At 59.0% G+C, this 57,671-nt stretch carries 38 protein-coding genes and 2 tRNA genes (1 of these 40 running past the window's edge); 22 read left to right on the forward strand and 18 right to left on the reverse strand.

What is annotated here, in order from left to right; translation table 11 throughout:
* Positions 1-518 precede the first annotated feature (518 nt).
* Positions 519-1,913 carry a hexose-6-phosphate:phosphate antiporter gene (gene uhpT, locus P273_RS0105635; RefSeq protein WP_024627497.1) on the forward strand — a complete coding sequence of 465 codons (1,395 nt, stop codon included), beginning with the start codon at positions 519-521 and terminating at the stop codon, positions 1,911-1,913.
* A complete protein-coding gene (locus P273_RS0105640; protein WP_024627498.1) occupies positions 1,910-2,662 on the forward strand; it encodes a tyrosine-protein phosphatase in 753 nt (250 codons plus the stop codon). Before uhpT ends, P273_RS0105640 begins: the two co-directional genes overlap by 4 nt.
* 413 nt (positions 2,663-3,075) lie before the next feature.
* Here the strand turns inward: P273_RS0105640 and P273_RS0105645 are convergent, their stop codons facing one another.
* Positions 3,076-3,462: a nuclear transport factor 2 family protein gene (locus P273_RS0105645; RefSeq protein ID WP_024627499.1), complete on the reverse strand. Its 387-nt coding sequence runs from the start codon at positions 3,460-3,462 to the stop codon at positions 3,076-3,078.
* Positions 3,463-3,865: 403 nt separating this feature from the next.
* Here P273_RS0105645 and P273_RS0105650 point away from each other — a divergent pair, with 403 nt between their 5' ends.
* The 5 genes from P273_RS0105650 to P273_RS0105670 all read left to right on the forward strand — a co-directional run bounded on the left by P273_RS0105650 (position 3,866) and on the right by P273_RS0105670 (position 10,841).
* The gene (locus P273_RS0105650; protein WP_253269582.1) at positions 3,866-6,172 is read left to right on the forward strand and encodes a glycoside hydrolase family 36 protein; all 2,307 of its coding nucleotides are present in this window, start codon (positions 3,866-3,868) and stop codon (positions 6,170-6,172) included.
* A 91-nt stretch (positions 6,173-6,263) separates the two neighbouring features.
* Entirely contained in the window at positions 6,264-7,643 is a 1,380-nt protein-coding gene (locus P273_RS0105655; protein ID WP_029676208.1) for an ABC transporter substrate-binding protein, read from the forward strand.
* A gap of 191 nt (positions 7,644-7,834) precedes the next feature.
* Entirely contained in the window at positions 7,835-8,701 is an 867-nt protein-coding gene (locus P273_RS0105660; RefSeq protein ID WP_034524907.1) for a carbohydrate ABC transporter permease, read from the forward strand.
* Positions 8,698-9,582 (forward strand): carbohydrate ABC transporter permease, encoded by an 885-nt coding sequence (locus tag P273_RS0105665; protein ID WP_081709282.1) that lies wholly within the window; start codon positions 8,698-8,700, stop codon positions 9,580-9,582. The genes P273_RS0105660 and P273_RS0105665 overlap by 4 nt, the downstream gene beginning before the upstream one ends.
* Positions 9,583-9,716: 134 nt before the next feature.
* On the forward strand, positions 9,717-10,841 hold the full coding sequence (locus tag P273_RS0105670; protein ID WP_024627504.1) for a LacI family DNA-binding transcriptional regulator: 1,125 nt from the start codon (positions 9,717-9,719) through the stop codon (positions 10,839-10,841).
* A 35-nt stretch (positions 10,842-10,876) separates the two neighbouring features.
* On the opposite strand, the gene P273_RS0105675 is transcribed toward P273_RS0105670, so the two are convergent.
* From P273_RS0105675 to P273_RS0105705, 7 genes are all read right to left on the reverse strand, one after another.
* Positions 10,877-11,719, reverse strand: coding sequence for a formate/nitrite transporter family protein (locus tag P273_RS0105675; protein ID WP_024627505.1), 843 nt, complete (start codon positions 11,717-11,719; stop codon positions 10,877-10,879).
* Between the two features lie 121 nt (positions 11,720-11,840).
* Positions 11,841-14,666 (reverse strand): ABC transporter ATP-binding protein/permease, encoded by a 2,826-nt coding sequence (locus tag P273_RS0105680; RefSeq protein ID WP_024627506.1) that lies wholly within the window; start codon positions 14,664-14,666, stop codon positions 11,841-11,843.
* A gap of 104 nt (positions 14,667-14,770) precedes the next feature.
* Positions 14,771-18,229, reverse strand: a complete 3,459-nt coding sequence (locus tag P273_RS0105685) for an FtsX-like permease family protein (protein WP_024627507.1) — start codon at positions 18,227-18,229, stop codon at positions 14,771-14,773.
* Between the two features lie 2 nt (positions 18,230-18,231).
* Entirely contained in the window at positions 18,232-18,933 is a 702-nt protein-coding gene (locus P273_RS0105690; RefSeq protein WP_024627508.1) for an ABC transporter ATP-binding protein, read from the reverse strand.
* Positions 18,934-19,096: 163 nt separating this feature from the next.
* Entirely contained in the window at positions 19,097-20,548 is a 1,452-nt protein-coding gene (locus tag P273_RS0105695) for an ABC transporter ATP-binding protein (protein ID WP_024627509.1), read from the reverse strand.
* The gene (locus P273_RS0105700; RefSeq protein WP_024627510.1) at positions 20,526-21,224 is read right to left on the reverse strand and encodes an energy-coupling factor transporter transmembrane component T; all 699 of its coding nucleotides are present in this window, start codon (positions 21,222-21,224) and stop codon (positions 20,526-20,528) included. The genes P273_RS0105695 and P273_RS0105700 overlap by 23 nt, the downstream gene beginning before the upstream one ends.
* Positions 21,221-21,829, reverse strand: coding sequence for an MptD family putative ECF transporter S component (locus P273_RS0105705; RefSeq protein ID WP_024627511.1), 609 nt, complete (start codon positions 21,827-21,829; stop codon positions 21,221-21,223). The genes P273_RS0105700 and P273_RS0105705 overlap by 4 nt, the downstream gene beginning before the upstream one ends.
* A gap of 228 nt (positions 21,830-22,057) precedes the next feature.
* On the opposite strand from P273_RS0105705, the gene P273_RS09550 reads away from it, so the two are divergent.
* From P273_RS09550 to P273_RS09980, 5 genes are all read left to right on the forward strand, one after another.
* Positions 22,058-24,097 carry an ATP-binding cassette domain-containing protein gene (locus P273_RS09550; RefSeq protein WP_024627512.1) on the forward strand — a complete coding sequence of 680 codons (2,040 nt, stop codon included), beginning with the start codon at positions 22,058-22,060 and terminating at the stop codon, positions 24,095-24,097.
* On the forward strand, positions 24,081-25,832 hold the full coding sequence (locus tag P273_RS09290; protein WP_024627513.1) for an amino acid ABC transporter ATP-binding/permease protein: 1,752 nt from the start codon (positions 24,081-24,083) through the stop codon (positions 25,830-25,832). Before P273_RS09550 ends, P273_RS09290 begins: the two co-directional genes overlap by 17 nt.
* A gap of 694 nt (positions 25,833-26,526) precedes the next feature.
* Positions 26,527-27,843 carry a DNA methyltransferase gene (locus tag P273_RS09825; protein WP_216476357.1) on the forward strand — a complete coding sequence of 439 codons (1,317 nt, stop codon included), beginning with the start codon at positions 26,527-26,529 and terminating at the stop codon, positions 27,841-27,843.
* 23 nt (positions 27,844-27,866) lie between these two features.
* Complete coding sequence (locus P273_RS0105720; protein ID WP_034524908.1) at positions 27,867-28,676, forward strand: hypothetical protein; 810 nt, start codon at positions 27,867-27,869, stop codon at positions 28,674-28,676.
* A gap of 1,497 nt (positions 28,677-30,173) precedes the next feature.
* Positions 30,174-30,839 carry a PspA/IM30 family protein gene (locus P273_RS09980; RefSeq protein WP_216476358.1) on the forward strand — a complete coding sequence of 222 codons (666 nt, stop codon included), beginning with the start codon at positions 30,174-30,176 and terminating at the stop codon, positions 30,837-30,839.
* Between the two features lie 231 nt (positions 30,840-31,070).
* On the opposite strand, the gene P273_RS0105735 is transcribed toward P273_RS09980, so the two are convergent.
* The 3 genes from P273_RS0105735 to P273_RS0105750 form a co-directional block, all read right to left on the reverse strand.
* On the reverse strand, positions 31,071-31,862 hold the full coding sequence (locus tag P273_RS0105735) for a hypothetical protein (protein ID WP_216476359.1): 792 nt from the start codon (positions 31,860-31,862) through the stop codon (positions 31,071-31,073).
* Between the two features lie 490 nt (positions 31,863-32,352).
* Positions 32,353-32,425: transfer RNA gene (locus tag P273_RS0105745), tRNA-Ala, on the reverse strand.
* Between the two features lie 38 nt (positions 32,426-32,463).
* Positions 32,464-32,537 (reverse strand) — tRNA-Ile (locus P273_RS0105750).
* Between the two features lie 104 nt (positions 32,538-32,641).
* On the opposite strand from P273_RS0105750, the gene P273_RS0105755 reads away from it, so the two are divergent.
* Together P273_RS0105755 and P273_RS0105760 are read left to right on the forward strand one after the other, a co-directional pair.
* Positions 32,642-33,250 carry a M48 family metallopeptidase gene (locus P273_RS0105755; RefSeq protein WP_024627519.1) on the forward strand — a complete coding sequence of 203 codons (609 nt, stop codon included), beginning with the start codon at positions 32,642-32,644 and terminating at the stop codon, positions 33,248-33,250.
* Between the two features lie 479 nt (positions 33,251-33,729).
* Complete coding sequence (locus tag P273_RS0105760; RefSeq protein ID WP_029676214.1) at positions 33,730-34,497, forward strand: SDR family oxidoreductase; 768 nt, start codon at positions 33,730-33,732, stop codon at positions 34,495-34,497.
* Positions 34,498-34,607: 110 nt separating this feature from the next.
* On the opposite strand, the gene nhaA is transcribed toward P273_RS0105760, so the two are convergent.
* The 3 genes from nhaA to P273_RS0105775 all read right to left on the reverse strand — a co-directional run bounded on the left by nhaA (position 34,608) and on the right by P273_RS0105775 (position 38,602).
* A complete protein-coding gene (nhaA, locus tag P273_RS0105765) occupies positions 34,608-36,233 on the reverse strand; it encodes a Na+/H+ antiporter NhaA (protein WP_081709286.1) in 1,626 nt (541 codons plus the stop codon).
* Positions 36,234-36,460: 227 nt separating this feature from the next.
* Positions 36,461-36,940, reverse strand: coding sequence for a Dps family protein (locus P273_RS0105770; protein ID WP_015021094.1), 480 nt, complete (start codon positions 36,938-36,940; stop codon positions 36,461-36,463).
* Positions 36,941-37,201: 261 nt separating this feature from the next.
* Positions 37,202-38,602: a hemolysin family protein gene (locus P273_RS0105775; RefSeq protein ID WP_024627522.1), complete on the reverse strand. Its 1,401-nt coding sequence runs from the start codon at positions 38,600-38,602 to the stop codon at positions 37,202-37,204.
* Positions 38,603-38,758: 156 nt separating this feature from the next.
* Here P273_RS0105775 and P273_RS0105780 point away from each other — a divergent pair, with 156 nt between their 5' ends.
* Positions 38,759-39,322 carry a redoxin domain-containing protein gene (locus P273_RS0105780; protein ID WP_024627523.1) on the forward strand — a complete coding sequence of 188 codons (564 nt, stop codon included), beginning with the start codon at positions 38,759-38,761 and terminating at the stop codon, positions 39,320-39,322.
* 121 nt (positions 39,323-39,443) lie between these two features.
* Entirely contained in the window at positions 39,444-41,195 is a 1,752-nt protein-coding gene (locus P273_RS0105785) for an FAD-dependent oxidoreductase (RefSeq protein ID WP_024627524.1), read from the forward strand.
* Positions 41,196-41,343: 148 nt separating this feature from the next.
* On the opposite strand, the gene P273_RS0105790 is transcribed toward P273_RS0105785, so the two are convergent.
* Positions 41,344-42,357: a LacI family DNA-binding transcriptional regulator gene (locus tag P273_RS0105790; protein ID WP_024627525.1), complete on the reverse strand. Its 1,014-nt coding sequence runs from the start codon at positions 42,355-42,357 to the stop codon at positions 41,344-41,346.
* A 325-nt stretch (positions 42,358-42,682) separates the two neighbouring features.
* Here P273_RS0105790 and P273_RS0105795 point away from each other — a divergent pair, with 325 nt between their 5' ends.
* The 5 genes from P273_RS0105795 (at position 42,683) to P273_RS0105815 (ending at position 49,728) form a co-directional block, all read left to right on the forward strand.
* Complete coding sequence (locus P273_RS0105795; RefSeq protein ID WP_024627526.1) at positions 42,683-43,945, forward strand: ABC transporter substrate-binding protein; 1,263 nt, start codon at positions 42,683-42,685, stop codon at positions 43,943-43,945.
* A 25-nt stretch (positions 43,946-43,970) separates the two neighbouring features.
* Positions 43,971-44,957 (forward strand): carbohydrate ABC transporter permease, encoded by a 987-nt coding sequence (locus tag P273_RS0105800; protein WP_024627527.1) that lies wholly within the window; start codon positions 43,971-43,973, stop codon positions 44,955-44,957.
* A 1-nt stretch (position 44,958) separates the two neighbouring features.
* The gene (locus tag P273_RS0105805; protein WP_029676218.1) at positions 44,959-45,819 is read left to right on the forward strand and encodes a carbohydrate ABC transporter permease; all 861 of its coding nucleotides are present in this window, start codon (positions 44,959-44,961) and stop codon (positions 45,817-45,819) included.
* Positions 45,820-45,924: 105 nt separating this feature from the next.
* Positions 45,925-48,045 (forward strand): alpha-galactosidase, encoded by a 2,121-nt coding sequence (locus P273_RS0105810; RefSeq protein ID WP_024627529.1) that lies wholly within the window; start codon positions 45,925-45,927, stop codon positions 48,043-48,045.
* A 45-nt stretch (positions 48,046-48,090) separates the two neighbouring features.
* Positions 48,091-49,728 (forward strand): glycoside hydrolase family 36 protein, encoded by a 1,638-nt coding sequence (locus P273_RS0105815; protein ID WP_024627530.1) that lies wholly within the window; start codon positions 48,091-48,093, stop codon positions 49,726-49,728.
* Positions 49,729-50,250: 522 nt separating this feature from the next.
* Here P273_RS0105815 and P273_RS09555 read toward each other — a convergent pair.
* The 3 genes from P273_RS09555 to P273_RS0105830 form a co-directional block, all read right to left on the reverse strand.
* The gene (locus P273_RS09555; RefSeq protein WP_253269583.1) at positions 50,251-53,772 is read right to left on the reverse strand and encodes an InlB B-repeat-containing protein; all 3,522 of its coding nucleotides are present in this window, start codon (positions 53,770-53,772) and stop codon (positions 50,251-50,253) included.
* Entirely contained in the window at positions 53,720-53,866 is a 147-nt protein-coding gene (locus P273_RS10165; protein WP_253269584.1) for a hypothetical protein, read from the reverse strand. Before P273_RS10165 ends, P273_RS09555 begins: the two co-directional genes overlap by 53 nt.
* Before the next feature lie 263 nt (positions 53,867-54,129).
* The gene (locus P273_RS0105830; RefSeq protein ID WP_024627532.1) at positions 54,130-56,889 is read right to left on the reverse strand and encodes a phosphoenolpyruvate carboxylase; all 2,760 of its coding nucleotides are present in this window, start codon (positions 56,887-56,889) and stop codon (positions 54,130-54,132) included.
* Between the two features lie 306 nt (positions 56,890-57,195).
* Between P273_RS0105830 and P273_RS0105835 the strand changes: the two genes are divergently transcribed.
* Positions 57,196-57,671, forward strand: the start of a protein-coding gene (locus P273_RS0105835) for a threonine/serine exporter ThrE family protein (RefSeq protein ID WP_253269586.1). It continues 1,291 nt past the right edge of the window; only the first 476 of its 1,767 coding nucleotides appear in the window; the start codon lies at positions 57,196-57,198; its stop codon lies beyond the right edge, outside the window.

The following is a 57,671-nucleotide window of genomic DNA, read 5'->3' on the forward strand; positions in this document are numbered from 1 at the left end:
CAACACATTGAAAGGCCTCTGGTGACACAAGTCACCAGGGGCCTTTACTATATGTCTGCTCATACTCCCCACAAAACGGTCTCTATCAGCAAAATGTACCTCTACATCTAAGACCTACTGCAGCTATATCAGCACGCTTTATGGTGTGGTACAGCCAAGAAACATATGTAGGCCAGTACTACGGATCTGGACTCATATTCTCACGACAGATTAGACAACAATAGTGAAACTTATTTCGGGCACTCTAATGACATTCTGACTTATCCGTTACTGTAGAAGCCGTTAACGGAGGCTTACGCCGCTGATCGGGATTAGCTCAGCAGTTGGCACGCTGCACACTGATCATTAATGTATGTATTACTGATGAAGTGCTTGGTGCATTTAATGAAATTTATCCACGAACTGTGTTTTTAATATACCCTCACACTGTCTAAGAATCCTTGTGTGTCAATACATAAAACGTTGAAACAAATAAGTAAAATGTCAGCTATTGTCCACCATATACAGGGAGGTATTAGATGGCTGACAGGATATTCGATATCCATTTGGACAAACATGTGCCGAAGGCGGCCATACCGGTAGCCGAACAACGACATCTCTGGTTCCGTGAGTTCATGAAACCGTATCTCATGGTCATCATTCTGTACATTACTATGTACCTTGTTCGGAATAATTTTAAAGCGGCGCAACCTTTGATGAAACAGCAGCTGGGCATTACCACCCAGCAGTTGGGCGTAATTGGTTTTGTTTTCTCTGTTGTCTATGGAATCGGAAAAATCGTTGTGGGATATCTGGTCACGGACAAAGACAATAAGAAGATTGCATCTATTATGCTTTTCTGCTCGTCTATTGTGGTCATCTGCATCGGTTTCCTGTTCACCCTTAGTCATGTGCCTATGGGTTGGTTGATCGTTCTATGGGCCTTGAATGGGGTCTTTCAGTGCGCCGGAGGCCCAAGTTGCGCCACAGTGATTTCTAACTGGACGACGAAGACGACATATGGCCGATATTTGGGTGTCTGGAATGCTTCTCACAATATAGGCGGCGGCTTGGCTGGAGTATTCGCCATCTGGTGTGCCCAAACTTTCTTTGGCGGAAAGGTAGCTGGGATGTTTATCATCCCGGGTGTAGTGGCGCTTCTGGTGGCAATTATGTGCTTCCTGGTTGGCAAGAATCGTCCCGAGGATCTCGGGTGGGAACCGTCAGAGAAGATTTTCGATGAGCCTGTCAAGCAGGAAGACGAAGAGTCGCACGATGATACCACTTGGCAGATTTTCCGCCGGTACCTGCTTTCCAACCCTTGGGTTTGGGTGCTTTGTGTCAGCAACGTTTTCGTTTACCTGATCCGTATCGGCATCGACAACTGGGCGCCTCTGCGTGTGACTGAGCAGCTGCATTTCAGTAATCAGGTCGGCGCGCGGACAATCTTCTATTTCGAGATGGGTGCTCTGATCGGATGCCTTATCTGGGGAGTGGTGTCTGACTTCCTAGGCGGCAGGCCCGCCCTGGTATCCACGCTTTGCGCTATCTGCCTGCCGCTCGGAATGGTAGGCTATCAGCTGGGCCGCACACCTGTGGTCATTTACATCTCGCTCTTCTTCTTGGGCATGTTCATCTTCGGACCACAGATGCTGATTAACATCTCCATGCTCAATCAAATTCCCAAGCGAGCCAATGTACTGTCTGGCGGCATGGTCGGTGCATTCGCCTACCTGTTCGGTGACTCCACCGCCAAGGTTCTGCTAGCTAAAATCGCAGATTCCTCGTCCGATGGGCTGAACGTGCTGGGGCATGTGCTGCATGGTTGGAATGACACTTTTATCGTGCTGTATATCGCCATTGTCTGTGCAGTTGTACTTCTGGGCCTAGTGGCCTTGATGGAAGAGAAACGTATTAGAGGAGGTCGTCGATGAACATCACCAATTTCCGGGATCTGGGGGGCATGCGGACCATCCACGGCCGCCGGGTTCGCCAGCACAGGTTCATTCGGTCGGGGCAGCTGGTCGGCCTGGACGAGGCCACCAGGAGAGATTTGGTCGACCGCTACCGGGTGACACAGGTCGTAGACTTCCGCCGGCCCTTCGAAATACAGGAAAGCCCTGATGACCCAATTGAAGGTATCACTTTCACCAACATTGATCTGCTGGGAATGATTGGTGCCCGCAATACCAGCTTGGACGACTTCGCCTCGATCGGTTCGGTCGATCGGGTCAATGACCATATGCTCGGTACCTACCACGACATGGTCCTAAATCCAGGCGCTCAGAAAGGTTTTGGGCGCTTCCTGCGAATCGTCGTGGGCAACACCCAGGGGGCTACGCTCTTCCACTGCTTTGCCGGCAAGGACCGGACCGGGTTCGCCGCGGCCCTGGTGCTCTGGCTGCTGGAGGTGGATGACGACCAGATATTCGCGGACTATCTGAAGACCAACCAAGAGAGGGTCACGGCCAACAATCAACTGCTGGACCAATTCCGCGCCAAAGGCTTTGACCAGGATTCACTGGATGCACTGGCCGTTGCGCTGTATGTCAAGAAGGAATATCTGATTTACGCCCGCCAACTCATGATCGACGCCTATGGCGACGTCTTTGCCTATGCACGGCAGGCCCTAGGGTTTGGACCAGACCAGGTGGCAGCCTTGCGCGACAACCTGCTGGAGTAATCGGACAAGTCTGAATAGCCGCGGACGGGTTATTGGCTTGAGTGCCAACCGTAAGGAGGGCATTGTGCATACATAAGCCTGGGACGGACAGGATTCCGGGCCTCCCGTGGGGCCCTGACCGGTCAATGTTGATCGCCAGGGAACCGAGAGGTTCGGTCCATTGTGGAGACGACCATGAATTCAGGAGTGGGTTTCTTTCACACAGACGGATTGCTGAGCAGACCGCGACTATATAGTTAGCAAACCGACATGGAAGCAGCCAGATCCACTTGGCTGACCATGTCAAGGCTGCAGATGTCTGGATGCTCAAGGAGGATTCTGGACTCAGCTTGAAAGAGGTATCCATGATCCTGGAGCGGTTCCGGTCGTCTCCCCTACTGGTTTGTTTTCGTCCTTTCTTATGTCGCTAGAGGTCAGAAGAGACCGTTGCTGTTCCGGGACTGTACGTTTTCCACGTTGTGCTCGATGATGTCCCAGTGCTCAGCCAGCTGGCCTTCCTGCAGCCGGTAGATGTCGCAAACCTTGTTGACATGGCCGTTCTTCAACGTGCACTTGAAAAAGACGTAGACCATATCATCCTCCCCGTTCAGCCTGATGATATCAATTTGCGGTCCCAGGGCCAGGAATCCCTTGATGAACTCCAGGAATCCAGTCTTTCCGTTAGCGCAGGTTGGGTTGTGCTGAATGTAGTCGTCCCGCATGAACCTGTCGATGTTGCTGGTATCTCCCCGGCTAAAGACTTGGTCGTAGAACTCCTGTACCAAGGACTTGTTGGCTGCGGTTTCAGCCTCGCTCATCATGAACCTCCGTTTTCTGCCTGTTCATAGGCTCTTGGGTTTCTTCATGATAGGTAGTTCCGATCAGTCTCGTAAGCGCGTCCACTGCCATGATGTCCATTGCCTAATGGAAAGAGAGCCAAGACTGCTGATCGGCCCACGTTGTCGTGTGCAGCCAATGATGAAGGTAGCTGCCTAAGTACCCGTCTGGGATTGCTCTGATTCCAGCAGAAATTTGTGTGAGGATCTCGATGAGCCCATGCGTCCGAAGCTTTTGAAGTCCAGGAAAAGACCTATTCGTCTATCGAGCGATTAGCTCACAGAGGGTGAGACCTGACACGAAGCTTGATTGCGACTTGCATTGGGAACGGTACCAGTTATACTGAGAGAGTCGGTACGTTAAGCAATGTCGCTGATAGGAGATTCAATGCAGAGCGAGGATAGTTCTGAGATCTTTGAATTGGTAACGATACCAAATGGAGATTCAACTATATCTTCACCCTTACGATGGGGGAACGATTGTATAAAAATGGAGTTCGATGTTGGGGAGGATAGGCCTGTTGCTCTAGTCTCGATTACTTTTAGCCCGCGTCATGAGGCGTATTCATCTTTGCCACAATCATCCGGGATATCGTCCAACTATGTGCCTGCTAACCCCGCCGGGTCGAAGACACGACGTATCAATTTTCTGGGTCGTTTGCCCATGGTGCAGATAGAAGCCTCTGGTCGCGGTACCGGTCATACGATTTGTGGACGTAGGCTTATTGAGACATCCATTGGTCAGGCTCTGCGATTCGCTTCTTGGAAAACCTGGCATACGAATGGGGTCAGCAACCTGGAAATACTCCAGGAGAGCAAAGAACATGGGATTGAATGTCGCCAGTTGTTCCAGGTGGCTGACGGTGACCTGATGTTCAAGGTCACGACAAGCATTAAAAACACCTTGGAAGACGACCTGGTCCTTGAATCTCTCCCCACCTATTGCCAGCTCTTCGGACAGGCGAATGGTTTTGAAGAGACTAAGGACGGGCTGGAAGATTGGCAGCTGGCTGAGTGCCAGAATGACTGGCTTGGTGAGGGACGTTGGTCCTGGAAACCACTCCGTGAAATATGCCCCATCCTTAGCAATGACATGGTGGGCCGGACGCCTCAAGGTGCCTACTCCTGTGTATCGGAGGGGACCTTTTCCACAGGGCAAGCTCTGCCGATGGGTGTTCTGACATCGCCGAAGCAGGGCATCACCTGGCTCTTTCAGATCGAGCACAACGGACCATGGCGCTGGGAGGTGGGCGAAGGCACAAAAAGCGAGGGATACTTTGCGCTCAGTGGGCCGACTTACAAAAATCATGATTGGTCCGTAGTGCTTCACGAGGACCAGCAATTCACATCAGTACCTGTTTCGGTTACTCCTGCCAGCAACTTTGATCAGGCCGTTGAATCTGTTACGAATTACAGGCGACACTGGCATCTTGCCGCGGATAAGTTGAAGACTCCAGAGATCATCTTCAACGATTATATGAATACTCTCAATGGTGACCCAAGTACAGACCGCTTGCTGCCTTTGATCAAGGCAGCCGGCAGCGTAGGTGCTGAAATATTCTGCATCGACGCTGGCTGGTATGACGACACCGGTGATTGGTGGCCATCAGTCGGTGAGTGGAAGCCATCCACGACCCGATTTCCCGGAGGTCTGGGTGAGGTCATGGATGCCATTAAACGTGAGCACATGATACCAGGTTTGTGGCTTGAACCAGAGGTTGTGGGAATCAAAAGTCCCTTGGCCAAGAAGCTGCCGGATTCCGCCTTTTTCCAGCACGCAGGACATCGTGTAGTGGAACAGAATAGGTATCTGCTTGATTTCAGAAACCCTCAGACCATAAGGCACATGAACAAAGTGATCGACAGGCTCGTCGGTGATTTCGGGGTTGGCTATTTTAAGTTCGACTACAATGTCATGCCCGGCCCAGGCACCACATATCACGCGGATAGCCCTGGTGAGGGTCTTCTCGGTCATAACCGGGCCTATCAGGAATGGATCAAGGGGCTGTATCGTCGTCATCCTAACCTGATCCTCGAAAACTGCTCTTCCGGAGGCATGCGGACGGATTTCGCCCAGTCTTCCATATTCCATCTCCTCTCTACATCGGATCAGCAAGATTTTGGCAGGTATGCGAGCATAAGTGCCACAGCGCCTATGGCCATGCTTCCCGAACAGGCTGGCAATTGGGCGTATCCGGCTGCCGATATGGATGACGAGAGCTTTTGCTTCGCTCTGACCAACACCCTTCTGGGACATTTCTTCCTGTCGGGGTACCTGAATCGGTTTTCGGAGCACCAATTGAATATGGTCCGAGATGCGATTGATGTTTACCGTCGCGTCATCGGTGATCGGGTAGCTACGGGCGTGCCGTTCTGGCCATTGGGACTGCCTGGTTGGTATGACGACAAGCTTGCGCTTGGCATCAGAAGTGCATGCGATCAAGGAGCAGATGGGATCAGAGATGGTGTTCTGATGACTGTTTGGTCCAGGTGCACGTCGGATGGTCATCTCGATCTGCCTCTGCCTATGTTCACAAACAGAGATTGCAGGGTGCAGGTTCTCTATCCGAGTTTTACGGACCGGGATGGTGGGTCGGATTCTTGGCGTTATGTCTGGCACAAAGAAAGGGGGAGTCTAGAAGTTCATATGCCCGAAGAAGGGTATACGGCCAGGACCCTCTTAATCAGGGAGTGATTGGCCTTCAGTCTGAAAAGACGCGAGTGGTGTAGTGAGAAGCCCTGCCATCCCGCCATCAGCGGGTGGCGGAGGCGGAAAGGGATAAACAATGAAGTTGATCCAGTGGAAGACCGATTCTTCGCGAAAGACGGTTCGAGCCTTGGCTGGTCTGGTGATTACTGCGGGTTTGTGCTTGGGCACTTTAGCCGGATGCGGCAACCCTGCTGCCAGCAGCGATGACACTGACACCAAGGCATCTGGCTACTGGCCCAAGGCGAATGCCAGGCTGGACGGTGTGACCTTGAAGTTCTGGAGCTCGCCCCAGGCCAACAATATTCCGGTTCAGGTGGTCAAGGATTTCCGGAAAGCTACGGGTGCCAAGGTTGATGTAGTTACCATTCCAGAAGTCTATGAAAACAACTCACAGACCAAGATCACAACTGGCGATACTCCCGACCTAGCTTTTTGGCAGCCGACCAGATCCATGTTGACCGGTCTGGTTTCTCAAGGCAAGTTGCAAAAACTTGACAATGCCCCCTTTGAGAAGAACTACAAGAAGGGTATAGACGATGAGGCTGGACTCTACAAGAACAACAGATACGCGATTATGGTGAGCGCCCCTGCGACTATGGGAGTCTATTACAACAAGGATGTCTTCAAGGCCGCAGGACTTGAGGCGGTACCCAAGAACTGGAACGAGTTCGTGGCTGCTGCCCAGAAAATCAAGGATGCCAATATCCCCGGCGTGGATTCGCCACTCTTCGAAATGGGCGGTTCCCAATGGGGAACGCAGTGGGCTGTCCAAGTCCAATTGGCCGAAGCGGCAAAAGGGGGTCTATGGGACCGTGTGAACCAGGGCAAGGATAAATTCACCGGCAAGGACATTATGGAAGCCATCACCAATTATCAGGACCTCTTCAAGAAGGGGCTCTACAATGCAGATGCCGGCTCAGCCAAGGACACCGCCCAGGAGAAGGCTCTGTGGGACGGGAAGACCGGAATGATCTTCGGCAATGCCAGTCAATTCTTCGCCGTAGCAGCTTTGGCCAACCACGACAAGAGCGCTCTGGACAAGAAGATTGGGTACTTCCCCGTGTCGAAGGATGGCAACTATACCACTGTTATCCCTGATGGCTCCAATGCAGTTGTGGCCTTCAAGAGCGGGGACAGCAAGCGCGAGGCAGCATCCAGACAATTCCTCAATTTCTGGATGACCGACGGTTACAAGGCTTTTATCAAGCAGCAGAACATCATTTCGGTTCTGAAGAACGTCGATTCGCCGAACACTGTGCCTCAGGCCACCCTGGACGCGGCACAGTCCATTCAGCACAGCGTCGGTTCCATGCAGCTCCTAGCTCTGGCTAACCCTGATCTCTATGTCAACCTGGCCAGCATGGTCAATGGAACCATGACACCGGAACAGGTCGCCCAAACTACACAGGATCAGTTCGCACAGGTAGCCAAGGCTCAGGGGGTGAAGGGCTTCTAAGGCAAACAACGGCCGGGGGGGATGGGTAATTCCTCCGGCCGTTCTTCCTGGATTCATACTTACGAATTTGACAATCACATCGGAAGAAAGGACCTTTTATGTCTGATGCGCTCGCTGCGGGTCCTGCTGAAAAAGGCCGGAAACGCTTGGGTAGGAACCGATCTATTGGTTCCAATAGCGAAACCGCAGTTATGAAAAAGAATTACCCGCTTCGGTTCCTGGTTCCAGCAGGGGCTGTCCTGCTGGTTTTCTTCTTCGTTCCTACGGTTCTGAACTTCATTTATGCCTTTACTGACTGGTCTGCTTTTAAGACGACCATTTCCTTCAACGGCTTCGACAACTTCATGAGTCTCTTCAAAAACGGGATACTGCTCCGGGATTTGCGGACCACAATGGTTTTCGCACTTTTCGTCGCCTTTTTCCAGAATACGTTCGGTCTAATCCTGGCTGTTTTTCTTGAAGAAGACACGACTGAAAACCGTATCGCCCGGGTACTCTTCTTCATTCCTGTGCTCATGTCGGCTCTCGCCGTGGGATATGTCTGGCAGGCCGTCCTCCAAGCCAATGGCGCCTTGGACCAGATACTGAGCTTCTTTGCTGGAAGGACTATTAGCACGGCCTGGTTGGGAAGCACCACCTGGTCAATCGTCATAGTGTCCGCAATTCAGGGCTGGAAATGGGCTGGCCTGGCCATGCTCATTTACCTGTCCGGGCTCAAAACCATCGATGAGGATATCCTTGAGGCAGCCGAAATCGATGGAGCCAATTCCTGGCAGATTTTCTGGAAGATCAAATTCCCGCTCCTGGCCCCTGCCGTGACTTTCAATGTGGCCACCTCCCTTCTTGGCTCAATGAACGGGTTCGACACCGTGCAGGCTACAACAGCAGGTGGCCCCGGCGGCTCCACTGAGATCCTCAACCTCTTCGTCTGGAGAACCTTCGGCCAGGGTCTGTATTCACAGTCGACGATGATGAGCCTCCTGCTCTTTGTCGTCGTGATGATTATTGCCATTCCTTTGATTTGGTACCTTCGCAGAAGAGAGGCCAAGATACTATGAGCAATGCGAGTTTTGAACCCGTCACCACCAACTCTGGTGTACATGCTGCCGGACACAAGGGAGCTCTGGGCAAGCGAGTGCTTCACACCGTCCTCCTGGTCTTCCTGATCGTGGTCTGCCTAGGGGTGCCTTTTTACCTGCTGGTTGTTACCGCAGGCAAGGATCAAGCTGAGGCCCTAAGGCTGTCTCTGGCGTTGCCAACCAAGTGGCATCTCTTTGAAAACTTCGGCATTGTCCTGTCGCAAGGCAAGATGATTCCGGCATTCTTCGGTTCCCTTCTGGTGACGCTCCCCTCTGTGGTGGTGGCCCTGATATTCGGTTCCATGGCCTCATGGATTTTGGCTCGACGAGCCACCAAGGCCATGGCTCTGGTATATGCCCTATGCATATCTGGACTGATTCTGCCGCCGGCCGTGGTTACGGTCATGCTGCTTTTGAAGATGATCGGTCTGGCGGGAACTGCCATTGGCATGATTTGCGTCTATGTGGGGATCTATCTTTCGACGGTTATCTTCTTCGTCACCGGGTTCATTCGCACCATCCCGATCTCCTTAGAGGAAGCTGCTCGAATCGACGGAGCTAAACCTATGAGGGTCTTCTTTACCATTGTTATGCCCCTCCTTGGGCCCACAATGGCTTCAGCGACCATCCTGCTCATTCTGTACATATGGAATGATGTCTTCTACGCCCTCTTTATCCTCTCGGGCAAGATGGATACTCTCCCGTTGAACCTCTACAACGTGGCCAATGCCGGACTCTATCTGAATAATTGGCATTACATCTTTGCCTATATCATTCTGATGAGCCTGCCCCTGCTGATCATCTTCGCCGTGGCACAGAAGAAGATCATCTCAGGGATAACCGGCGGGGCGGTGAAGTGAAGTAGCGCGGTGTGAGAAGGACCATACCTTTCTATTGTGACACAATCAGATAGGGTGATTGATGGTTTTGCGTCGGCCGCCCGGCAGCCCGTAATGGGCTTGCCGGGCGTCTGCGCGTGGAAGGATGGTTGCATATGGCTGCGGGGAGAAAACGGGCTCCATCCATCAAGGATGTGGCAAGAAAGGCAGGCGTTTCTGTTTCCACGGTTTCCCGGTATCTCAATGGTGGCCGTAACCTGAGCGAGGGGAAACGCAAGGTTATAGCCGAGGCTGTCGAGGATTTGAATTACCGACCCAATACCATCGCCAGAGCCTTGGTGTCCAATGAATTTCAGTCCATCGCGGTTATCGCCACGGATATATCCCTATACGGATCCATGCAGCTGTTGCAGGGGATCGAACTGGCTGCACGCCGACGGCATTATCTGGTCACAGTGACCCTGGTCGGCAATGGTCATGAGAAAGTCAAGGAGACTGTAGACCAGCTCATCCAAAACAGGCCGGTTGGATGCATCATCCTGGACGTGGAGCGTTCCAGTCTCTTGCATTCTTTCGCGGGATATATTGCGCAATCGCTCCCCACCGTGATTGTAGATGAAGCTGACCTGGCTTCGGGGAGCCTGCGGATAGGCGCCTATGAAGGCGGATACCAGATCACCAAGTACCTACTGAGACTGGGGCATAAAACCGTTTTCCATGTGTCCATACCTGAAGACGACAAAAAATTTACGCGATGCTTGGGTTGGCGGCGTGCTCTGGAGGAAGTGGGGGCTCCTATCGAGGAACCCTTGTCCTGCACTTGGGATTTCCGGAAGGCGGAGCAGATTGGACGCTACCTGTGCTCCTTTCCGGAGATTACAGCTATTTTCGCTGGCAACGATGAGGTGGCCGCAGGTGTCATACGAGGCATTCTTCTTGAAGGGAAGAAGGTTCCCGAAGATGTCAGCGTTGCCGGGTTCGACGGCAACCCCATCGGTGAAGTGACCGTCCCGAGCATTACGACTTGGCGGCAGAACTTCCAGGGAATAGGAGCAAAGGCTGTTGAGCGCTTGGCTCATTGGCCTGACAATGATGACCAGCCGGAGACCAAGGTAAACAAGAGTGGCAAGGGAGATGACGGAACCCGCAAGGCAAGTGAAGAGGAAGAGCCAGATCTTGATCAGCTGCAACAGAGCCGCTCGATGGGGGACGAGCAGATCTCATCGCGACTGATCATTCGGGAGTCCACGGCTCCGCCACGGTCAGGGCATGGCCGGTGAAAATCGGCTGTAGCAACTGTATGTGGCAGCCTCGGTCAGGCCTTGAACCGGCGCTCATCGTTCATGGTGGCGAAGTTCAGGCCGATCAGGATGCCGCCGCCTATGTAGTTGCCCAGCATGGCCACCAGGACCACCAGGATTGCCTTCCAGGCGTTGACCCGCCCGAAGACGCCCAGGATGAGGAAGAGGGCTGAATCGGCTATCGAGTGCTCGAATCCGCAGAAGGCGAAGACGAAGACGGCCACGACCATGATGATGCACTTGGTGAAGTCGTTGGAAAGCTTGCCGTTGTAGACCATGAGCATGGCGATGTTGATGCAGAAGTTGCACAGGATGCCGCGCACGAACAGGTCGGCGAACCCCATGGGACCGCCGGAGACGTAGCCGGTCTTGGTCGCTGCTGCCGCCAGCATTTGGTCCAGGGTCGGACCGCTGACAATAGACGAGAAGCGCAGGATGACGGCCACGATCAGGGCTCCGGCCAGGTTGCCCAGAAGGCAGAGGATCAGGATCCGCAGGGAGGCCAGCCAGCCCAGGCGCTTGTGATAGGCGCCTATGGTGACCACCATCATGTTGGAGGTCAGCAGCTCGGAGTTGGTGTAGTAGATCAGGACCAGGGCCCAGCCGAAGGTGGTCGCCGCCAGTACCCGGCCTGCCAGGATCAGGCCGTGGTCGGCGGGGTTCTGGCCGGCCTGGCCCATGATGACGAAGAAGGCGGTGAAGAAGATACCCACAAAGAGGCCGGCCATGGTGGCTCGCTGCATGTACTTGCCGGTCAGGGCGCCGCTCATGGTCTTCTTGCTCTCGACCACGTCCAGGACGGTGCTGATGAAGGCCCGTCCGGGGAAGAGGGGTTGCCTGTTCTGTTGATCTGTCATCTGATTGGGTTGTTCATTCACGGGGTTCATTATGGCATTCCCGAGTAAAGAGGGACCGCCGTTAGGGCCCGACTGTGCGGGAACTCACTTCTTTGCCAGTGCCACCCGGTGTCACTCAGCCTCACTCGGTGCGCAGGGCGGTGGCGGGATCCTGCTTGGCTGCCTTCCGTGAGGGGATCAGGCCGCCTATCAGGGTCAGAACCACGCTCAGAATGACCAGGGCTATACCACCTGAGGTAGGCAGGGCCGCGTTGACCTCGGTGGTTCCCATGAAGTGGTGCATGATGCTGTTGGCCGGAATGATCAGCAGTAGGGTGATGCCCACCCCTAGCAGGCCCGCCAGAAGTCCGATGAGGCCGGTCTCGGCGTTGAAGACGTTGGAGACGTTCCGCTTGGAGGCGCCCATGGCCCGCAGGATGCCGATCTCCTTGGTCCGCTCCAGAACCGATATGTAGGTGATGATGCCGATCATGATGGAGGAGACCACCAGTGAGACGCCGACGAAGGCTATCAGCACGTAGGTGATGACGTTGATGATGGTGGTGACCGAATTCATCATCAGACCCACGTAGTCGGTATAGACGATCCTGTTCTTCTTCGCGGCCTTGTCGTTGTAGTGCTTGATGGAGTCGCCCACGGAATTCTTGTTCTCGAAACTATCCGTGTAGATGCTGATGCGGGAGGGGGCATCCCGGGAGATCAGGCCGAAGTCGCTCAAGTTGTCGGCGTAGGTGCCGGTGGAGACGTACTGGTTGTAGATGGCGACCAGAGCGTCCTGCGGGGCGGTGGCGATGTATTGGTCGAAGGCTTGGGCCGTCTGCTGCTCGGCTGAGGCCCCCGTGGGGATGCCGGCAGAACCTTGGGCTCTTGCAGCGGCTCCGGCCCGGCCCTGGGCCTCCTGGCCGGCCATGGCTGCCGAACCCTTCATGATCTCCTGGGCCATGCTGGCCTTCTGTGTAACGCCCAAGGATGCGATGTAGGCCTTGGCATCGTTGGCCTTGGCGGCATCGTCGGCAGGGGCGAAGGCCATCCCGTTGAGGACGCTGTGGCCCTGGTCGGCCTCCTGGTCGGTGACGATGGGACTGGTCTTGGCCTGGTCGATCAGGTAGTCGGTCAGCTGGCGGGTATACCCGACGCCCACCTTGAGCGGCGTGGCCTTGGCTCCTTGGTTGGGACGGACGATGCCGACGATGTGCAGCTGCAGGCCCTGGTCGGTGGCCTTGGTCATTTGGTCGGTGTTGTCGCCGATGTAGTGGTAGTGGCCGTCGGTCCCCTTGGCATATTGGCTCGCGGCGGGCACCAGGGAGAGCTTCTGGTCCATGGCCTTGGCGTATTCGATGGGCTTGGTGTCGACCTTGACCTCCTGGCCGCTGTTGAGCTTGTTCATCATGTCGGTGTACTGGCTGGAGGGGAGGATGCCCAGCTTGTAGAGGCTGGTGACGGGCATCTGGTTGTTCTTGTCCAGCACCAGGACCACCTGATCCTTGGCCTTGGGCCAGGTGCCGTTCACCACCTGGTAGTTGTCGGTGACCACCTTGCTGATGGTGGTCTTGGCATCGGCCCCGGGCATGATTTCGCCGAAGATTTCCGGGGCCTTGTTCTTTTCGGTCTTGCCGGTCAGGTAGGACATCTGCATGGACTGGATGTCGCCCATGTCGCTGTCGGTGTTGGCCGTGGCCATCTGGCTGGCGGTGGAGCTGGCGTCGTCCTGCCCATTCATGGTCACCTTGTCTGCGGAGACCAGCTTGCCGTCCGGATCGTGCCCGAAGACCGAGAACTTGGTGGCGTAGGAGTACTGGATGCCGACGGATCCCACGTATTGGTGGATCTCGCTCTTGGGATTGTCCAAGTATTTTTTGAAATCTGTCAGATTGTTCTGAGTGATGCTGCTGGTCAGGCTGGAGGCCCCTTTGACGCTGGAGTCGTCCGGCTGGATGGCCTTGAGATCCTTGTGGGCCTTGGCCTCCTTCTGGGTTTCCTGGGCAGAATCCACTATCTTGTTCAGATCAAAGGACTGCTCCTGAATGGTGATGGGATAGGAGGTCATGGTCTCCCGCTGTATCCTGTCGATGTAGCGGTTGACCCCGGTGGACACCGACAGGATCAGGGCGATGCCGATGATGCCGATGGATCCGGCGAAGGCCGTGAGTGCAGTCCGGGCCTTCTTGGTTCGAAGATTGTTGAAGCTCAGCGACAGGGAGGTCAGCAGACCCATGGAGGCCTTGCCGAAGGTGCGGTGGCGGGCCCGGCGGATCGGCACCTGGTCGTCGGGCAGGGGGTCGGAGTCACTGATCACGGAGCCGTCGTGCAGCTCTACGATTCTGGTGGCGTACTGGTGGGCCAGCTCGGGGTTGTGGGTGACCATGACCACCAGCCGGTCCTGGGCCACCTCCTTGAGCAGGTCCATGATTTGGATGGAGGTCTCGGAGTCCAGTGCTCCGGTGGGTTCGTCGGCCAGGAGGATGCGGGGGTTGTTGACCAGGGCTCTGGCGATGGCCACCCGCTGCATCTGTCCGCCCGAGAGCTGGTTGGGCCGCTTGTTCACATGCTGGCCCAACCCCACCTGCTCCAGGGCCTTCCTGGCCCGCTCCCGACGCTCTTGCCGGTGCACCCCCGAGATGGTCAGAGCCAGCTCCACGTTGGACAGGATGCTCTGGTGGGGGATCAGGTTGTAGCTCTGGAAGACGAAGCCCACGGTGTGGTTGCGGTAGGAGTCCCAGTCCCGGTCCTTGTATTTCTTAGTGGAGGTGCCGTTGATGATCAGGTCGCCCTGGTCGTAGCGGTCCAGCCCGCCGATGATGTTGAGCAGGGTGGTCTTGCCGGAGCCGGAGGGGCCCAGGATGGCCACGAACTCGTTGTCGCGCAGGTTGACGCTGACATCGTTCAAGGCCTGCTGGACGAAGTCCCCCGTTTTGTACTGTTTGGAGATATGTTCGATCTGCAGCACCGTCGTCCTCCGCTTTCTGGATTCTCAATGGCTTTAATGGCATGGACTTATGGACTCTTGGACTGCCAGCTTACGCCATCAGCATGGGTAAATGCCGATATGGGCTAGTCCACCGACTTGAGGGCCTCCAGCATGTCCACATGCTTGAGCTTGTTGTTGACCATCCAGCCCAGTCCGGCCGTGATGACCGTAATCATGACCAGGGGCACGACGAAGGCCACCCAGCTGATGGAGGGGTCAAAGAGGACGTTGTCCGGAGGGACGGTGGTGATGATGTAGTGGTGGAGCCAGGCCCCGAACCCGTATCCGGCCAGGACGCCGATGGCCGACAGGAGGATGGTCTCCCGGTAAATGTACATGGTCACCTCGCGATCGTAGAAGCCCAGCACCTTGATGGTGCTCAGCTCGCGGATCCGCTCCTCCACGTTCAGATTGGTCAGGTTGTAGAGGATGACCAGGGCCAGTAGGGTGGCCACGATGATCAGCACCTGCATGATCATGTTCAGGGACCTGACCACGGTGTCGATCTGGCTCATCAGGGTGGTGTTCTGCACCACCCCCTGGATCCCGTCGATCCGCATGAAGGAAGCGGCCTGCCTTCTGGTGTTCTCCGCGCTGGAGTCCTTGAAGGTGACCAGATGGGCGTTGGGTGAGAAGTCCTGATGGAAGACGGTCCTGTAGGCCGATGGGCTCATGAAGACGAAGTGCCCCAGGTACATCTCGCAGATGCCGTCCACCCGCATGGTCCTGTCCCTGCCGCCTGAATCCTGCAGGGTGATCCTGTCGCCGACCTTGGTCCCTGTCAGCTGGGCGATCCGTTCGGAGAGGATCACGCCGTCGCCTTTGAGGCTCAAGGGCTTGTGTCCGGATCGGGTGTCCATGCGGATGAAGTCGTCCAGGTGCTCGGCGCTGGCCGGCGCGATCATGGTGATGGACTGCTTGTCGGCGTTGTGGCCGGCTGTCTTGCTCATCTCCTCGTAGCGCACGTTCAGGGAACGGCTCACGTCGGGCTTTTCCAGTCGCTTTTTGATGGATTGGCGCTGGTCGGATGTGGCCTGGCTGTTCTCGGCGGCGATCAGGTCGTAGCGGATCACCTGGCCGAACTGGTGCTCGTTGATGGCCGAGATGGATCCCTGTACGCCGAATCCTGCCATCAAAAGGGCCACTGACCCGCAGACCCCGAAGATGGTCATCAGCATCCGCTGCTTGTAACGGAAGATGTTTCGGGCGGTGACCTTGTGGGTGAAGTTGAGCCGGTTCCAGATCAGGGGGATGCGCTCCAGAAAAATCTTCGAACCGGCGCTGGGCGGTTTGGGCAGTAGGAGGGCCGACGGCTTCTCGCGCAGCTCCCGCCAGGCGCTCAGGAAGGCTGGAACCACGGCGCTCAGGAAGGCCAGTAGGCAGGCCAGAAGGGTGATGGGCAGGTGGAAGCCGTAGTGGATGGGCGGCATGTCGAAAGCGTGGGCGTAGGCCTGGTAGACGATCCAGGGCAGAAGGATGTGGCCGGCGATGATGCCCAGAAGCGCGCCTAGGGCCGAGGCCGCTCCGCCATAGACCAGGAACTTGGCCATGACATCCTGGTCCCTGTAACCCAGGGCCTTGAGCGTTCCGGCGTTGATCCGCTCCTCGTCCACGAAGCGCGTCATGGTGGTGAAGGTGACCAGGGCGGCCACCAGGTACATGAAGTAGGGGAAGACCTTGGCCAGCGAGTCCACAATGAAGGAAACGGAGGCGTAGACCTTGTAGCCCTCTGAGCCGGGCGCTTCCCGGCGTGAGTCCAGGGCATAGACCGGCTTTTCCAGTCGGCTCAGCTGGTCCGCCGCCTTGTTCAGCTTTTTCTGGGAGTCGTCGATCTTCTTCTGGGCGTCTGGGCTTTCCTTATTGAACTTGTCCAGTTTGGTCTGGTATTCCGCGGTTTTCTGATCCAAGGTGGCCTGGGCCTGGTCGATCTGCCCCTGGGCTGAGGCGCGGCTGCTGGCTAGTTCCTGTCGTGCCTGGGCTAGCTTGGCCCTACCCTGGGCCAGCTGTGCTGAGCCCTGATCAAGTTGGCCCTTGCCCTGGGCCAGCTGGCGCTCGCCTTCCTCCACCTTGGCTTTTGCTTGGGTCAGCTCCTGTCGCTTTGCATCCAGGGTCTGCTGGTTGGCCGCAACCTGGGCCATGCCGGGCGTGTACTGGTTGGTCATGAAGGCATCGCGGCCTGCCTTGGCCTTGGTTGCAAGGGCATCGATTTGCGGTGACTGCCGGTTGAGCTCGGTCAGCTGGGCCTGGAGCCCGGCCTTCTTGCGGTTGAGCTCCTCCTGCTGCTGGGGGGTCAGCCCGGGTGTGGCCAGTTGGGCATCGATAGCCTGAATGAGGCCGGTGACCTGTGCAATGCCTTGTCTGCATTGCTTCTGCGCTTCCTGGGCCTGGGCTACAGCTTGGTCGGCCTGGGCCTTGCCGCCCTCCAGCTGCTGGCGGGAACCATCAAGCTTGGCCTGTCCCTGATCGATGGCCTGTTGCCCCTGGTCGGCCTGTTGCCTGCCCTGGGCCACCTGGTTGACGGAAGACTGGTACTGCTTCTGCTTTCGAGCCAGTACGGCCGAGCTCAGATCCACCTCCTGTTGCCCCTGGTCGATGGCTGCCTGGGCCTGCACCGTCTTGGCGACTAGTTGGTTCTTGGCGGACTGGATGCTCTGGGCACCCTGGTCCAGATCCTTCCTGGCCTGTTCCAGCTGCTGCCGGTTCCCTTCGAGTTTTTCTTTAGACTGGTCTACCTGGTCTTGCCCCTGGTCCAGTTGCTTCTTCAGGGGGGCCTTGATGGCGTTCAGCCTGGCGGTGGGGCGTCCTGACAGAATCCTGTTCAGGTCGTCCTTGTGGGTCTGCAGGGCTTGGATGTACTGGTCGGAATAGTGATCCCGGATCCGGTCCAGATCCTTGAAGGTCAGGCGGGCGATCATGTACTCGTCCGAGTCGAAGGCCCCGGGCGTGGTCACAGCGTAGGAGTCCAGCGACCCGGATCCGGCTGTGGAGGGCCCCATGTTGACTTTGCTGAGGATCTCGGTTGACTTGACCGTACCCACCACGCGCAGCTTGTGGTGCCTCAAGACCCTCCTGCCCAGCTGGTCGGCCTTCTCATCTACCTGGATGCTGCTGCCGATGGGGTGGCTCCCGGCCAGGGCCGTGTCGACTGCTATCTGGTCCGGTCTGGTCGGCATGGATCCGTCGACCAGTTCGTAGGTGGAGATTCGGTTGGGGGCAGAGTAGATGCGCAGGCTCTTGTCGGTCCCTTTGAGCACCACATCCTTCAAATACCCGTATTCGATGCCTGAATTACCAGGGGCGGTGTCGATGGCATCCCGATCCTCCTGGTCCAGCCCGTAGCTGCTGATGACCATCAGATCGGCCAGATGGTGGTTGGACAGGTAGGCGTTGCCGGCCTGCCGCATGTCCGGCCCGGTCACGCTCAGCCCGACCAGGGCGAAGGAGCCCAGCGCCACCAGGCAGACGATGGAGATGAACCGTCCCAGGGACTTGCGCAGGGAGACCCGGATGTCGTGCCAGAGCACCTTCCTGACGGGCTGCATCCTCACCACTCCACGTTTTCGATGTCTTCAGGGCTGTCATTGGTCTGTACAGCCTGGACCCGGGCATCGTGCATGCGGATGACCCTGTCGGCGATGGGGGCGATGGCCGCGTTGTGGGTGACGATGACCACGGTGGCGCCCTTCTTGCGGCACTGGTCCTGGAGGATGCGTAGCACCTGCTTGCCGGTCCGGTAGTCAAGGGCACCAGTGGGTTCGTCACAGAGCAGGATCTTGGGGTTCTTGGCCACGGCCCGGGCGATGGCCACCCGCTGCTGCTCGCCGCCGGAAAGCTGAGCGGGGAAGTTGTCGATCCGGTCACCCAAGCCCACGTCGACCAGGGTCTGGACCGGGTCTGCGGCGTCATCCACGATCTCCGAGGCCAGCTCCACGTTCTCCTTGGCGGTCAGGTTGGCCACCAGATTGTAGAACTGGAAGACGAAGCCCACGTCGTAACGGCGGTAGGTGGTCAGCTGCCGGGCGTCGTATCCGGCGATGTCCTTCCCGTCCACGATCACCTGGCCCTCGTTGCAGGTGTCCATGCCGCCCAGGATGTTCAGCACGGTCGATTTGCCCGCCCCCGAGGCGCCAAGGATGACCACCAGCTCGCCCTTCTCGATGGAGAAGGTGACCTCATTGTTGGCCACGATGGTCGTTTCGCCGGTCACATACCGTTTCGTCTCTCCGATGACGTCGATATAGCCCATCATGCCCTCTCGTAACCCTGGCTGTGCGGCGGGGCCGTCCGGCGCGAGGGACGCCCCCTGATGCTCTTTTCCCCACTACTGTATACGTTCGCGGGGCCCGGAGCACAGGAGAACCGCCTGCCGGGAGGCGTCATGTTCACCGACCCTGCAAGGGCGCAGAGGCTCAGAGGGCTTGCAGGAGGTTGCCCAGTTTGCGGCTGTCCCTGACCGGTCTGCCCTGACGGAAGGTGATGAACCGCTGGCAGGTCTGAGCCAGGAACTCCTGGTCGTGCGAGATGACGATCACCATGACCCCCAGGGAGCGCATGTAGCGGATCATCCCGGTCACCTGGTTCATGTGGAGGAGGTCTAGGCCGCTGGTGGGCTCGTCCAGAACTACCAGACGCTTGCCTGACAGTATGGCTGCCGCAATGGCCACCCGCTGCTTTTCTCCGCCGGAGAGGGTGTTGGGGTGTCGGTCCAGGAGACGCTCCAGGTCCAGCTTTCGCGCTACCTCATCGAAGAGGTCGGTCCTCCTGGCCCCAAGGAGCATTTCGCCTTCGACGGTCTCGCTGAAGAGTTGGTAGTTGACATCCTGAAAGACCATGTAGGAGTCCTCGACGCGCTCCCTGGCGGTCTGCTTGGTTCCGTTCAGGCTGATTTCTGACTTGTCGCCAGGTTTGAGCAATCCGGTCAGGACCGAGGCGAAGGTGCTCTTGCCGGCACCGTTGCGGCCGATGATGCCAGTGATATCCTCGCTGGACAGGGTCAGGTCGTCCACATTTAGGGCAGGAGCCTGGTCGTGGTGGTAGGCATAGGTCAGATTCCTGACCCGGAGTAGGTCGGGGATCTTCTCGGTGGTTACCCTGGCAGGTGCACTCGCATGCTCGGTCGCATCCAAGTTCAGGGCTCGCAGCCCCATGGCCTGGCGACTTGGGTTATCCAGATCCCTCATGGCGGTTGGGGTCAGGTGCTCTGTAAGCCTGCCGTCCCTCATGACCAGGAAGTCGTCGGCCAGCCCGTCCAGGTAGTAGAGGCGATGCTCGATCAGGACCATGGTCAGGCCTCGGTCCTTCAAGCGGTCCAGGATTTGCGCCAGGCTGGCCACCGCTTCGACGTCCAGATTGCCGGAGGGCTCGTCCAGGACCAGGATCTGCGGGTCCATCATGCAGGATGAGGCGATGGCGATCATCTGCTTTTCGCCCCCGGACAGGGAAAAGATACCCCGATCCAAGAGCTGGGTGATGCCGAAGAGGTCGGCCACCTGGTCTATACGCTCCCGGATGGCCTCTGGCTGAACCCCGGTGTTCTCCAGGGGAAAGGCCAGCTCGCTGCGGACGTCGGTGGTGAAGAACTGGGTTTTGGGGTTCTGGAAGACCGATCCCACCTGCTCCGAAAGTCGATAGATGGGCCGGGCCGTGGTGGGTTCGCCCCCGATCAGGCACTCTCCCTCAAGCTTGCCCTCGTAGAGTTCGGGAATCAGGCCGTTGATGACCCTGGACAGGGTGGTCTTGCCGCATCCGCTCGGCCCGGTGACTACAGTCAGCCGGCCCTGATCCATTTGGCAGGAGACCTCTTTGAGGGATGGCTGGCTGGCGCCCTCGTAGGTGAAGCTAAGCTTGGAACATCGTAACATAGGCTCCACATCCCATAAGGACCAGGCCCAGGGCGCACATGAGCGCATCCAGTCTGGTGAAGGCAATCCGTTGGATGGAGGTCTTGGGACCGGGGTCGCCAATCCCCCTGGTCAGGGCGGCTGAGGTCAGGTCGGAGGCCACGTTGGTGGCGTTGTTGAGCAGGGGAACGTAGATGTATTCCATGGTTCGCATAGGGTGCCGGACCATGTCGCCGGTGGTGACGGCGATTCCCCTGAACTTCATGGCCCGTCTGATCTGGGCATAGTCGTGCCTGACGGTTGGAAAGAAGCGGAAGAGGACGCTGACGGGGATGACCAGCCACTGGGGGGCATGGATCTTGCGCAGCAGGTAGACCAGCTCCGAGACCTTGGTGGTGCCCATCATGAAGGCCGCCACCAGCACCAGGGGGAGGATCCTGCCCACGCCGACGAAGAGGAAGAGCAGGTAATGTCCGGGCAGATTCTCGGGAAAGACCATGGCCAGGGAGGCGCCCAGGGCGAAGACCAGACAGACCAGAAGCCAGGCCTGGCCCTTCCTGACCCTGCCCACGATGACCTGGAAACTGCAGAAGTAGACGTTGATGGCCAGGACCAGCGGGGTGGGGAGGGTGACGAAAATCAGGGCGTTGGCGAAGATGACCAGCAGGAATCTGGTGTAGATGGAGATGGGCCTCATCGCTTGGCGGGTATCCGGTTGAAATGCCGGTCAACGATTCGGGCGCCTATCCATGCCCCGAGCAGGGCGCCGACCAGGGTGGCCAGAATGCAGACCAGGAAGGTGGCTCCGGTGATGGGCGCGAAGACCCCGTTGATGTACTCCTGGCTCTTGCCGCGGCGGACCAGGCTGGCCACATAGGCGTCCTTCATGAACCAGAGGGGCAGGACGGGGCCGGTGCAGCCGAAGGTGAGGATGACGTAGCTCAGGTAACGGGCCAGGTTGGGTCGGCTCTCCCTGAGCGAGGACTGAACCAGATCAGCCAGCAGGCCGCAGAAGGCGTAGGGGATGAAGGAGAGTGCGAAGTGGCCGAAGACCAGCAGGAAGAGGCCCATGATGACGCCGACGATGGTGATGGCCCCGAATCTGGGCACGCGGCGGATCATCAGCATGTAGACCGGGCCGGAGACCAGCCCTACCACAGCAGGGATGAAGAGGGAGGACAGGCCGGGCATGACCAGGCCCGCCAGGAAGACGGTGATAAAGTTGCCGACCGCCATGCTGACGAAGTAGAGGGCCGTAAAAATGCCGACGTTGACCAGGTCTTTTGTCTTGAGTGCTTTCATAAAGGATCGCTCCCATCCGGGTGGCGGTCGCTCGGCCCTAGGCCATATCCGCCGATTTCAGGTTGTGCCGTCAAGTTTAGGAGGGCCGGGAGGGAAAGTAAATGATATTTTTTATATCTCTTGCCAGCTCTTGCCAGGGCTTCACAATAAGGGTATTGCCTGGCGCGAGAGGATTTTGTTAGTGTCCACTGAGAGGGGCGTATCAGAAAGGCGGCACGGAGGACAGGCATGATCAGCAAGCGACTACTTCATCTACCGGGAGCCAGGATGGGCGCCAGCCTCCTGCTGGCCCTCCTGCAGACGATCGGCGCGCTGGCGGAGGTGCTCCTCTTGCCGGTAGCCATCGCGGCCGTGGGCCGTTCCCTTGGTCTGGCTGTTCCTCATGCCCTTGCCTGGGTGCCGGGTCGTCCTGGGCCCCTGGCGGCCTTGATAGGCGGGCTGATCCTGGTTCGGCTCCTGACCCAGGCGGTCGCCAGGTTCGTCAGCGCCCGGCTGGCTGATGGGATGGGCAAGGCGCTCTCCCAGGCCCTCTACCTATCCGTGTTCGACCCCAACAGACAGGAGGACGACCTAGGCGTTCCGGCGCAGACCCTGGCCAGGCTTTCGACCGAAGGGGTCAAGTCGGTCGTCTCCTACTTCACGGCCTACATTCCGGCCCTGGTCCAGACCGCCCTGATGCTGGTCGTGACCCTGGCCGTCCTCCTGCCCGTCAGCCCCCTGGCTGCGGTGATCGTCGTGATCGGCATGGTGGCCCTGCCCCTGGCTTCCAAGCCCACCATGGGCGAAAACATCAAGGTACAGCTGGGGCAGTTGCGCAAGTACGACAAGGTCGGAGTCCACTTCGAGCATGCCCTGAGGGGGCTCAACACCTTGAAGATCTTCGGGGCAGACCAGCGGCAGGCCGACGATTTGGCCGAGGAGTCCGAGGGGTTCCGCCGGATCACCATGGGGGTCCTGGGCGGGCAGCTGCGCTCGCTGATCAAGGCCGACGTGGTCATTTACACCAGCCTCATCTTGGCGGTCGCAGCCACGGTCCTGATCGGACAGGGCGGGCCCTCACGAGTACTGTCCTGCCTGGTTGTTGCTTTGGCTGGGGTTCGGCTCTTCGCCCCTGAGCGGCAGTTGGTCTACATGATGCATTCCGGCATGGTCGCCATCAAGCAGGGCAAGGCCATCGACGATATTCTCCAAGCACGGCAGGGGAGCGACGAGGAGTCGTCGGCTGCAGGTGCGACTCCTGAATCAAGCAAGAAAGTGGCCTCGGAAGGTGCTCCGGCAACGATTTCGGAAGCGCCCGAGAAAGCGGATCCAGAAGCGAGTCTTGAAGTATCTGAAAAAGCAATTCGGTATTCTGAATCGGAATCCGCATCGGGTGCTGGCCGAATTCCTGCAAGTGGATCCGCCTCGGAGCTTGCTTTGGACGCTGTCCAAGCGCCTGTATCAGGTTCTACCGATGTGGTAGGGCAGAATGCTGGTTCGGTACGGCTGAGCTCGGAGCAGGCAGATCAGGCGGATATGTCTGGAGACGATTTGCCGGGCATCCGCGCTCGCAATCTGACCTACACCTATCCTGACGGCTTCCAGGCCCTAACTGACCTGAACTTTGACCTTCCAGCCAAGGGGCATGTGGGCTTAGTCGGTGCCTCCGGCTCCGGCAAGAGCACCCTGGCGGGTCTGCTGTCTGGGCGCCTTCAGGGATATACCGGAGAGCTGACCATTGGCGGGCGCCAGATCAGCGACCTATCACGCGAGGACTTGGTCGGCCTGCAGACCGTGGTTCGGGGAACCGATCACCTCTTTACCGGGACCATCAGGTCGAATCTCGATCCGGCTGGGCTGGGCTACTCGGATTGGGAGCTGCAGGATGCGCTGGACCAGGTCGGCCTGACTGGTCTTGTCCAGAGCAAGGGCGGGCTGGATGCTCCTATCGACCCTGAGGGAGGCAACCTTTCTGGAGGGCAGCGCCAGCGTCTGTCCATTGCCCGCGGGCTCCTGCGGCGTTCTCCTCTCTACATCTTCGATGAGGCAACCAGTGCCGTGGATCGCGAGCATGACGCCACCTTGGCTGCTCTGATGGATGCGCTGGGTAAGGAGTCCCTGGTCCTGACCATCACCCACCGCCTGGCCGGGGTCCGCAATGCCGATTCCATTCTCTTCCTGCAGGAAGGTCGTCTGGCGGAGAGCGGCGGCTTCCGCGAACTGATGGATGCCGGAGGCGGATTCGCGGCCCAGTGGAAGGAGCAGGCACAGTATGAGGACGGGGAGTGACGACATGCAGCAGCAGACGACGAGCAACCTGGCGATGATGCGCCGCATGGCCCGGCTGATGAAGCCTCTGGCTGGTACGGAGGGCAAGGCCATCCTCTGCGGCAGCTTGGGCCATCTCTTTGCTGTCTGGAGCATGATGGCTGCCGCTGCGGCCCTGATCGGTCTGGTCATGGACTGGCCGCCGCTGAATGGCCAGTGGGTCGTCTGGGCTCTGGTGGCGGTTCTGACTGCTCTCAGCCGAGGGGTTATGGCCTATGGGGAGCAGTACTACAACCATGAGATGGCCTTTAGTATGCTTCGCGACATCCGCACGACGGTCTTCGACAAGATGCGGTCCCTGGCCCCGGCCGGTCTGCGCGACCAGGCGCGCGGAGACATGGTGACGGTGATCACCAATGACATCGAGTTGCTGGAGATTTTCTACGCCCACACCCTTTCACCCATAGCCATTGCCCTGGTCACCTCCTTGGCCAACCTGGCCTTGCTCACTTGGCTCTCGCCCTGGATGGGCCTGGCCGCCCTGGTCTCCTACCTGATCGTCGGTCTGCTCATCCCCATCCTGAGCGCAAGGCCCACCTTCAAGGTAGCCATGAAGGAGCGGACCGCCCAGGCCAACCTGCATTCCCTGCTTCTGGAGACCCTGCAGGGCCGCACAGAGCTGGCGGGGTTGGGGGCTCTTGGCAACACCCGCCGCCGAGTGGGAGTCGCTACAGACCAGATGTTGGATGCCAGGGGACGCACCTCTGGGCGGACTATTGCCAACGATCTGGTCACCAACGTGGTCACTCTGATTTGCGCTGGAGTCTTCACTCTGATGGCCTGCCACCTAGGTTCGGCAGGGTTGGTGGATCCTGCACGGGGAATGATCGGACTGGTCGGCTTCCTCTCCTCTTTCGCTCCCTTGATACCTGTAGCTCGGCTAGGCGCTGGCCTGCAGCCCACTCTGGCTGCGGCTCGACGGGTTTTCTCGCTTCTGGATAAGGAGCCGCCTGTACGTGAGGTGGAATCCGGTCATGGGAATCCCCTGACGGAGTTCACTGGAGAGGAGGCCAAGGCTGTCTCCTTCTCCTACGCTGGCAAGACTGGTTCGGATAAGGAGGACCCAGGTGAACATGGCGGCCGGACTTCGTTTTTGGAGGGTCTGGATCTTTCCATCAAGTCTGGCGAGCTGATCGGCATCCAAGGGGCCAACGGGGTTGGCAAGTCCACCTTGATCGACCTGCTGATGAGGTTCCAGGAGCGCAGTGGTGGGGATCTGACCGTTTCCGGTCTGCCTATCGAGACCATCCACACCGCTGATCTGCGTGCGCAGCAGACATTGGTGAGCCAGGACACCTACATATTCAGTCTCACTCTGGCGGACAACATTGCTCTTGCTCGGCCCGATGCCAGCAGGGCGGATATTGAGCAGGCGGCCCATGACGCTTGCCTGGACGATCTGATCGACCAGCTGCCCAACGGCTTGTATCACATGCTGGCTGACAACGGTTCGGATCTGTCCGAGGGGCAGCGGCAGCGGGTGGCCTTGGCTCGCGCCTTTTTGAGCGCGGCACCATTCATGCTTTTGGATGAGCCCACCAGCAATATGGATGCTCTCCTTGAGGGCCGGGTATTGACAAGGTTGATCGAGAGGAAGGGCGACCGTACTTGTCTGATCGTCTCCCACCGTCCCTCGGTCCTTGCTAGGGTTGACCGGTTGCTGACGCTGCAGGACGGCAGACTGGTATCTGCCTGAGCTCGTTTTTATATAGACAGTGGGCTAATTGCAATACCGCCTGTGTTTTAGTCACCGGTATAGAGTCCCTAATTTGTTCGGGTGGGTTCTTGAAAAGGTATGAGTTTATTCCCTGTTTATGTCAATTTTTTAGGGTTCAATATCTTGAACTGCAGAATTGCTTTGTGTATCGGTTTCATTGCTTTTGAAATAATTGCAGGGGTTAAGCGTTGGTTGATGAGATTAGGTACCTGATGGTGGTGCATCCTTTTCCAATTTTGGACTATCTTCTTTATGCGATGGAATGTGGCAGGTTCGCTTTACTCTCTGGATCGGAAGTGCTGAGACCGAGTATCTGGTGTAAAGTTAATCATCTGTATCGAGGCTGAAATCTACAAAACGACTTTGTAGATTGACTGCCCTAGATATGAGAAAACGATAATAGACAGAATGCCATTTGTCGCCAACCACAACATAGTGCAGTAAAAAGCGTAAATCAGATAGACTATCGTTATCAAGAATCCAACGGAGATAATTATGACGATTATTCAAGACATTACTGCACGATTGAGCGTTGTGTTGGGGAACAAAGTGTAGGTATAATTGCGGGCAAGCGAACACTGAAAGAGGAGAATCTGGCTAATAGTTAATGAAATAGGAAAACAAGAATTTTTTTTGAGTTTTCTGCAATGTTTGAGATGAGATTGAGGATCTATTGAGTAGCGATAGCGCAGATTCACAAATAGGAGTGTTAGATATTGCAGATCCTAAGAGAAATCGCTTGCAGTCTAGCGATTCTGCTGTACATGATTGGTATAGATTCGTGTTGAGCTTTCCTCCGCATTTAGTACGTCATTACCTTAACAGATTTCATCAGGATAATAACTCATTAATACTTGATCCTTTCGCCGGAGCTGGCACTACGCTTGTTGAAGCGAAAAAGCATAAAATCCCGTCGATTGGAATGGAAACTAATCCAGTTGTCTATTTGGCTGCTCGTACAAAAACTGACTGGAGCGTGGATCCTCAGAAGTTAGACGCGTGTATAAGCGAAATTGCTACTGACCTGTTTCCTAAGATTGGCTTCGTTTCATCTAAAAATGAACATTCCTCTATCGAAAATACCGGCCTTAAAAGACTGAATGCCGAAGCAAATAAGCTACTCTTACGAGGGAGCATCAGTCCTTTGCCTTTACACAAAGCGATTACTGTCCTCCAAAAGATTGATACTTATGAAGATAGTCTTTCGGATTACATGAGGGTTGCTTTGGCTACCACCCTCGTCAAGGATGCAGGAAACTTGCGTTTCGGTCCAGAGGTAGGGGTGACTAAACCCAAGTATGATGTTGATGTATTAGGATGTTGGGTTGATCGCGCCCGGAAAGTTGTTAAAGATCTAAATCTAGTGAGCTGCTTGTCAGGTGTTCCCGCGACAGTATTGAAAGAGGACGCAAGGACAGCAGTCGCGCGTCTACCCGAGAATAGCGTCTCAGCAGTTATCACCTCTCCTCCGTATCCGAATGAAAAGGATTACACCAGAACAACAAGACTTGAAAATGTCGTTTTAGGGTTGATAACCAATAAAGCAGAGCTACAGAAAGTGAAGAAACAGCTGATTAGATCGAACACTAGGGGGGTATACAAAAATGATGACGATGATCGACTGACAGAGCAATATCCTGAGGTGTGTGCGTTAGCTAACGAGATTGAACGAAGACGGGTAGAAATGGGCAAAACTTCAGGCTTTGAGCGCTTGTATGCGCGTGTGACTAAATTATATTTTGGTGGCATGGCTAGGCACCTTGCCGAGCTTCGTCGTTGTCTTCGCCCTAATGCTCATCTAGCCTATGTGGTGGGAGATCAGGCCTCATATCTGCGTGTGTTGATACGCACTGCCCCAATTTTGGGTAATATTGCCACATCTTTGGGCTACGAAGTTGAGAGTATCGACTTATTTAGGAAAAGGGCTGCTACAGCTACACGATCTCAGCTACGCGAGGAAGTGCTCGTTCTTCGCTGGCCTGGCAGATAAATGACTTTGTGAATAGAGGAAAAATGGATAAGAGCAATTATGACAAGATAATTTTACGTATTTTTAATACTCATTATCACGATGGTGATCGTCACGTTCATTTTACACGTCAAGACATAGTGAAAGCATCGCGTGATCTTGGAATTGACCTACCTAAAAACCTTGGTGATGTAGTTTACTCATATCGATATAGGAAATTACTACCTAAACCTATAAGAGAAGCGGCTCCAAATGGGTTTGAATGGTATATTAAAGGAGTAGGTGCCGCGAAATATGTCTTTGAATTAAGCAGCATGTCGTCTCGCATTGCTCCAAGAGAGGATCTTATAGTCACGAAGATTCCTGACGCGACACCTGAAATTATTCGGTCTGCCGCTGGAAACGACGAGCAAGCTCTTCTTGCAATTGTCCGATATAACCGTTTAATTGATGTGTTCCTTGGTATTTCAGCTTATTCTTTGCAGAATCATTTGCGCACTACGGTTAAAAGTATTGGACAGGTTGAGGTCGATGAGATATATGTGGCATTGGACAGTTTTGGTCAACAATATATTATTCCAGTTGAAGCCAAAGGGCATAATGATCAGTTAGGACGCGTTCAGGCCGAACAGGATCTTGCTGTTTGTGCAGACAAATGGCCTGAGTACACCCCATTGGCTATCGCTGTACAATTTATGTCTGACAATGTGGTCGCAATGTTTGAGCTTGCATACCAAAAATCCGATATACTTGTAGTTAAAGAAAAACACTACAAACTGGTAAAAGCTTCCGAAATATCGGAAGAGGATCGTAGCATTTATAAGCAGGCAGCGATAATGAATTCAGGGATGTAAGGAATTTATAAATTTTAAAAACATCAATTTATATTATATTGGTCAATAACCTAAGTGTAATTTTATTGATACAACTAAACAGACAAATAGTAAACACTCCACTTATAATACGTTTTTTCAAATGGCACGTGGCAAAATTTACAGGCTGCCAGCATTAGCACGTTAGAGGATAACTGGCACGGAGATGCATTGAGATTGTATTGTCAAAATATTACTTGCAGCCAGAGATTTTGGAAAACTATTTACAACTTAATAATACGTAGCAAAACAACGCATTGGCAATTACGGGACCTGGCTTGCTGATCTTGTGCTTATTCACGAGTTGCTGATATTGACGCTAAATGAGGTCGTGTCAGCTTGCATCCGCAAAAAATGTGCTTGGAGCTGCTGAAAAAAATCATTCTAGCTGTAATAGCAGAGGCCGTGGGCGTTTAATGGTAAAAGTGCCATTCGTGCTACTTGAGCTAGTTTCACATAACAGCTTGTTTTCTAATCAAATACAAGTTGATCGGAATTTTGCTGGGTCAGAATTCTAATAGATCGGAAAATTTAATCTGAGTTTTTTTAATAGCAATATCTACCAAAAAATGGAATCCTGGTTATCGCGCTTTACTATCAATTACTCTATCTTTGCATAATAATAACATCGTGCTATTTGCTTGTGTGAATTGACAGCCTGAGTACTAGACGAATAGCATCGTATAAGATACAATTAAACACCTTCATTGCCAAGATTCAATATAATAATTGAAGTCACTTTACGACTGGCTATTATACAAATTAATTATGAGCTAAGCCCAGTTGGAAAGATGACTAGATTGAAGATAGATCATAATAATGAAATCTTCAAAGAATCTCAAAGTCCTACCTATGGAGCTAGCCGGGCTCCGTGCATTCACAATTTTACTTAAAATCGCAACGGTTCCCATCAATGAAGGTCAAATCGTAACCTATTTCGTAACCTATTATTGAACAAATCTGGGACTTAATGACTCAACATGAACGACTTCAACTCGAAGTTTCTGCCATTGATATGTTTCAGTTTCAGATAAAGTAAAAAGCAAGCAAAAGGAATGTCATGTCTGCGTGGGCACGTGTGCATGACATAATAAAAATGCCGCGGCATCCAGTACATGGCACACTAAGTTTGAAACGGCAAGGACGGGCCGTTAACAGGGGATGGCCGTCGGTGGAGAGAGAAGGGCGACTGTGAAGGAAAACGGGAACGGGGACACCTCGAGACGCAGGCCTGCAGTCATTGTGGCAGTCCTGGTGCTGTCGGTAGCCGTCATCTGCGGCGGGGGACTGTGGTGGCATAACCACGCGGTCCGGGAACACGATCAAGCCCTCACCTCATACCGCGCGGCGGTTAGGGACTATGCAAGCCAGGAGGGCCGATATCGCTCATACCTGGACTCCGACGAAGTGAAGTCCGCCTCTGCCATCAAAGAGGAAGAGGTCAGCGACGCCAAGACAGTCCTGGCCATGTCCAGGGACGTGAAAACCACCAAACCCGCATCGAGCAGGAAGACCCGTGTTAAAACCGCCCTAACGGGGGATGCATCCACCGGGGAGCTGAAGAAGGCGACCGAAAACCTGTCTGCACAGATCACGAGGATGAAGACAGAAGTCAGGACCATCAAGGCCAAGGTGCTCGCCGTGAACACTTCTAAGGCCCACAAGCAGCTCTCCGACGCTATCGGTAATGCAGACAAGATCCTCGCTGATTCCAACGGCAAGGTGCCCGATGGGGACCACTCCCGTGATGAACTGACCAAGACCCTTGACTCGGCCAAGAAGATCCTTGAGGACAGGAAATCGGTCCTTAAGACCTTCACTGATGCCAAGACCACCCTTGATACTAAAATTCAGACTGTAAACAATGCTGTTATTGCTAAAGCCTCTCAGGATGCTGCTGATGCCGCTGCTGCTGCACAAGCCCAAGCTGCGAGCGCTGCTACAGGTGGTTCTAGCTACAGTGGTGGTTCTGGTTATCGAGCACCTTCGGGCGGTGGTAGCGGTTATCGTGCTCCTTCAGGTGGCGGTTCTGCCCCTGCACCTTCTAATGGTGGTGGTCACCCTACTTGGACTGGAACTACGGATAATACGCCAGCAACGGGTCATTGGAATGGTAATGACTTGTATGTTGATACAAAATTCTGATATTTTTCTAAAGAATATCCGGGTTATTCTCATGTTTATCGGGATTAGAACCCACGGTATAACTGAATAAATTGAATTAGAGTTTGGTGATAGGTTTTGATGTGAGCTACTTCTGTTCATTCCTCCCCACATTAAATGATCGGTTGCCATAAGCGGCTATAGCTGCTGGTTGGGTTCTAGTCTCTACAATTGAATAATGATGCCGCTAATCTGATGCCTGGTCTGTGTAAATCATGGTTTCAAGAGGCTGATTATCCTGGATGGATCATTGACGAATTCCGATTGCCATGTCTCAGCACTGATGACTTGGACGAGCTTGCCTTTCCCCACATCATCCCGGGTGATGTCCTCACCGCTGGACCCAGCGGCGTGCGCATGGTCGAGGAACCTGTTCCACAGGCTATCCAGAACCGAGTCTTCCCTCCTGCAACGATGACTGTAGTTCAGCACCCGACGGCCTTTCATGACCTTCTCGATGGAATGCAGCACACGCCAATACTGCTGGTCGCTCCCCATGGCGCTGCTCCAGGTAATTTCACCGGTTGCCTTGTTGACCACATGAAGCCCCGACTCATCCCATGAGGCATCTTCCCCTTTCCTGAGCGGGAACCAGAACCTGGCCAGCCTCTCATCAAGGCACAGGTACGCCAGCAGTTCGAAGAACCTTACCGACTCACCGCGTCCAAGCTTGCCCTGGTCGTTGAGCATCTCCGCAGCCGCATGCCTGGCATCAGCCTTGTTGACATATCTGGATATTCTGTCGGACATCGCGATGGTACTGGTCAACGGCAGCATCGAGAACCCCTGAAGCGAGCAGTCGAAATCGTCGGCTTTCAGACTCTTCTTCCATCGCCCATACAGACGGAATACCCTAGAGGGTGCTGTGAAGCAGCAGTAGACAGTGCAGGTGGGAATGGTACCCGCTGCTGCAGTTCCAAGTGACCTCGACGGTTCTGACCGTGTCGCAGGCTCCGAATCTCCTCCGGTCGCCCAGGCTCCGAGACCCGCCGTTCCAGGATCCACCGGCTGTCAAAGCACCCCGGGCATGACCCAACGCGTCCATCAGCTGTCAGCAAAGGAATGCCCGATTGTGAACGTGGCGAACAGAACCTGATGGCCGATGCCGTCCCCGAGTCCATCATGCATGAACCAGTCCAGCCCCCTCGACAGCTTGTCCACCCTCTCGGCCGTTATCGACTGCGAACACCCGGCACACCGCCTAGAACCGCAATGGTACAGGCCACTGATATACCGCCTAGCCTTGGTATCCTCACCGATCTGTATTACCGACAACTGGGCTTCCCCACCTGTAGAGGCGACGCGGGGACTACGAGAACAACAGCGGATGGATGGCAGTGAGGAGGCGCCCCATTGTAGGGCCTTCATCCGCCAGCGCAGCTCCCGTGCAGCGGCATCATCATTCACTACCGGGCCGCCGTCTGATAGTTCCCCTTTTATCAAGGAAAACCATATGAAAAAAGGTCTCCTAGCGGAAACCCGGAAACCCTACCTGTGGAGCTAGCCGGATTCGAACCGGCGACCCTCTGCTTGCAAAGCAGATGCGCTACCAGCTGCGCCATAGCCCCGTAAATGTGAAAAGAACTTCAACCGCGCAAGAAATGCGTGGGCCTGGGAGGACTTGAACCTCCGACCTCATCCTTATCAGGGATGCGCTCTAACCAGCTGAGCTACAGGCCCATGCCGTGTGACCGAAGAATCACACAAATGGATAGCTTACCATAGTGTCCTCTCAAGTCAATCTCGGCGGCGTCGCGTCGCGTCTTGGCGGAAGAATGGTGGCTATGAGGCGGAAACGGCGTGCGGAACCAGTCCGGTCGGAGCAGCTGGAGGTCGGTGGTGAGACGGTTCTGGTCATCAGGAAGCGGATCGCCAACGTCTATCTGCGGGTCAAGCCGCCTGACGGCCATCTGGAAGTGACGGCGCCTCTGGCCCTGAGCGACGACCGGATTCGTGCCTTTATCGACGGCAAGCGCCGCTGGATCGCGACCACTAGAGAACGTCTGGCCCGCTCGCGCGATGTCTACCCCCAAACTGGAGCCGATGGCCAGCTGTCGCCGGACCGGTCCGAGGCCGAAGCCAAGAGCATTCTCCAGGAGAGGCTGCCGACTCTGCTGGATCGGTGGGTCCCTGTGGTAGGCCGTCGGCCTGAGCGCATCAGTCTGCGGAAGATGAAAACCCGCTGGGGCTCCTGCACCCCCGCCACTGCCAGCATCCGGCTCAACACCGACCTGGCCTGGCTGGATCCTGACCTGCTGGAGTACGTGCTGGTTCACGAGCTGACCCACCTCTACGAGCATGGCCACGGCCCCGGCTTCCGCGCGCGGATGGATCGCTATATGCCTGACTGGACCGAGCGCCGTCGTCGTCTTAACCGCTATCTGGCTTTGTAACCCGCAAAGCTTAGACGTCTGAAGTTATGACTTCTAAATCCATGACTTCCGGAGCCGTAAAATCCTCATGAGTCCGGAACTTGTGGACGGGGAGTTTGTAAATTACGAACCTGCGGCATCATCCGTGCTGAAGATTTCGTGACCAAACCCTCGCTAGGCCATCTGGTGCGAAGTTGAATCGGTTTTTGATGCGTCCTATCTATCCTGATCTAGACCGACTATACGGTCTGATTCAGCCCGATCTGACTTTGCTCTGTTCTGACTCAACTAATCTGCCTTTGACTCGGTCTGGCTCTACTCAAGTCTGGTTTGATGTGCCACATTGGTCATCGAAGACCGACGGGAGACTGCCGCAGCCCATGTTGGTGCGCTAGCGTTGAGGAAGAGGGACGGCACTGCAGCAGTTAGGCAGGCTCCCTGCGACCCGGAGACGCGTGTGGAGTCGATCCGGGGCAATCGATCATGAAGGAGCAGATGAAATGACGGAATCCAAGAAAACAATCAAGCGTGCTGTGGTGACCGGCGCTTCGAGCGGCATCGGTCAGGCCAGTGTGCGAGCCTTGGTAGACAAGGGCTGGAAGGTGGTCGGCCTGGCCCGGCGCGAGGACAAGCTCAAGGCTCTGGCTGACCAGCTGGGTCAGAACTTCACCTATGAGGTCTGCGATGTGACCGACGAGGACTCCACCCAGGCGGCCGTCGATGCCGTGCTCAAGGGTGGTCCGGTCAAAGCTCTGGTCAACTGCGCCGGCGCGGCCTTCGGCAAGGACCCGGTGGCTACCTCCAGCCTGGGGGACTGGCGCGGCATGTACGAGCTGAATGTCATCGGCACCCTGCGGGTCATCCAGAAGCTGCTTCCGGCCCTGAAAGAGTCGGAGGGCACGGTCCTGGTCATCTCCTCGACGGCAGGCATCGAGCCCTACGAGGGCGGCGGCGGATACTGCGCCTCCAAGGCGGCGGAACGGGTCATGGCCCGTATTCTGCGGCTGGAGTTGATCGGTCAGCCAGTGCGCGTGGTAGACATCGCCCCAGGACTGGTCCACACCGACGAGTTCTCGTTGAAGCGGTTCGGTGGGGACAGCGACCGGGCTGACGCGGTCTACGCCGGGGTGCCCGATCCGCTGACCGCCGACGACATCGCCGGATGCGTCACCTGGGCCCTGGAGCAGCCCGACACAGTGGACATTGACCAAATCGTGGTCCGTCCCCGGGCCGAAGGCTCCTACACCAAGCTTTACCGTCGCAGCTGAGCCTGGTAAGGGACCGATTCTGTCAAAACTAATTCTGTCAGAAACCGAGTTTGGCAGGTTGATTCCGGCAGGAACCGGGTCTGGCGGAGGTTGAGTCTTGGCAGCTAGGCCTATGTGTGCCTGGCGGACCGCAGTCGACCGGGAATGGTGCCGACGGCCACGATGAGCACGGACAGGACCGACCCTGCCAGCACGCCCAGCAGGGATGATTCCAGGTGCGGGGATCCGGCGAAGGCCAGGTTGGCGATCAGGAAGGACATGGTGAAGCCGATTCCGCAGAGCTGGCAGAGGCCGATCATGTTTCCGGTCGTGGAGCCGGCAGGTCGCCGCAGTCCCAGACGACCTGCCAGGATCAGCATGGTCATGATCCCCAGGGGCTTGCCCAAGGCCAGTCCCAGAGTGGCGCCCCAAAAGACCCGGTCCGTCAGCAGTCTGGGTCCCAGCTGATCCAGGGAGATGGACAGCGAGAAGAAGGCGAAAAGGGGCAGGACCACCAGGGCACTCAAAGGGGTCAGGAAGTGGTCCAGCCGTTCAGCCGGTGATAGCGTCGGGTTGCGGTTTGGCTCAATCTCAGTTGGTTCAAACCCAGCTGGTTTGGTATTGGCTTGACTGGTCACTGGTGGATGGGTCTCGGTCGGCTCGGTACCGGATGGTTTTGTATCGGTTGGCCTATGCTCGGTTGGCTCAGTTATGTTCGGCGCAGTACGGGCCGAAGGCTCTTCCGCTTCGGCCGCCTTCGACCTGGCAACAGGGGTCAATAGGCCCATCGCCACTCCCGCCAGCACCGGGTGGATTCCAGCCTTGAAGAGGCTGTACCAGGCCAGCAGACCGCCTGCGAGAGCGCCCAACAAGCAGAGAAATACCAAGGGTCGCCAGAGCCGGGAGGAACGGCTCGCTGCTCGGACCAGCAAGGCCCAGACCACTAGGCCGACCAGACAGACAAGCAGCCAGCTCGGTTGTCCCAAGCTGGAGTAGCCCAGGGCGATCAGCAGGACGCCGATCAGGTCGTCGAAGATGGCCAGGGTCATCAAAAAGGCCTGCAGGGCGGGCCCGGCCTTGGGCAGGAGCAGTTGCAGAGCCGCCAGGGAGAAGGCTACATCGGTGGCCGTTGGGACAGCCCAGCCGCGCAACCCGGCAGGGGAGCCCAGGTTGAACAGGCAGTAGATCAGGATCGGAACGGCCACACCGCCCAGGGCGGCCAGCATGGGCAGCAGGACCTGCCTGTGGTCGCGCAGAGTGCCCGTGGCAGCCTCCTGGCGCAGGTCAAGGCCCATGGTCAGGAAGAATATGGTCAACAGCCCGTCCTGTATCCAATCCTTCAGGGACAGGCTCAGTCCACCGGGCAGGTCCAGAGGAATCCAAGCGGCAAGAGCGTTCAGCCCCGGCCCGGTCTCTGGCAGATTGGCCAGGATCAGTCCGGCCAGGGCGCAGGCCATCATGAATAGCCCGGTGATCCGATCATTTTCAGCCAAGAATGACAGGGCGGCGAAGAAGTTTGAAGGGTGGAGTCGGTTGTGCCGGTCCCTGTCAGATCCACCCCGCCCACGCTGCGGATTTGATGGCTGGGCATTCGATGGCTTGGAATCCGACGCTCCGGAATTCGGTTGGGGGTCTGATGACCGGGAATCCGACTGCCTGGGATTGAAAGGTTTGAGATTCTGTTGCGAATTCGAATCGTCGTAATCCTGACGACGTGGATTGACAGAGAATGTTGGGAATGTAGGCGTGGGCGGCATGATGCTCCTGGTCGGGCGGGTAGGGTTCGGTCTTCCATGGCCGACCAGTCTTCCCGGCGTGAGGCGGCGCCCGGCCGTCTCCCAAGTGTCGATTCTATCCTGAAGCCAGCAGTCTATCTCGGTTAGAGAAAATGCCAGCGGCCCTGCACCTTTCACGATGCAGGGCCGCTGGCTTACCGCTTATCAGGGGCGGCGATGAGTTCTCAGAACTCAGCAACTCAATAAACTCAGAACAGGTGGCTGCGCATGAACCACTGGAAGTGCTCGAGCTCCTGCACGTGGTCCTGCAGAATGTTGGAGCTGACGATGTCCAGGTCGTCCAGCTCCTTGATGGCCTCGCGGTCGCGCTTGATGAAGGTGGTGTAGTAGGTGTCCAGGGCCTTCAGGTAGTCCAGGGCATCCTGGCGGCCGGTCATGGTGATGCCATCCCAGTCGCGGTTCTTCATGATGTCGTCAGGCCGTCCGGCGGGGGAGCCGCCCAGGGTGGCGATGCGCTCAGCGGTCTCGTCGGCCATGTTCAGCACCGAATCAACCTCGGGGTCCATCATCTCGTGGATGCCGATGAATTCCTTGCCCTTCATGTTCCAATGGGCGTGCTTGAGGATCAGGGCAGTCTCCTGTTCCTGGCTCAGACGGCTCTGCAGGATGGCGATGACCTTCTCGCTGGTCGCTTCGTCGAGTCCCGGTACGGTAAAGTTCAATGCCATAATCGCTCCTTAAATATGAAATTATGCCTGCGGTCGGGTCGGCCCGACCATGTACCTCCAGACTAGAGGAAAACGCAAGGAAACGCTTGGATTTTGCGGGAATCAACCAGTGAAATCATTCACGGACCATCGGCTACGCTGACAGTCACTTTTCCTTGACTGGCGTGGGACGGTTCCCGGCTGACTGCCAGCTGGGATTCAGTTAGACCATAGCCGGGCTCTGGTCGTAGCGTAGTCTCGGTCAGATTAGACCCGGTCGGGTCATCCTCGGTCTGCTCCCGCTATGGAATTCGACCTATCTTCATCCACCCCGTCTTCATCCACCCCGTCTTCGCTGGCTTCGTCATCATCGCCAGCCTGGTCCTCGGCTTGCTGTCGCCGCCTGACCTCGATGGTCTCAATGCGACGCCCGTCCACCTTGGTCACCACCATGTCATACCCGTCGTCGGAGTGGATCACGTCGCCCACCTGCCCCATCCGTCCGGTCTGGGCCAGGAAGTAGCCGGCCAGGGTTTCGTAGGGCCCATCCTCCAGCTCGATCCCGGTCAAGTCAGCAAAGTCCTCGATGGTCATGCCGCCGTCGACCGTGGCAACCCCGTTGACGAAGGCGGTCGCCTGGGGATGGGCCGGATTCTGTTCCTCGGGCAGGTCGTACTCGTCGCGGATGTCGCCCACCAGCTCCTCGGTCATGTCCTCCAGGGTGACGATGCCGTCGGTGCCCCCGTACTCGTCGATGACCACGGCCAGGTGGATGCCCTTCTTGCGCAGCTTCTCCAGGCTGGGCAGGAGCTTGGAGGTGCCCGGCAGGGCGATGCCGGGCCTGGTCACGTCGGCCACGGTCTTGGCATGGGGGTTGCGCACGTCCATCAGGTCGCGCACGTGGACGAAGCCCAGCACGTCGTCGAAGTCGCGGCCGGTCACCGGGTAGCGCGAGTAGGGCTCGTCGTGCACGAATTCGACCGCTTCCTGCAGCGGCATGTCCCCGGCGATGAAGACCACGTCGGCCCGGGGGCGCATGACCTCGGCCACGCTGGTCTCGGAGGCATCGAAGACGTCGCCCAGGATCATCCGCTCGTCCTTGCTCAGGTTGGTGTTGGAGGAGACCAGCATCCGCAGCTCGTCGTCGCTTACCTCGGTGTCGGTCTGTTGGGGGTCGAAGCCCAGGATGCGCACGATGAGGTTGGTGTTCTTGCCGATCAGCCAGATCAGCGGCCTGCACAGGGTGGTGAAGACATCGATGGCCGGAACGACGGCCCTGGCGATGGCCTCGGTGCGCTGCATGGCGATCCGCTTGGGCACCAGCTCGGAGATGACGATGGAGCAGTAGGAGATGATCAGAGTCAGAATCACCGTGGTCAGAGTGCCGGCCAGACCCTCGTGCACGCCCCACCCGGTCAGGACGGGCACCACGTAGGGGGCGATGGATGATGCGCCGAAGGAGGCCGAGAGGAAGCCCGTCAGCGTCACGCCGATCTGTACGGCGGAAAGAAAGGTGTTGGGGTCGCGGGCGATGCGGGCCACCCGGGCGCCGCGCGCGTCCTGCTGCTCCATCTGCTCCAGCTGCGAGCCCCGCAGGGAGACCAGCGCCAGCTCAGTCCCCGAGAAGACGGAACCGAGCAGGAGGAAGAAGAGAATGAGCAGGATGTTCAGCCATAATGCCATGGCTTCAATGCTAGGGTATGGACGCCCCATGTGCCCTATGTCACACCCCAGCGGTGAACCTCCGTCTTCCCCATGCAGCGCTTCCTGACTAGCATGAAACACGGAAGCAGGTTCGGCTTCAAGCCGGCATTCCCAACGCTCCCGAAAGGATTTTTCATGTCACAGCTTCAGCACGAATTGACTGAGTTCACCACGCAGGCCTACCAGGACAACAAGACCTTCTCGGTCTCCAAGAAGGATCTGCTGGGCCACTGGTCCCTGCTCTTCTTCTACCCTGCGGACTTCAGCTTCGTCTGCCCCACCGAGCTGGAGGATCTGGCCAGCAAGTACGAGGACTTCAAGAAGATCGGCTGCGAGATCTACTCCGTCTCCTGCGACACCGAGTTCGTCCACAAGGCCTGGCACGAGGCCAACGAGAAGATCGCCAAGGTCCAGTACCCCATGCTGGCCGATCCGACCGCAACTCTGGCCAAGGACCTGCAGACCTACAACGAGGCCGAGGGCAAGGCCGAGCGCGGCGACTTCATTCTGACCCCTGAGGGCAAGGTCGTGGCCTACGAGGTCATCTCCTCCAACGTGGGCCGCAACGCCGACGAGCTGCTGCGCCGCGTCCAGGCCTCCCAGTTCGTCTACGAGCACGGCGATCAGGTCTGCCCTGCCAAGTGGGAGCCCGGCGAGGACACCATCGAGCCCAGCCTGGATCTGGTCGGCCAGCTCTGATCCGCAGCTGCCAACATCGGGAACTCGCCGATCGGAAGCGACCAGGGCGGGTTCCCTTTTCTGTATTCACGACCAGCATCCAACACCAGCACATCCGTGCATTCCTTCGGAAGAGGCATTCATGACGGAAGACAAGAATCTTTATGACGTGGTCATCATCGGCGGCGGCCCTGCAGGCCTGAGCGCAGGGCTCTACCTGGCCCGGGCGCGGTACCGCACCCTGATCCTGGAGAAGGACGACTTCGGCGGCCAGATCACCATCACGGCCGACGTGGTCAACTACCCGGGCGTGGCCAGCACCGACGGCCGCAAGCTGACCGAGACCATGCGCCAGCAGGCCCAGAACTTCGGAGCCGAGTTCATGAGCGCCGAGGCCACCGGCATCGAGGCTCAGGGCGACATCAAGGTGGTCCACACCTCCCGGGGCGACCTGCGAACCTTCGGCATCCTGATTGCCACCGGCGCCAGCCCCCGCAAGATAGGCTTCCAGGGCGAGCAGGAGTACGCGGGCCGCGGTGTGGCCTACTGCGCCACCTGCGACGGCGAGTTCTTCACCGGGCGCGAGGTCCTGGTGGTCGGCGGCGGGTTCGCGGCAGCCGAGGAGTCGGTCTTCCTGACCAAGTACGCCACCAAGGTGACCCTGCTGGTGCGCGAGGAGGACTTCACCTGCGACGCCGCCGTGGCTGACGAGGCCCGGAACAACGACAAGATCGAAATCCACTACTCCACCGAGCTCAAGGGGGTCTCCGCAGGCCCCGGCGGGCTGGTTGAGGCCACTATTCTGGACCGCAAGAGCGGACAGACCACCACCTGGAAGCCCCAGGACGGCGGCACCTTCGGCGTCTTCGTCTTCGCCGGCTACGTGCCCCAGACCGGCATGCTCAAGGGCGTGGTGGATCTGGACGACCACGGCTATGTGCTGACCCACGGCTACCTGGAGACCTCGGTGCCCGGCATCTACGCCGCCGGGGATCTGCGGGTCAAGAACCTGCGCCAGGTCATCACCGCCACCTCCGATGGTGCTGTGGCCGCCGTGGAGCTGGAGCGCTACGCCTCCAATATGTCGGACAAGACCGGCCTGGTGCCGCCGCGGCCCGACGATTCCCCCTACGCCCGCTCCGAGCGGCAGGCCGAGAACTCCGCCCTGGCCTCGGGCACCTCGCCCGCGCCTGTGGCCCAGGAGCACGACCAGGCTCCGGCCAAGACCTCCGGCTTCTTCGGGCCGGATATCCGCAAGCAGCTGGACATGGTCTTCGGCAAGATGACCGGAAAGCTGGAGCTGGCCCTGGATCTGGACGGCAGCCAGGTCTCCAAGGAGCTGGAGGCCTTCGTGGACGAGCTGGTCGGGCTCTCCGACGGCAAGCTGACCTCCAGGGTCGACTCCCGCACGGACGAAGACGGCAAGGACTATGATCCCGCCGGCGACCTGCCCGATGCCCGCCCCAGCGTGCGCATCTGCCGCGTGGACGACCAGGGCGTCTCCCAGCCGACCGGGCTGGCCTTCCATGGCGTGCCCAGCGGCCACGAGTTCAACTCCTTCGTCCTGGCCCTCTACAATGCGGCGGGCCCCGGGCAGCAGGTGGATCAGCCCACCTCGGACCGGATCGATGCCATCAAGGACCAGGTGGACGTGATGATGCTGGTCTCCCTGACCTGCACCATGTGCCCGACCACGGTGCTGTCCGCACAGCGGGTGGCGGCCCAGAATGGCAAGGTGCGCGCCGAGGCCTACGACCTGGCCCACTTCCCCGAGCTGAAGGACCAGTACCAGGTCATGAGCGTCCCCTGCATCGTGATCCGCAAGGACGGCCAGGAGACCGTGGAGTTCGGCAAGAAGTCCGTTCCCGAAATGCTGGATCTGATCGGAGCCTGACCCTGGGTCGGAGCCTGAATAGAGTCTGAAAGAGCGCTGGTGTCACTGCCTTTGTGGCGATGACGCCAGCGCCTTTTTTGTTGCATGCCGCTGGTCTGCATTGATGAGAAGCCATGGATATTATCCATGGTTTAGATAGTTTGTTGTATCAGCAGCCGCAGGAGTGACGGATGACCAGATCCGCCTTGATGATCTGCACGTCGGGGACCTGGTCCGGCTCCAAGGCCGCATTCATGGCGCAGGCGGCGATCTTCTCAGTGTCCTGCTGCATGGTGGTCAGCTGCGGCCAGGTGTAGAGGGAGTCGACGGTGCCGTCGAAGGAGACGATGGCCACGTCTTCGGGGATGCGCAACCCGCGCTCATGCAGGGCTCGCAAAGCGCCCATGGCCTCCATGTCGGAACCGGCGAAAATGGCCTGGGGCGGTCTGCCGCTGTCAATCAGGTCCAAGGTGGCGCGATAGCCGCCCTCGCGTGTGAAGAAGGCTTGGCGAATCCTGCCGGCGGGCAGGTTGGCGTTCTGGTGGGCCGCGTACCAGCCCTGGATGCGGGCGTCGCCCCGGTCGTCAGGGGATCCGCCAAAGAGCATGTCGACGCTGCAGTGCCGGTGCTCGATCAGGTGTTGGGTGGCGGTCAGGCCAGAGTGGAAGAAATCGGTCGACACGCTCTTGGCATTGGTCACCCGGTGAGGCTGGTCCATGAAGACGAAGCGGCTCTCCTCAAGATGAGCCATGCTCAGCTGTGTGTAGCTGCGCGAGGATGAGAGGAAAATGGCATCGACGTTGCGCTCCAGCAGCTGCCTGATGGACTGCTCCTCCAATTCGGGGTCGCTGCGCACGTTCATGAAGAGGACCGAGTACCCCCGCCGCATGGCCACCGTCTGCAGCTCGTCGTAGATACCGGCGCTGAAGGGGTTGGACGAATCCGGCACGATGACGCCCAGCATCTTGGAATACCCGGTGCGCAGGGCACGCGCCGTGGGGTTGGGGTGGTAGTTCAGCAGCTTCGCCGCCTCGCGCACCCGCTTAGATGTGTCCGGGGCCACTGCCCTGGGCCCGTTGTTGAAGACGTAGCTGACCACCGCCGTGGAGACGTTGGCCAGCTTGGCCACATCCGTGCGTGTGGCCCTTCTGCGTTGTCGGAGTTTCTTATTGTTTGCAGCCATCAGAGCTCGATCCCATCTGCCTATTCACCAGTCTCAATTCATGCTACCCGGAATATAGAATCTACTCGAATTGATGTTGTTTTCAAACTCCGTTCTACACCGCCATTGACCTGTCCGCACATGCCGGGCTATAGCCAGAAAATCAAGGGAAATGGCACCAAATTTTCAACCGTTGCGAAAGCCCTTGTCTTCAAAAGCAGCTGTTCAGGCAATCAGCGTCAGATATTTGACAGATAAATCTACTCGTGTATATTAAGAAACACGAATGAGTTCCTGTTCGCATGGAACGTGTTCGGCAAAGAAGCAACCTACGAAGGAGTGGTTGATGAATAGGATCAAGACGGTGGCGGCGGTCGGCATCTGCTGCGCAATGGCAATAACCTCATTGGCTGCCTGCGGCTCTTCCTCCTCCGGGGGCAAGAAGACCGTGGAATTCATGACCATGCAGTCTACGGGAACCCCCCAGCTCAAGGCTCTTCAGGGCCTGGGCAAGAAGTTCGAAGAAAAGAATCCGGACATCACCATCAAGATGGTTCCGGGCACCAACAACAACGAGAACGACATCAAGGTTCGTCTGGCGGGCCACAATCCTCCGGACATCTGGAACACCCACGGATGGTCGCGCGACCGGTACGGCAACTTCCTGGAGCCGCTGCAGAACAGGCCCTGGGCCAAGCGGCTCAAGCCGATAGGCAACGATGTCTTCAAGACCAAGGACGGCAAGTTCTACGCCCTGCCCGCCGACATCCAGGTGTCGGGCATCATGTACAACCAGACGGTCATGGATGCGGTCGGCATCGATCCCAAGTCCATCGACACCTGGGACGCCTTTGAGCAGGCCTGCACGAAGCTGAAGGCCGCCGGATACACTCCGCTCATCTCCTCCAACAAGGACGCAGGCCCCAACGGGGATCTTGCCGACTATATGCTTCCGGGCATGTATGACGAAAGCCAGCTCAAGGATCTCTCCAAGGGCAAGTTCGATACCGCAGTCTACGAGAAGTACACCACCAGGGTGGCCAAGTGGGCCAAGGACGGCTGGTTCAATGTGGATTACACCTCCGCCTCCCAGGATGACATCTCCAGGCTGATGGCCCAGGACAAGGCCGGCTTCTCCTTCCGCGCCAACGGCAGCTCCCAGCTGATCCAGTCCTACAACCCCAACGTCAAGCTGGGCATGATGCCGGTTCCCGCCGAGGTCGGCAAGCCCTACTTCTCCACCGGCGAGGACACCCTGACCTTCGGCGTCTCCAAGACCAGCAAGAACAAGGACGCGGCGCTGAAGTTCATCGACTTCATGGCCGAGCCTGAAAACCTGCAGAAGCTGGTCGACGTGAGCATGAACGATTCGGCCCTGACCGGCGTCAAGTCCGCACTGGGGCAGTTCGAGCCGACCTACAACTACTGGGTGAACGAGAAGAAGACCAAGCTGGTCCCCTTCTTCGACCGCAAGTACCTGCCCAACGGCATGTACAACACCTTGGCCAAGTCGACCGACGGTCTGCTGACCGGTCAGCTGACTGCACAGGCCGCTGCGGATCAGGTCAAGACCTCCTTCAACAGCCTGTATGGCCAGAAGTCTTCCTGATTAGTCGACCAAGAGGAGTCGAGTCATGACAGATAGTCGCTCAGGGGCGATTCCTTCGCAGGACACCCAATCCGGATCACCGTTACATGGGGATGGCAGGGATGCATCCGTTGGCCACGGCAGGGGTCCCTCCCCGCGTCGTCGCCGCTTCAGGGGTGCCTCGATCAATCTCTTCTATCTTCCTGCCGTCATCCTCCTGGTGATCTTCATCATCTATCCGCTCCTGTCGGGGATCGGGCTTTCTCTGACCAACTGGGACGGGTACAACGACGCCAAGTCCTTCGTGGGGCTGGCCAACTACAAGCAGATGCTGACTGACACCAACTTCAAACAGGTGGTCATCAACACCTTCATCTACGGCATCGGCAGCACAGTGCTCCAGCAGATCCTGGGCTTGGCTCTGGCGCTGCTGCTGAACGCCAAGATCAAGGGGCGCACCCTGATCAGGGCCATCATCTACCTGCCTGCTCTGGTGGCCCCGGTCATCATGGGCATCATGTACTACTTCGTCTTCCAGTACCAGCAGGGTGCTCTGAACGCCGTCATGACGGCGCTGGGTCTGCACAAGGTGGCCTGGTTCAACAATGCGGGGTTCTCGGTCTGCATCATCGTGCTGGTGAATTCCATCCAGTTCGTCGGCGTCTCCATGATCATCTACCTGGCCGGTCTGCAGACCATGGACCAGGAGGTGATCGAAGCCGCCGAGGTCGATGGGGCATCCGGCTGGAAGAAGTTCTGGAACATCACCCTGCCGCTCCTGTCGCCCGCCTTCACGACCAGCGTGGTGCTGAACCTGATCGGAGGACTGAAGCTCTACGACATGGTCAAGGTGCTGACAGGCGGCGGTCCCGGGTATGCCACCAACTCCATCTCGACCTATATCGGCACGATCTACTTCGACAACCAGGCGGCCGGGTATGCCTCGGCCATCGGGGTCTTCCTCTTCGTCCTGATTGCCATCGTGACCTGGCTGGTCAACAAGGGGCTGGCCAAGCTGGATTGGGAGGCCTGACATGGCTAGCAAGAACAAGAATGCGATGACCCCTGCCGAGCGGTCATACCAGCGTGGGCGCTGGGCCATCTACCTCTTCCTGGTCATCGTCTGCCTCTGCCAGCTCCTGCCCTTCTACCTGGCGATCACCACCTCGCTCAAACCCTCGGATGATCTGAGCTCGGCTCTGAGCATGCGCACCCATGACATGGCATGGTCCAACTGGTCCGAGGCTGTCAACGAGGGCGGCATCCTCAAATCCGTGCTCAACAGCGTGGTGGTGACCGTGGGGACGACGGCCCTGGTCTGCGTCCTGGGAGCGGCTGCGGCCTACCCCCTGGCTCGGCGCCTGACCCGGTTCAACAAGCTGGTCTCGGCCTTCATCCTCTCCATGATGATGATTCCGCCCCTGAGCATTCTGGTCCCCCTCTATTCCTTCCTGGTGAAGATCGGCGGGGTGAACAACTACTGGGGCATCATCGCGGTGCTGACGGCCACCAACCTGCCTCTGTCGGTCTTCCTCTACACGGCCTTCATCAAGGCCATACCTCCGGCGATTGACGAGGCCGGCGAGCTGGACGGAGCCAACAAGCTCCAGGTCTTCATGCGCCTGGTCCTGCCCATGCTCAAGCCGGTGACGGCGACCGTGATCATCATGACCGGCTCGACAGTATGGAACGACTACGCCCTGTCCAGCTACATCCTGACCGACCCCTCGGCCCAGACCATCGCCCCTCGCGTGGCCTCCTTCTTCTCGGCCAACACCAACAATCTGGGCGTCGCTGCAGCGGCATCCCTGATTGCGGCAGCCCCCATGGTGGTCGCCTACATGTTCCTGCAAAAGTACTTCATTGCAGGGATGGTGGCCGGAGCAGTCAAGTAGTCTATCAATCAGGAGCCGCCCGACTGCAGTGGGCTGGGCGGCTCACTGGTTCATCAAGCATTGTTGTTTTTGCACATTTGTGCCGTAGTTACTAAAGGATTTTTCATGCTCTTTCCACAGCCGGTCCATTCTGATCAGCCATTCACCTATATGGCCCTGGGGCCCATTACGCCGGGTGCCGATATTCCTGACATCAGGGGGCTCTATGCGGGTCCCGACCTGAATGGCTTGGAACAGACCCCCGCCTGGACCTCGACCCATTCGCCCCTGCTGCTGGAGCATGCACAGAACACCTACCTGCATCCGGGCCTGACCGGGCATCGGATCGCCCAGTGCTCCGAGGGCATCCGGGCCGGCCGTTCTTGGTCGCCTCGATTCCTGGTCGAGGGCCAGCCTGAGCAGACCGCCGACTCGCTGATCATCAAGGCCCGTGACGAGGATGCCCAGCTTGGGTTGGAGACCAGGGTGGAGGCCATGGCCGGCGGTTCCCTGCGGATTCGCCACACCCTGCGCAACCTGGGCGCCGATCCCTTCCTGCTGGAGGGTCTGGAGGTCCGCCTGCCCCTGGACGACCAGCAGACCCAGATTCTGGACTTCGCCGGCCGGCACGAGCGTGAGCGTAGCCCTCAGCGCCACGACCTGGCCGACGGGGCCTGGGTGCGCGAGTTCCGCTGGGGCCGCACCGGCTTCGAGGGGCCTGTGGTCATGGTGGGCACCCCCGGGTTCAACTTCCATCACGGCAGGGTGCTCTGCGTGCAGCCGGCCTGGAGCGGAAATACCGTGCTCCGGGTGGACCGGAACAGCGCCACCCCGGCCGGTGTCAGCGCTGGCGAGCTCCTGTTGCCCGGCGAGGTGGTCCTGGACCAGGGCCAGGAGTACAGCACGCCCTGGATCGTGGTCACGGCCTCCGACCATGGCATGGATCCGATCATGAACAGCCTGCACGCCTGGGAGCGCACCCTGCCCGAGCATCCGCGCGAGCAGCCGGTCATCCTGAACGTCTGGGAGGCCATCACCTTCAACCACGACTTCGACACCCTGCGCGACCTGGCCAACCGGGCCGCACGCATCGGGGTGGAGCGCCTTGTTCTGGATGACGGCTGGTTCCATCTGCGCCGGGACGACACGGCTGGTCTGGGCGACTGGTGGGTGGACCCTGCGGTATGGCCCCAGGGTCTAGAGCCATTAGTTGATTATGTCCACAAATTGGGGATGCAGTTCGGCCTCTGGTTCGAGCCGGAGATGATCAACCCTGATTCGGATGCCTTCCGCGACCACCCTGAGTGGGTCATGAGGGCATCCTCCAGAAACCCGGAGCTGCAGCGCAATCAGCTGGTCCTGGACCTGACCAACCCCCAGGCCTTCAACCACGTGCTGGAGGCCATGACCAAGGTTCTGGAATCCTGCCACATCGACTACGTCAAGTGGGACCACAACCGTGACCTGCTTGAGGCCGGTTCCCAGGCCCACGGCGGAGCGCCGGCCATCCACGAGCAGACCCTGGCCTACTATCGCCTGCTGGACACTCTCCGCGCTCGCTTCCCCAAGGTGGAGTGGGAGTCCTGCGCCTCGGGCGGCGGCCGCATCGACCTGGGGGTGATCGAGAAGATCCGCCGCTTCTGGAACTCCGACATGACCGATGCCCTGAGCAGGCAGTTGATTCAGCGCTGGACCGAGCAGACCGTGGCCCCCGAGTACATCGGCGCCCACATCTCCCAGCCCTCCTCCCAGCAGACCGGCAGAACCTACAGCCTGGATTTCCGGGCGGCCACGGCCGTCTTCGGGTCCATGGGCATCGAGTGGGACATCCGCCAGGCCAGCGAGGAGGATCTGGAGCGGCTCAAGGAATGGATCACCTGGTACAAGGCCAACCGGGGCTTCCTCCACTCCGGCCGTGTGGTCCGCCTGGACCTGGCCGACCCCTCGGTCCTGGCCCATGGCGTGGTGGCCCCCGACCGCAGCCGTGCCATCCTGGCCCACGTCCAGTTGGACGAATCCCTGCATAATCGTGGTGTTTATCTACGTATTCCCGGCCTGGACCCCAAGGCCCGGTATCGGCTGGCCTGGACCGGCCCCGCCAAGCCCAGGGCCTCGCTGGAGCACCTGGATCCGACGGGTCCGCTGGGCACCGCCGAGGTCACCGGCACCTATCTGGAGCGTGTGGGCATCCGCATACCCCGCTGCCAGCCCGAGACCATCCGCCTGATCGACCTGGTCCGGGTCTGACCCGCCGCCATCTGCCACACCACAGGGATGAAGGAGCACTGCATCATGAACCCAACCAGCCTCAGCCTGGGAGAGCCGGACTGGATCACGCTGACCACCGATGCCGACAGGGAGACCGCGCCCGCAGGCAGGCCCTTCAGCACAGCCCCCGATGCGAGGGTCAGCCTCAAGGGCGAATCCGCTCTGACGGTCAGCCTGACCGCCGGCTCCACCTCCATCCGGTCCCTGGCCCTGCGCTGGACCAGGTCCATGCCCGCCGACGACCTCTACCTGGGCGACGCCTGGGAGCGTGGCTACGGCCGCATGGGTTTCCAGACCATGCGCGCCAACCGGTTCATGCCCTGGTACTTCCTGGCGGCAGGTCAGGAGCAGGCTGAGGGGTACGGGGTGGCCACCGGTGCCAACGCCTTCTGCTTCTGGCAGGTCGACACGGCCGGTATCACCCTCTTCATGGACCTGCGCAACGGCGGCAGTGGGCTGGTACTGGACGGGCGGCAGCTTGAAGCCGCTACCATCATCTGCCTGCAATATCCGCTCCAGGAGCGGGCTGGCGGTCCGGTCTTTGCTGTGGCCAGCGACTTCTGCTCCCGGATCAGCCGCAAGGGCCTTATGCTTCCTGAGCCGGTCTACGGGAGCAACAACTGGTACTACGCCTACGGGGACTCCAGCCGTTCCCGGATTCTTGCCGATGCCGAGTATCTGGCCGACCTGACCCAGGGCAACGCCCACCGCCCCACCATGGTCGTGGACGACGGCTGGCAGGACCACCACCGGCTTGAGGACTACAACGGCGGCCCCTGGCGGCGTGGCAACCAGAAGTTCGGCGACATGGGCGCCCTGGCAGACCAGATCAAGGCCGTGGGCATCAAGCCTGGCATCTGGTACCGTCCGCTCCTCAACGAGGACGAGGCCATTACCGACCAGTTCAGGCTCCCGCACAACGGATGCCTGGACCCCTCGAACCCGCAGGCCCTGGACTACATCCGCCAGGACATCGCCCAGCTGGGGGAGTGGGGCTACCAGCTGGTCAAGCATGATTTCAGCACCTTCGACCTGCTGGGCAGGTGGGGCTTCCAGATGAACCCCTGGCCCAGCCCGGACGGCTGGCACTTCTACGACCGGAGCCTGACCAGCGCCCAGGTGGTCAAGCAGCTCTACCGGGCCATCTTCGAGCAGGCTACCAAGGCCGGGATGCTGGTTCAGGGGTGCAACGTGGTCGGCCACCTGGGCGTCGGCTTCATGCAGATCAACCGGACCGGCGATGACACCAGCGGCCTGCAGTGGGAGCGGACCAGGCAGATCGGGGTCAACACCCTGGCCTTCCGTCTGCCCCAGAACGGGAGCTTCTACGCCACCGACGCCGACTGCGTGGGCATATCCGAATCAATCGACTGGGAGCTCAACCGTCAGTGGATGGATCTCTTGGCGCGGACCGGCACCCCGCTCTTCTTCTCGGCCCGCCCCGGCAGCCTGACCGCCGGCCAGGAGGACCAGCTCAGGCAGGCGCTGGCCCTGGCCTCGACCGGTGGCGCCCATGCCATTCCGTCGGACTGGCTGGTCAACGACTGCCCTGAGATCTGGACTGACGACAGCGGCACCCGCCGATACTCCTGGTATCAGTCGGCTGGCCTGGAGTTTTCGGACAAGCCCGAGCGCTACGACGGGTACCTTTCCGCCGTTTAGAAGTAGATGGCGACCGTGCTCGGTTGGGATGGGCACAGCCGCCAGTTCGCCGGATTGCAGTGATGGGAACCCGGCCTTACTCGTGCGAAGTACAGTGGGGAATATTCGATAATGCCATTTACAGAGCCTCCCAAGAACTCTGCCGACTGTCTCCCCAACAGACGGTGCATGTCATCCGTTTCTGCGTCTTTGTACAGTTGATACAACCCTATCATCGCGCAATGACTATGACAGCCTGAACCAGTGTCGGCGGAACTCATGATTGATGGGATGAGTAAACAGCGGCCAGGCAGGTTGGGGCTGTTAGGCCTCCTGGCCGGTCTGGCCGTGTTTCCTCCTCTCCCAGGCAGAGGCGGGGGCGTGCATGCCTGCCCCCCTGGCTCCCGCCTGCAGAAGTGTGGTGGGGGCGCGGGAGGGAAGTGTCGGGCTCTCTTGGGGTTTGAGCCTTCAGTGACACTTTTCCTCCCTGCTCCCCCTGTATGGGCCGGGGGGCGGGGGGATTGATACGCCGCCCGGCCGCTCTTACTCGTGCGAAGCGTGAACCAATTGGCGTGTTTCCTGCCGGTGGCGGCGTGAGGCGAGGACCCCGCCCATGCCGGTCATCCCTGTGGCCAGGGCGAGCAGGATGCCTTCCCCTCCGGCCTTGGGGAGCACGCCTGCGGGCATGTACGTGTATCGGAGAGAAGTGTCGGGCGTTTGGGATGCGCCGCCCAGCGTGTAGTCCACGCTGACGGTGACCGTGCCCGGCTGGTGCGCGGGCGTGGTCACGCTGACGCTGCCGCCGTCGCCGCGCGTCAGGCCTGATACAGCGGTCTGGTCGAACCTGACGCCGGTGATCACCAGAGCCAGGCTGAACGACACCGGCACAGGAGCCGACTTGGTGTCTGTGCTGTTGTCGCCGAGCTGGCCATAGCCGTTCCATCCCCAGGCGTAGGCGTTGCCATCGCTGCCCACGGCCAGCGAATGATCGCCTCTGGCGCTGGCCTGTTCGGCTTGCAGTCCTTTGCTCCTGTCGGTGGGGCTGGCGGGGTCGCGCACGCGCACAGGAACAGACGAAGAGCTGTAGCTGTTGTTGCCGAGCCGGCCATTGCTGTTTGATCCCCATGCCCAGGCGTTGCCGTCGCTGCCCAGGGCCAGGGAATGAGAGTCTCCGGCGCTGACCTGCAGGTAGGTGAAGTCCGCTGGCAGGTCCGGGTAGGTCTTGCGGTCGGGCGTCTTCACCCTGACCGGCGCATGCCGCTCGGTGCTTGTCCCGTCGCCGAGCCGGCCAGAGTTGTTGTATCCCCAGGCGTAGGCGTTGCCGTCGCTGCCCAGGGCCAGCGAATGCCAGTATCCTGCGCTGACTTGCAGGTAGGTGAAGTCCGCTGGCAGGTCCGGGTAGGTCTTGCGGTCGGGCGTCTTCACCCTGACCGGCGCATGCCGTTGAGTGGTCGTCCCGTCGCCGAGCCGGCCATTGGAGTTGTCTCCCCATGCGTAGGCGTTGCCGTCGCTGCCCACGGCCAGGGAATGCCATCCTCCGCCGCTGACCTGCAGGTAGGTGAAGTCCGCTGGCAGGTCCGGGTACGTGCTGCGGTCGGGTGTCTTCACCCTGACCGGCGCATACCGTGTGGTGGTTGTCCCGTCGCCGAGCCGGCCAGAGTTGTTGTATCCCCAGGCGTAAACGTTGCCGTCGCTGCCCAGGGCCAGCGAATGCCAGTATCCTGCGCTGACCTGCAGGTAGGTGAAGTCCGCTGGCAGGTCCGGGTACGCCTTCCGGTCGGGTGTCTTCACCCTGACCGGCGCATGCTGCTCGGTGGTTGTCCCGTCGCCGAGCTGGCCGTAGTTGTTGTATCCCCAGGCGTAGGCGTTGCCGTCGCTGCCCAGGGCCAGGGAATGACCCAATCCTGCGCTGACCTGCTGGTAGGTGAAGTCCGCTGGCAGGTCCGGGTACGTCTTGCGGTCGGGCGTCCTCACCATGACCGGCGCATGCTTGTCGTCTCTCGTCCCGTCGCCGAGCTGGCCATTGCCGTTGTATCCCCAGGCGTAGGCGTTCCCGTCGCTGCCCACCGCCAAGGAAAAACCATAGGAAGCACTACCGTCGTATGTTGATGTTGATGTTGATGCGCTGACCTGATTGAATCTGATGCCTCGGCTGGCGTTGTCGGGCGGGGTGATGGTGGCGGGTTCCCTGCCCAGCTGGCTGCCCTTATTAGGGCTGATGCTCCACCTGCTGTTCCGGCCTGCCGGCGTCCAGTGGGCGGCCAGGGTCAGGTCCTTGTCGACGGGCCTGCTGAAATCGTAGGCGACCTGACCGGTGAACCAGCCGTCGAACAGGAAGCCTTCCCGAGTCGGATCAGGGGAGGGGCGTTTCGCCCTCCCGTACGGGGAGGAGACATGCTGGTCTGCTGGTTTTGGGTTTCCGCCGCCCGTGTCGAAGCGGACGGTAAATGTGGATCCTGGTTCGGCAGCCCGTGCCGGCGGCTGGTCGACCGTGTACGCAAGGCTCCTGGCGAAAGGCTGCCCGTCCTGCCTGCCGTTGATGAGGATGGCGGCTTGTCCGGGCTTATGGGCGGGCATGCCCGCCTGCCAGGCATCGTTGCTCCTGCTGAGCGGCAATGCCTGGCCGTCCAGGCTGGCTGATGCCAGGATGGGCGCAGCAGTGGTGTCGAGCCTGTTGGGTTTGCCGGGCTGGCCCTGCCCGTCCAGGCTCCACGCGAACATGCCGCCCTGCCTGCTGATGGCGGCGATCCTGTTGCCGGCAGCGGCGGCCTGCACGTACTGCTGGCTCCCGTCGTCCGCGCGCTTGGGGGTTTCGCCGGCCTGCCAGGCCCAGACGTGGCCGTCCGCATCAGTGATGACGGCCTGGTCCTTGTTGGCGGTGATCCTGTTGGCCTGCACGCCGTCCGGCAGGCTGACTGGGGTCATGCTTCTCGTGCTGTCAGCCAGGTACCAGGCCTGCCCGTCCGCGTCCAGGAGGAGGAACCCCTGGTTGAGGGCCTGGGCCTGGACGGTGCGCATGTCTGGTTCCTGCTTGACGCGTGCGGGCTTGGCTTTCCCGAGGTTGCTCATCTCCCAGGTCCAGGCTTGCCCGTCAGCGTCCACGATGAGCGCCTGGCTGGCGGAGGCCGCAGCGAGGACGGCCTGCGCTTGCCCGGGCAGGCTGATGGCGGCCTGCTCCAAGAATTTCGGGTTCAGGCCTTGGCTGTCGGCCTGGCTGGCCTGACAGGCGTGGACCTGTCCCTGCCGGTCCACGGCCAGGAGCCGGTCATCGTTCATGCTGATGCTGGTGAACCCGGCATCCTTGCCGGTGTCGAGGATGGCGGGCGTGGGCTGTCCGCTGGCCCAGGTGTATATCCGCTGGTCGGATCCGAGCGCGGCCTGCCATCGGCTGCCTGCTGCAACCTGCAGGTAGCGGAACCCGTCGGATGCTTGGGCGGGGGAGGGCGCCTGCTTGGGCGTGCTCTCCTGCGTCCAGGTGTAGATCCGCCCGTCGCCGGCCAGGCCGAGGAACTGGTCTCCAGCGGCTTGGATGCTGGCGAACTGAGGCTCCTGCCTGTCGGGCGGGCTGATGGTCAGCTTGGTGCCGGTGGCGGGCCCATGGTCAGGGCTCAGCGTCCAGTCCGTGGTTTTCGACCATTGGGCTTTCAGGGTCGTGTCCTGGAGGATGGGCGTCTGCAAGTCGAAAGGCTGGTTGTTGTATGTCCACCCGTCGAACCGGAAGCCCTCGCGCACTGGGTTCTGTTGCGGGGGAGCGGCGAGCGTGCCGGTTTTCACGGTTGACTGAGTAGGTGTGCTGCCGTCGGCAGGGTCGAAGCGCACTGTATGCGAAGCCTGACCATCCGACTTTTCGGATGGCTTGGCAGGAGCGGCGTCTGCGCTGCCGGGTGTTCCTGTCGTCGATGACGGGGTTCCTGGGCTTGCTGTCGGGCTTAATGGTGTGGTGGCTTGTATCGGCGATGGCGAGGGCAGCGGGGTGCTGGTTGCGCTGCCGTGGGGAATGCCGGGGGTTTGCTCAGCTACGCGAGGGGTCTGACGACCCCCCCCCCCGGTCGTGGACAGGAGCATCCGCCTGGGCGGATGCGACGCCCAAGCCGGCCAGCATTCCCAGCAGGATGACAGCCATCGCCAGGATGCGGCGCAGACGGGAAACCAGATGCATGAAACCAAAACCCCTTCACCAAACACCAAACGGTATCAACGCCGCTTGCCTATTCAACGTTCTGCCTGCCAGCGCCAGCCCTGCATCAAATCGCAGGAGCCAATGGCGAAGCCAGCCGTCTTCTCGACATCCCCCGCCTTTCACCCTACCACCCAGTCAGAAAACAACACACGACCACAGCAAAGGCAATTGAATACGGCGAGGCCCCGCCTCCTGCTATCTGCAAGAGAACGGGGCCTCATCCTTAAACCGTCAAGCAGAGATCAGCCGGTGTTCTGCAGGCCGGCGGCGACTCCCGAAACGGTGCAGAGGATCAGGTAGATGAAGTCGGCCTGTTGGCTCTTGCTGAGCTCCTCCTTGTCGTTGCGACGACGCAGGGCCCGCAGGGCGCGCACCTGAGTCACAGACAGGGCGTCCACGTAGGGAGAGCGGATCCGGATGGCCTGGCCCAGCACGTGGCGGTGCTGCAGGGGCCACTCGTCGCCCACGATCTGCAGAACCCACTTGCGGGTCAGCTCCATCTCCGAGAGGACCTTCTGGCTCAGGTCGTCCCGGTCGCCCAGGGAGAGGTACATCTTGGCGATGCGCTCGTCGGTCTTGGCCAGGCTCATCTCGATGTTGTCGATGAAGGTGCTGAAGAGCGGCCATTCCTCGTAGGCCTGACGCAGGGTTTCCAGGTCGCCGAACTTCTCGCAGGCGGTGCCCAGGCCGTACCAGGCGGCCAGGTTGATGCGGGCCTGCGCCCAGGAGAAGACCCAGGGTATGGTCCGCAGATCGTCCAGGGACTTGGCGCCCAGGCCGCGCTTGGCCGGCCGGGAGCCGATGGGCAGCAGGCCGATCTCGTTCAGGGGCGTCACGATGGAGAACCAGGGGGCGAAGTCCGGCGTGTGCAGCAGGTCCAGGAAGCGCTCGTGGGCGGCCTGGTCCAGCTTGTCGGCCATATCCGCGTACTTCTCGGTCATGGTGGTGTTGCGATCCTCCACGCTGGGCGCGGACTGGAGCAGTGTGGCCGCAGCCACGGACTCGATGTGGCGGATGGCCAGGACCGGGTTGCCGTAGCGGGCGAAGATGACCTCGCCCTGTTCGGTCAGCTTGAACCGGCAGTTGACCGAGCCCACAGGCTGGGCCAGCACGGCACGGTTGGCAGGGCCGCCGCCACGGCCTACGGCGCCGCCGCGTCCATGGAAGAGGGTCAGGTCGATGTCATGGCTCTCGGCCCACTTGGCGATGCGCTCCTGGGCGGAGTGCAGGGCCAGGGTCGCCGAGACGGGTCCGGCGTCCTTGGAGGAGTCGGAGTAGCCCAGCATGACCTCCATCTTGTTGCCGGTCTCCTTGAGCCGGGCCTGGACCTCGGGGATCTTGATGATCTCCTCCAGCACGTCCACCGAGTTCTGCAGGTCCTCCAGCTGTTCGAACAGGGGGATCACGTCGATGACTGGCACGTCCTCGGCGTGCTCGAAGGCCAGACGGTTCAGCTCGTAGACGTCCTTGACGTTCTGCGCCGACTTGGTGAAGGAGATGATGTAGCGGCGGGCGGCCTTCTGGCCGTTGCGCTTCTGGATGGCTCCCAGGGCCCGGAAGGTGTCGAGCACCTCGTGGGTCATGGGCTGCAGCTCGCCGCGCTCGCCGTGCAGGCCGTGCTCGCGGATGTCCTCCAGGGCGCGGGCGTGGACCAGGGAGTGCTGGCGGAACTCCATCTCGACCATGTGGAAGCCGAAGGTCTGGGCCTGCCAGATCAGATCCTGCAGGGGGCCGTAGGCCTGACGGGCCGCGCCCGCCTTGGCCAGGGAGTCCTGGACCACGCGCAGGTCGGCGATGAAGTCGTCGCAGTCGGCATACATGAGGTCGGCGTCACGCTGGATGGTGGCCTGCAGGCGGTCGGCGATGACCAGGACCACGGCCCGGTGCAGCTCGTTGTGCGAGATGGTGGTGGCCCGGTCGGTCAGGCGCTCGCTCATCTCCTTCTGGTGGCTCCACAGGCTCCTCAGCTCAGGGCTGGGGGGCGTGGTGGTCACTTCCATGGTCATGTTGCGGCCCACGGTGGTGGTGGCCTTGACCAGGGCCTTGAGCATGTGGTCGGAGAACTTGCGCGCCACCTTGCGCGAGACCTTGGCGGTCACATTGGGGTTGCCGTCGCGGTCGGAGCCGATCCAGCTGCCCGGGTGGAAGAAGGCGGGGCAGACGGGCTTGACCATGCCGGCCTTCTTGCCCAGCATCCAGTCGTCGAAGCGGCGGTAGACCTTGGGAATGGTCTCGAAGAGCGTGGCGTCGAAGATGTCCAGAATGGTGTTGGCTTCCTCGACGGGCGTCGGCTTCTTGGCTGCGATGGGCGATGTGCGGAAGAGGGCGTCAATCTCGTTGTGCAGCAGACGCTCGTTCTCCTCCAGCTCGGAGCCGCCCAGGCCGCGGCGGACGGCCAGCAGGTTGGCGATGCGCCGGATCTTGCCCTCCACGGCCTTGCGCCGCGCCTCAGTGGGGTGGGCGGTGAAGACGGGGTGGAACTCCAGCTTCTCCAGCAGCTCCGAGGCCTTGGCCGGGCCCATCTCCTGAAGCAGCTGGCTGTAGGCGCTGGTCATCTCGTTGATGGGGTCGGTGCCCTTGACCTTCAGATCGACCTTGCCCTCGCGCTCATGCAGGACCTTCACCCGGTAGTTCTCCTCGCAGAGGTTGGCCAGGTGGAAGTAGGTGGTCAGGGCGCGGGCCAGCAGCTGGGAATCCTTGACGGATGTGTCGTCGATCAGGGCCACGGCCTTGGACAGGCCGTCCTCGTCAGGCACGGGGTCCGAGGGGTGGCGGTTGAAGTGCTCGGCGCTGGCCGTCATCACGTCCTCGCGCAGGGAGTCGAACCGCTTGAGCAGCTGTTGATCGAATTCCCCCAACACATCCCTGAGCAGCCGCAGGCACAAGGCCATGTCCTCATCCAACGATTGAGGCAGCTTGCGTTCCTCCGGCCCCTTGGTCCCGGTGCCGGATGTGACCAGGGTCGCATCGGCAGCCGTGATTTGCTGATTACTGTCTGTCATCAGTCCTCCTTGTCGAATCGCAGGTTGCCCGGTCTTCGACCATTCCACGGCTCCTCCGCGGTTATTGGTGGTCGGCGTTGCAGGCCCACAGCCTTCGGTTCGATGGCTCGCGGCCCATTCTAGGACGCTTTCGGGTCGGATACGTTTCATGGTCCCGTGCGGCGGTGCAAGGGCACGTGACCCGGGTGGAGTATGAATGTGGGTGTGAAATTCAAGAGCAGGAGTTCCAAGGACGGCTATCGCGGCAGGACCGCAGCCGAGGTCAGACGGGTAAGCAAGTACCACACCCACTCCATTCCGCTGGACATGGAGGACATTGAACGCGATTACGACAAACCCATCGTCGAGGCCTGCATAGCGGCCAAGACCAGCCTGATTGTGCGGGTGGGCATGCTGGAGCTGGGAGCCGGCACGGGAAGCTTCCGCGTGCGCGAGATGATGCACAGGATTGCCTACCCCATGGGCGTGCATGTGCGGGCCGACGTGAACCTGACCGACATCGAGGCCACCTGCACGGATGGCGTGTCTCGGATCACCGAGGTGGTGGACCTGCCCACCACCGGGGTCAACACCGAGCGGATCTGGCTGCTGGAACACTTCGCGGACTGGCTCAGCGTCAAGTGCGGGCAGGCGGGGACCTACCACACCATGACGGTGGTCTCCCGGGAGCTGGTGGACAACCTGGACGAGCCGAACGTCTACGCGGCGGCCCGCAAGGCTGTCAAGGAGGTGCTGGCCCAGGACCAGGATGCGGCCAAGGCGCTCAAGGACGCGGTGGCCAC

The organism is Bifidobacterium sp. A11 (assembly GCF_000499185.1).
GTDB lineage: Bacteria > Actinomycetota > Actinomycetes > Actinomycetales > Bifidobacteriaceae > Bombiscardovia > Bombiscardovia mizhiensis.

Coding starts and splice junctions, on each gene's coding strand:
- uhpT (WP_024627497.1), top strand. CDS start 519: ATGGCTGACAGGATATTCGATATCCATTTGGACAAACATGTGCCGAAG.
- P273_RS0105670 (WP_024627504.1), top strand. CDS start 9,717: ATGGCTGCGGGGAGAAAACGGGCTCCATCCATCAAGGATGTGGCAAGA.
- P273_RS0105755 (WP_024627519.1), top strand. CDS start 32,642: ATGAGGCGGAAACGGCGTGCGGAACCAGTCCGGTCGGAGCAGCTGGAG.
- P273_RS09290 (WP_024627513.1), top strand. CDS start 24,081: ATGAGGACGGGGAGTGACGACATGCAGCAGCAGACGACGAGCAACCTG.
- P273_RS0105795 (WP_024627526.1), top strand. CDS start 42,683: ATGAATAGGATCAAGACGGTGGCGGCGGTCGGCATCTGCTGCGCAATG.
- P273_RS0105705 (WP_024627511.1), bottom strand. CDS start 21,829: ATGAAAGCACTCAAGACAAAAGACCTGGTCAACGTCGGCATTTTTACG.
- P273_RS09550 (WP_024627512.1), top strand. CDS start 22,058: ATGATCAGCAAGCGACTACTTCATCTACCGGGAGCCAGGATGGGCGCC.
- P273_RS0105640 (WP_024627498.1), top strand. CDS start 1,910: ATGAACATCACCAATTTCCGGGATCTGGGGGGCATGCGGACCATCCAC.
- P273_RS0105760 (WP_029676214.1), top strand. CDS start 33,730: ATGACGGAATCCAAGAAAACAATCAAGCGTGCTGTGGTGACCGGCGCT.
- P273_RS0105690 (WP_024627508.1), bottom strand. CDS start 18,933: ATGGGCTATATCGACGTCATCGGAGAGACGAAACGGTATGTGACCGGC.
- P273_RS0105805 (WP_029676218.1), top strand. CDS start 44,959: ATGGCTAGCAAGAACAAGAATGCGATGACCCCTGCCGAGCGGTCATAC.
- P273_RS0105800 (WP_024627527.1), top strand. CDS start 43,971: ATGACAGATAGTCGCTCAGGGGCGATTCCTTCGCAGGACACCCAATCC.
- P273_RS0105815 (WP_024627530.1), top strand. CDS start 48,091: ATGAACCCAACCAGCCTCAGCCTGGGAGAGCCGGACTGGATCACGCTG.
- P273_RS09555 (WP_253269583.1), bottom strand. CDS start 53,772: ATGCTCCTGTCCACGACCGGGGGGGGGGGTCGTCAGACCCCTCGCGTA.
- P273_RS0105790 (WP_024627525.1), bottom strand. CDS start 42,357: ATGGCTGCAAACAATAAGAAACTCCGACAACGCAGAAGGGCCACACGC.
- P273_RS0105660 (WP_034524907.1), top strand. CDS start 7,835: ATGAAAAAGAATTACCCGCTTCGGTTCCTGGTTCCAGCAGGGGCTGTC.
- P273_RS10165 (WP_253269584.1), bottom strand. CDS start 53,866: ATGCATCTGGTTTCCCGTCTGCGCCGCATCCTGGCGATGGCTGTCATC.
- P273_RS0105785 (WP_024627524.1), top strand. CDS start 39,444: ATGACGGAAGACAAGAATCTTTATGACGTGGTCATCATCGGCGGCGGC.
- P273_RS0105830 (WP_024627532.1), bottom strand. CDS start 56,889: ATGACAGACAGTAATCAGCAAATCACGGCTGCCGATGCGACCCTGGTC.
- P273_RS0105720 (WP_034524908.1), top strand. CDS start 27,867: ATGGATAAGAGCAATTATGACAAGATAATTTTACGTATTTTTAATACT.
- P273_RS0105810 (WP_024627529.1), top strand. CDS start 45,925: ATGCTCTTTCCACAGCCGGTCCATTCTGATCAGCCATTCACCTATATG.
- P273_RS0105655 (WP_029676208.1), top strand. CDS start 6,264: ATGAAGTTGATCCAGTGGAAGACCGATTCTTCGCGAAAGACGGTTCGA.
- P273_RS0105695 (WP_024627509.1), bottom strand. CDS start 20,548: ATGTTACGATGTTCCAAGCTTAGCTTCACCTACGAGGGCGCCAGCCAG.
- P273_RS0105780 (WP_024627523.1), top strand. CDS start 38,759: ATGTCACAGCTTCAGCACGAATTGACTGAGTTCACCACGCAGGCCTAC.
- P273_RS0105770 (WP_015021094.1), bottom strand. CDS start 36,940: ATGGCATTGAACTTTACCGTACCGGGACTCGACGAAGCGACCAGCGAG.
- P273_RS0105645 (WP_024627499.1), bottom strand. CDS start 3,462: ATGATGAGCGAGGCTGAAACCGCAGCCAACAAGTCCTTGGTACAGGAG.
- nhaA (WP_081709286.1), bottom strand. CDS start 36,233: ATGCCGCCCACGCCTACATTCCCAACATTCTCTGTCAATCCACGTCGT.
- P273_RS0105775 (WP_024627522.1), bottom strand. CDS start 38,602: ATGGCATTATGGCTGAACATCCTGCTCATTCTCTTCTTCCTCCTGCTC.
- P273_RS0105700 (WP_024627510.1), bottom strand. CDS start 21,224: ATGAGGCCCATCTCCATCTACACCAGATTCCTGCTGGTCATCTTCGCC.
- P273_RS0105675 (WP_024627505.1), bottom strand. CDS start 11,719: ATGACAGATCAACAGAACAGGCAACCCCTCTTCCCCGGACGGGCCTTC.
- P273_RS0105650 (WP_253269582.1), top strand. CDS start 3,866: ATGCAGAGCGAGGATAGTTCTGAGATCTTTGAATTGGTAACGATACCA.
- P273_RS0105665 (WP_081709282.1), top strand. CDS start 8,698: ATGAGCAATGCGAGTTTTGAACCCGTCACCACCAACTCTGGTGTACAT.
- P273_RS0105685 (WP_024627507.1), bottom strand. CDS start 18,229: ATGCAGCCCGTCAGGAAGGTGCTCTGGCACGACATCCGGGTCTCCCTG.